Below are 57,671 nucleotides of genomic sequence, written 5' to 3' on the forward strand. Positions count from 1 at the left end.
CGTATTAAATTCAAGTCCAGTCACCCGACTTAATATTTTGTTACATACTTATGGATTTTCCCGCCGACCTACTTAGTGGCAGCTCAGAGTCTGAGAGAAGAAGGCATTACAGACGCGAAAGGCATTGAAATACTCGGTCAAATCAACAGTTTGAGGGATTAAAAATGGTACGAATTATTAACGGTGTAGTTTTTGAAGACGGCAAACCTGGAAAACGGGTTATCAATACGAATGGCGGTAATTACGTCGAAACAATTAAGGGTGATTTCATTGCTGGCACGGTCATCAACCATAAGTCTTCACCAACGCCGGAACGCAAGGATTTGTCTAAGGATGGCGAGGCAATTGACGTGAAATCTGAGGAGGTTTAAACGATGCTTAACGATGATGATAAAGACTTCGATAAAAACCTGACAAAGATAATGGTTGGCGGTGCGCTTGTAGCTGGCACTCTTGTCTTTGCAATTGGGTACGATACGGGCTACCAATCCGGCGCAAAGCGAGTCTCGGAGCCAACAATTATTCACGGAAACGTCACGATTAACAACAGCATTAATCTGAATTCAGATGATGCTGGAAGCGTTTCTAAATAGGAGGGATTGAGCAATGACCAAAGTTTTTGAAATTACGCCTGAATCCAATCCAGAAATCTGGGCTCAGTTGCAGCCGCCTGTTACCGATGAGCCAGAGCGTCCGTGCGTCAACTGCGATAACCTCGGATTCCCGGAGTGCCAATTTATGGCTGTTGGACTGGATTTGGCAACGGCGATCGAACTTTCGGAAAGCTGGCGGCGCGGGGAGTTGTTGCCCGTTATTGGTCATCCGGCGGGCGATCGAGTATCTGACAAGCTCAACCAAATGACAAATCAAAGCCAGCCGATCGCCCTAGAGAAGTAATCGGCCGGCCACACAATCCTCCCTCCCTTAACAAAAAGGGGGGGACTCATCTAAGGAGATTTTACTATGGATTTTGGACGCAACGACAGCAGCAGCGTAGCAATAAGGAACCCAGCAGCAGGACACAGCCCATACATTGACGAAAAAGCGGGAGACTGGGCAGACACAGAGGCTGACATTCTTTCATACTTGAGCGATGTTACGAAGTTGGAGGCGATGGCAGATAAAGCAGCCAATGCCGAACAGCTTGCCTTAGTTTTAGAACCCTTCCTTGACAACGCTACAAGCTACTTAGAGTCGCTGGAAAAAATCAGCGATGGTCAGGTCAGATGGACAGAAATTAGGAAAAAATTCGGCTCCAAAGTTGCAAATGCCATCGCTAAAATTCGCAAGCTCAATGCGGAATTTGGGGCTGAGATGGAGCAATTAGATGCCAAAGACCGAGCAGCGATGCTGAAGATTGAAACCAAGCGTCAGCACGGACTAGCCGAGATTGCTTCCGAGCTCACAGGCGACTTACAGGCCGAGCTTTGGCGACACGAGAACAAGATGGAGGCCATCGCAAATCGGGGTGAGGTTGCAGAGAAGAGGCAAACAATTCAAGAATCACTTCGAGAACGCCGACAGAAGCTGCTCAGTCGAGCCACAGTCGGGTCGGACAAAGGGATTCAGGAGAAAGTGCCAGTCACTATTGGAGCTACTAGCGCCTCCAACAGCGTCTCCGCAACCGGGACAGCTAGAGGGTTTGGCGGCTGGTTTGCGAACGTAATGAATTTCAACAATCGCTAAGAGAGAGGGGACTATGCACGAATTTATCGGAGCCAGTCCCCTCTCTTTTGTGGGAGGGGGACAGCACCAGCAACAACACCAGCAACAGCAGCAATATCAGCAAGTTACCGCACCAACAATTGACCAACCGCAGCCGGAGGAAACTAACGCCGAGCGCCAGTATCGGGACGCTGCCAATCTGTGTGAAGTCGTCGCACCCGTAGCTATCGGTTCAGCAGTGGTTTTTGCATTCCATCTGATGCAAGTCGCAGGCGGTTCGATAGTGCCAATAGGGGTTTATCAGGTTTATCTATTAGCCAAGATTACCGGGCAATCTAAGCACCGCTTGGCTACTGCAATTGTTGGCGGTGGCGTGACGCTTGGCATGATTGCCAGCCTTGCCGAACCGTTATCTGAAGGGCAGCAAGTAGGGGACGCAGAACCACGCTTGGAGATAGGCATCAAAGAAATTCAGACGGTTAAAAAACCTGTTTCAAGTAACTTTGATTACTTGCCTTCAATTGGGCTTGTCATTATCGTTTTCTGCCTAATGTTCAAAGCCAAAGGAGGGAGCAAGTAATGACACCATTAACCGAAAAACACGCTCAATTACTTAAGTCAAACCGCGCACTGCTACTGACCTTTGAAAGACTCCCAGTTGCGGTCAAGTTGTCGACAGTCGGTTTCGTACTTTTGCTGGGGGTAGGTAGCGGAATCACTGCATTAACGGGAACAGCCAGCAATCGGGTGCAACTCTGTATCCGCAACAAACAAGCCTTGCAATGTCTTGATAAAACAGGCAAACCCTACATCATGACCGAGTATTATGCGGAGCGGTGGAAAGCAAATCCCAACGTGGTTTTCCATAAGAAAATACCCGCCACAAATCCGCACAAAGCATTGTGGATGGCGCTTGCTGGATGCAGTTTTTGGGCTGCGGGTGCTGGCTTGAGAAGCCTACAAAACTCTGAGCGACAGCTTGCCAACTATGAGATTCTTGCAGAGAAGCGCGACCTAGCAAAAGGTCAACTGGCGGCTCGTACTGAGCTGCTGGAAGATTACCGGGCAATGAGGATTAAAGAAGTACAGGCCGAGGGCGATGTGGAGGCGGTCGCGAATGACTGTGCGGTGGTTTTAAAACAGTGTGAAGTTTTGGGTGAAGCCGATATCAGAATTGCTCAAATGGAAGCTGAGGAAGCAGTTTTCGAGGCGGAAACTGCGGGATTGTCTGAGGATAAAAAGCAAGAATATATCGCTTTTCTGCGGAACCAAAAGAATCCCTTTCAACTTCAGCTAACGGGGACACAAACATTTGACGGCATTAACAACCCTAGCGACAAGGTTGAATCTTCAACAGCAGCGATAATTGAGTTAAGCTCCAACCTTGAGATAGCTCGGAAAATAGCAGCCAGAATCCTAAATTCCCTAGCGGGCATCAATACATCAATCTTCCTAGCTGGCCCTACTCGCACTGGCAAAACTCGCACTCTGCACAAGTGGCTGCGAGACACAAATACGCGCTTTCCTCCGGCTGAAATCTACGTGATTGCCCAAAAATACGAAGATTTTCCCGGCGTTCCTCGCAACCGAATTGCCATATTTGACCCGCTATTTCCAGAGGAGTCGATGAAGTTTCTGGACGAAGTTTACGCGAAGTTGCAGAGTCGGAAATCCCAACCAGCAACCGAGGAAACCTACCGCAATCGACCAATTAAATTAATCCTCGAAGATTGGTTTGCTACTCACCAGTGCTTAGTGCAGAAACGAAATGCACAGCTATGGGAAGATAAGGCTTCCAAGTTGGGAAGTATCGCGACTGTTGGCGGTCAGTACAATGTGGGGTATTTTATTTGCACCCAAACTTTTAACCTTGCATCAAGTGGAGTCGCTGACTCAAACATCCGTCTCAATTTGGCGCTCATAGCTCAAGGTTTGGTGAGAACTACGAGCAATGATGAGGAGCAAGGTTCTTATGGAGTAATTGAACAGTTGTTAAACAATCAAAGAGTCATCGCCAGCAAGGATACCAGAGACAAATTAACCTCTGATTTGAAGCAATTAATTCCTATTTCGATGGCTGAGCAAACCCCAGTCATCCTCTCCACAATTGGCAACCCAGTATTAGGTTTGATGCCGGAAATTGAATTGAGCTTTGGAGGCAACCAGCCATCATTTGACGATGTTCCGACTGTTCCGACTTCTGATATCTCGGAACAGGCTGGAACGCCTTTAGACGCTCTGGGAACAGGCTCGCAGAATCCAGGAACGCCCTACGGAACAAGGGCGGAACGCATTTCAGCTATGTTTGAGGCGCTCAAGGCTGGAACACACCAAACACCAGTTTTCGCCCCTGATTCTCCCCTGGAACACGAAGAAAAACTCGAACTAGCAAAGCTTGTTATTGAGCAAAAATTAGGACTCAAGAAAACGATTTGGGTACTTTGGGGTGTCACCCGTGGCGGGCGCAATCATCAGCTATTCGTAGAGGCCAGAAAAATGCTGAAAAATCTCAAGGGAATCAGTGATAGCGAGGATGACTTGAGCGAGGATGATTTGGACGACTAATAAGCATTAATCGGGGTGACATTATCTCCACTAAAAGAGGACAAAACAATGGCTAGAAGTGCAGAATATATCACCTATATTCAATCCGTGAATTGGCGCAAAAAGAGCAATAATGTTCTCGCAGCCACAGGTAAGCGGTGTGCATTACGTCCCTGGAAAAGAGCAACACACGCGCACCATTTGCATTACAAAAACTTACGAAATGAATGGGTTGTTAGAGATTGCGTCCCTCTCTCGCCAGAGGCGCATAAACTGATTCATCGAGATATGTTTTGGAACCTAAATGGAGACTCCCGAACTCCGTCGCCATTACGTCTGATTGTTTCCAATTATCTAAGGCTCTCGACCGTGTGCTTGATGATTCTGAATCCGTTTTTAAACTTGATGGGTAAGGGGAAATGACTTGCACCTTTTTAATCTCAGTCCGCCCGACTTGGGCTGATGCCTTCTTTGTTGACCGGAACCCGAAAACGATCGAACTCCGAAAAGGTAGCTTTGGGGCATCCCTAAAACCGGGCGATAATATTGCAATTTATGCCACGCTACCAGTTGCCGAACTATTAGGAACCGTGCGGATTCTGAAGCGCGAATCGCTGGCTGTCGATCGACTGTGGCGGGCATCGGAGCAAGGGCAACTGGCAAGAGTGACGCGCCAACAGTTTGATACCTACTATGCGAGCCAGATTTCCGGTGTTGGTGTTTGGGTTAGCGCTGCCGAACTCTTCCCCAGCCCGATCGCACTTTCCAAACTTCGGCAGAACTGGGGCACTCGCTGGCAGCCACCACAGCAAATTCAGCAGCTAACCCATGAACAGATGGCCGCACTGAACATCGCCCGCTGAACATCGCACCAACCCAACCAAACCGAGCGCTACCTTATCACAGATTAAAGGAGAGCAACAATGACTGACTTAAGCAAAATGTCCCCCACTGAATTAAAAGCACAGTCCGCTAGAGACAAGAAAGCAATTGACGAAGCGCCAGACCGACTAAGCCGACTCATGGCTAAGGAGAACGCCAAACAAACACTACTAGAGTGGCTTAGGCGTAACGGATGACCCGCACCCAGCTTGACCGAGCGCTACAGTGTCACTGATGAAGCAAGCGCTACGGTGTTAGAGACGATTTAGCACCGTAGCGCTACCTGATGACTGATTGCTGATAACTAAGGGGGTAAATGAGCAGTCGTACAGAAACTTACGCTAAGGCTGAAACTTTTACTGGATAAGCATTCTGGGAACTACTCTTTTGGTATCTCAAAAGCTTAAAGAGTTGAAAATTAAAACGACTAATCAATTCCTTAGCGTAAGTTTCTGTACGACTGCTCATTTCACCCCTAGCATAAGACTTTTACCAAAAATCTTGATTTCAGCCATTCTGTTACAAAATAAACGCTCAAATCCTCGCTCTATCTAAAGTTGAAAATTTTACTCTCATTTTTATTTTTCCAGAGTGACAGAAGAGCAGTACAATCCCCAGTTTCTCAATTGTTGCGAGTAACTTGTCTGGTGCGGAGCCGATAACGCAGTCAGAACTCTGGTGAGGAAGAAATGGTTTGCTGTCTGATGGGGTAACAAGCAATAATCCAGTTAGGTTTTAACAATAGCTTGATGCTTTGCTATCAAAGTAGCTTTATCCAACAATCTAAAAACTATAGGTATAAAAGCAAACCAGCAAACTACTTTTTAAAATTTTACTATCAAAATAGCAAAGTAGCAAAATACAGTCTCTTGCCCGACAGGGAAGCCAGCCGAATAAAATAGAAACATTGGAAACATTGTAGAAACATTGAAAAATTTTCTTGACACGCCAGTGAAGGTGGTGTGAGAATTGGGCTACACCCCAGATTGAGGAGGGCGGCCCGTGAAAGTCACCAGACATAGAGACAAAATCCTAGAGGCGCTGCGAGAGTGGTTTCGCGTCCACAAAGAGGGGCCGACCCTGGAAGAGTTGTGCGTAGAACTGGGAATGCAGCCGCGTCAGAAAGCAACGGTACAACGATGGTTACAGACCATGCGTGGCATCGACATAGAATGGGAAGATAATGCAGCCCGCAGTCTCCGCCTGCTTGCAGGCGACCCAGAAGTTGAACCCGGACTACAGATATCGGTACCGGAAACCTTGCGGTACCTAGCAACGGGACTGGCAGAGTGGGAAAAGCGGGAACTGAGCGAGCGAGAGCACATTCCAAAAGCACTCCGCATCGGGATGTCCCGAATGTACCTAACATCTTTACTGCAAGGAGATGAACAAGCCCCCTCGAACCTCCCAGAATTTTTTGAATGGGCAACAAATCCGGTAGTCGAGTGGAAACCGGCAGCAGAAATTAAATACCTTTCACCGGATGTCACCCTCATCGAAGACGGATCAATTTCCAACTTTGCTGAACAATGGCAAGTTACAGGTGACGACATAGAAAAGCAGGTGCAGGAAAAAATCTTGCAAGATGTTCTCGAACATTGCCGAGGGTATCAACTAGAAGATGCCTATCGTGCTTTCCGCAAACTGATTATTGAACGTCCCGTCCTCCCCTACCCAGAATACCGCCGCCTCCTTTCATCCTCCCAATTCAGACCCCTGCGGGACTTCTTGCTACAAACCTACATTGATTTAGTCGATTTAGCAGAAGAAAACAGTTATCATTTTTGCCCACGCTGCAAATATGTAATGCACCGTCGCCAAGCTCAAACCTATAGCTGCCGAAACGGAACTTGCGAACAACTGTGCGCCCAACTTCATCTGCCGCCGTCGCCACCAATTCCCAAACATGAAGCAGAAACTTGGAAAGCTGTAACCCCAGGCGTATATCGGTATGGGACAATCCCTGGACTTTGGGAAATTCAATTAGCAGAAACTCTTACAAAATTAGGCATCCGCGTCACCCTGTGGCCGGAGATTGATGAATTTGACTTGCTTGTGGAATTTAGCAAGAAAATCCGCTGGGCGATTGATGTTAAAGATTGGTCGTACTTAGATGAAGAGCGTTTGCAGAAAACTAGAGAAAAATTGCAACGTCGCTCTGAATTTACAGAAATTTTTATTGTCTTCCCAGATGAGAGAGAAGAAAAATTGCGAATCAGGGTAGTACGCCAACAACTAGAACCGTCTCTGGGTGGATTGCGATTGAAGCTTGTCAGTGAAATCATCTCTCAAGCTGAGAAACTTTTAAAGGAGAGAAACCATGCGTGACATCACTAATTGGAGCCAACAATTGCGCCAAGCTCTACGTAACTCTGACGACTTAAAATCTCATGTTATTTCTAACCTACCTGATGTTGATCAAAAAGTACAGAAGCGAGAAATACAGCGCATAGCCCAACTGATTGTAGAAGTAGAATTAGGGCTAACTTTATTGAAAGAAATAGCACCGGAAGAAGTTGCAATTTCAGTCTCCGGTCTACTTTCGGGTTATCGGTTTCCGGTTGCATTTCTGCAAACTGATATCAATTTGCCAAGCGATATCAATTTACAAAGTGATAGCAACTGGTTCTTGGTACAAAAAGCTCGCTTTTATTTGGTGCGTCGCAAAGGGAACCAATGGGAACGTTCGCTTTCTGAATACATCAACATCCCTGAAATTTTGAGAATTTACAGCTTGACGGACATCAATCAATCCCCGCAATTAATTCCCTCAAGTACCTACCCTCGTCGCTGGCAGCTATATCGCCAAACCTTATCAGCAACCCCACAGCACAAAAAAACAAAAATTAAACTAGCAAATCCTGGGTATTGGTATGCTAAGATTTCCCACAAAGGGAATACTCCTATTGAGGTTCCCATCAATATTCCCCAAGCTGTTTCTCATCAAGCATCCTCATCACAGGTTTCTTTTCACCGCACGCGCACTCAGGAGAATCCTGCTCATACCATTACACTAGACGAGTTGCTGATTTCAGCCCAGGAAATGGATAGTCAACTGGCTAAATCAAGGTACGATCCAGAAAATTATTATAGCCGCCTTCAAGGGATTGCCTTACGGTTGTACGACGATAAAAGCGATGATTTTTCTCCAGGTTGTGAACTGAAACTAGAACAACTCATCCACATTGTCGGTTTATTAAATGTCGGCAAATCTACTCTGCTCGAAGTTCTTATTTATCATTTGGCAAAACAGGGATATCGCTGCGCTTTAATCGTCAATGATGTGGTAGCAGCCGTGCGCCTCGCTTCCCTCTTTTGGCACGGATTGGGGATTCGTGCGGCTCCCGTATTGGGGGGGAGCGAGCGCTCCCAACAACTGGAAAAAGTTTACGAACCCATTTTAGCCACAAAGGGTCAGCAAATTGAACAAGGAGCGATTCATCCAGCATGGCGCTGGTTTAGTCCCGTCTGTCCCTTACTCGCTTTAGTGCAATCAGAGAATAAGTGGGAATTTGGTTCTGAACCCTGTCACAACCTTTACCAAAAAGTAACTGCAACCAAAAAAGACAAAGACAATGATATAAACTCGGAGGATTTAGAAGATTGGGAGGAAGGCGAAACAGAAAATAAATATACTTGCCCTTTTTATTACAAATGTCCTCGCCATCAGTTGGAACAAGACATCGCGCAAGCTTTCGTGTGGGTATTAACGACCGCTAGCTTCATTCATACCCGCGTCCCCGGTCAAATTTTTGATGAAAAATTTACGTTTGCTGAAGTCGTTTACCGCGAATGTAATTTTCTATTTATTGACGAAGCTGACCGGGTACAGGTGCAGTTTGACGAAGCTTTTGCTCCTGATGAAGTGTTAGTTGATGCTTCGGGAAACTCATTATTAAATAAACTTGGCATCAAATTTGCAACTGCTATTTACAATTCAGATCGTCGCAGTATGGGAGCAGAATTAGTAGCCGCCGCTAAAAAAGCGAACGATTACGCTCAAATTGCCACTGATATTATCCTTCCCAAACTGCACAGCCAACCTAAACTGGTTGAATGGTTAGGTTCAAATCCTTTCACTGGTCGTTCTGTATTTGCTCACATTATCCGCGAGATTCTTGAACCGAACTCAGACAGTGAAAATGAGGAATCCCAAATTAAACTCACCCGTAAAGAGCGCAGCCAACAACGGCTAAAACGGATTGAGGCGGGTTTGCCACCTGAAGAGGAACGGCAGCGGCGTAAACAGCTATTGCAAACAATAGAGAAATTTTTGCAAGCTCCCCTTAACCGCCGTAAGGGAGGAGAACTTTCGGAGATTGCCCTTACCATATTAAGTGCAGAAAGTGAGCGAGTGGTATTAGATGAAGTGGCTGACTGGCTAAATAGATGGCTTGAATCTTTGGGAATATCTATCACAGATAACATTAAGTTTGAGGAAGTTACAGGCCACTTATACTTCGCTATTCTTGTAGCTGTGCTGACGAATCGGTTAGCTTTTCTGGTCGATCATTTAAGTGCTTTAATAGGGACAAGCATTATTGATTTGCACGACACCAGTCTTTCTCTCGTGTATCGCCCGCCCCGCGATTATCTACCGATTTTGCCATCTGCGCCTGTGGGAAATATTTTAGGCTTTAAATATACGCGCGATCGCCGCAGCAATATAGGGGGAAAATTGGAGTATTTCCGCTATGTGGGAGTAGGTCGCTACTTGCTTTTAAATTTCCCCACTCTTTGGGCTGTTGATGGTTGGAATGGTCCCCATACGGTGCTGATTTCAGGTACGAGTTATGCCCCAGGGAGCCCAGCTTATCACATTCAGAAAAAACCTACAGTCTTGCTAGAACCAGCGCCGAATAATGACAAAGCTGGCGATGCGGGAATTGGCGAAAGTGAGTTTTTCTTCAAGCCGCAGCAGAGCGCAGGGAGGTACATTGCTCTATCGGGACAACCACCCGCTGCGCGGAAAAAGAAGGCTGAAGAAATGGTTAAGGCTATCTGTAATAAATCAGGAGAAGCTAAGAGCTTTCTCGATCTGTTATTTGATACCTTAAAAGATAAAGAACAGCTTGACCCCCAGCGGTGGGATAAGCGCCATCGGGTTCTGGTCATTACCAACAGTTATGACGAAGCCGAATGGGTTGAGTCGGTTTTGAAATCGGTTTACCGTGTTGAAAATATCGTAGGCGAAGTCATTCCACAAGGGGAACGAATTAAAGTCCTTCGTCGTGATAATGCTCCAACTAATTTGAGCGGAATTCGCCGGGGCAAAATTCGGGATTTGCATCAGCTTCCTACTCAGATTGTAGTAGCTCCTTTAATGGCTTTAGAGCGGGGTCATAACATCCTCAACAATAGCCAGATAGCAGCATTTGGTGCAGCAGTATTTCTGTGTCGGCCGATGCCTGTCCCGGATGATTGGCAAACCACTGTCCAGCAACTTAACAATTGGGCGCTAGAAAATGCTTCTAATTCTAATCTCTACGAGCCCATGCAACGGCGCGGTGACGCTCTCACGCTGTCGAATGTTGAGAACGAATTTTACAAGTATGCGGTGGGAAAGATGCTCGATTTGAGTTGTCGAGCGATGTCTTTCAGACAGTTGACGGATGATGAACGTTCTGTACTTTGCTGGACTCAATTAGTTAGTATCTGGCAAATCATTGGGCGTTTAGTGCGTGGCGGTGTTCCTTGTATCGTTCATTTTTTGGATGTCAAGTTCGCACCTAATTCAGCCGCAGGGGAATTCGACAGCAATGTCACCTCACTTTTAGTTGGAATTCTCAAAGAACTTCAACTCTCGGTTGAGGGGGAAGGAAAACGATCTTGTGAAAGAACCTTAGCGCGATCGCTCTACGGGGCTTTCTTAAATGCACTCAAAGAAACCAAGGAATTACACTATGAAAAAAATGAACAAAATTAAAACAATTCTACCTGGAGCTTGGGAAATGACGGAGGATGTGCAATACAATCTCTTTTCCCTAATTGTTCCTACTGCGTGGCAACAAGTCGCTAAATCTCTGGCACAAAAGCGCGTCAAGTTACTTGGGAAAGGCTATCCCTCTGTGCCAGTCTACTCTCTCGACCCCATTGTAGCTGCAAGCTTTCCAAAAATCATCCAAACTGCTCGTTATGGCTGGAAGCATCCATCTGTGCCTTGGGTATTTGCAACAGAAGCTGCTGACCTTTCATGCTTGCCAGAATTGATAAAAGATTGGTTGCTAGAAGAGTTTAGTGAGTGTTTGGGAAACGAGGAAGTCGAGTCGAGTCTCAAAAACCTAGATAATGATGCTTGGCATTGGGAAGAGCCTAAAAGTTATTCTCTGCTGCATCCGCCAGAAAAACCCTACGATGATATCCGCTTCCAAGCAATTCCAGATTACCTAACTATTGACTTTCTCAAAAATCCTAAAGTTTGCTTTGGTGATAACAATCAGTATGAACTTACATTCTACCGAGTTGTCAGCCTCAATCAGGGTTCTGAACTAATGTCATGGCCTCCTCATCCGGTTTCGCTAATTGGGAGAAATAAACAAGTCGATACATCAGATATCTCATTTGTTATCAATTTTAAGTTGCAAACAGTTCCTTGGCGCAAAGACCCGATTATTTACCATCAACTTTCAATGCGACAATGGATTGTGAAGCCTTTCGATAAATTTCCCTATGGAGGTGCTACCGCTTATATTGGCGATAATCGTCGGTGGTTAGATGGGGTTCGCCAGCCGTTCTGTTTTATGCCTTTACGAATCAAGCAAATGATAACACAAGAAGGGAGAGAACCAAGATGGTCAAGAGCGATTACTGAGCTTCTAAAGATTAACGAATCTCCACTTCCTGAACTTAATATTTTAGCCTCTGACCCAAAACATCAATGGTCAAGCTTTGGAGAAGAACCAGGTGGGATACAGGTGGCGATCGCCTACCATACTTCCTGGGGTAAACTCCCTTGCCTTCGCGGTGTCAGTCCACGAGATTTAGCTAGCTTGGATGTGGCAATTCAAAATAAGTTGGTTGGCGAAAATTTACCTCTTCAGCGAGTGGGCGAAGCAATTAAGGTATCCAGTAAATATGTGCCTTTTTGGGAACCGGGAACCCCAAAAAAACGAGGTGATTTATCACCTAAAAAACGTGACGATTTATCTACCCTTATGCTGCGACCTACATTCGCTGTACCCGCTGTCTTTCGTTCCACTGAAAACCCTTTGCATACAATACTTATACTCTGGGAAACCAAAGAATGTCGAGACGCGCTCATTGCTGAAATCTGCGAGATACTTTACTTATCACCCAAAGGAGAATCTCAGATTTATACAACCCTTACCGAAGTCCAAGGAGAACCGACTCTCTATGAAAGCCCTTACGGTTCCTTGCTAATCAAAACTCAGCACGTTCAAGATTTGACGCAGAGACTTGATGTAAAAAATTCCTCAGTCAAAGGCAACAGCCGACAACAACAGCGCATTAATTTAATCGATGAGCGCGTTTCTCAGATTGTTTCATCTCTCCCTCAATCTCAAGGAATATGCGGTGCATTAATTGAAATAAAACCTAAGAAATCATTCTTTCCAGCGGAGTCAGATCCCAAGTTAGCATTAAGAATTGGAGCGATGCAAGCTGGCTATGTCAATCAACACATTCACGCAGTAACAGCTCAAAATAAAGAGGGTAAGCAATATGTCCCTAAAGGTACTCTTAATCGAGTGCAAAAAGCTGTTTCGGATTTATTGCGACAATTTGGAATTCTGCCTGCTCCTCTAATTGACCTAGAAAAGGATGGTATCGATCCAAATTTGTGGCTGACTTGTTTCCGCGTGCTGCGTCGCACTCGAAAAACAACGGCTAGTAACACGCCTGCTACTGTTGCATTAATGGTGCGAGTTAACCCCGTAAAGGGAATCGTACAAGTTACTACTCCTTCTTTATTCGGGACGCAAAAATGGGTATCATATCCTGTCGGACTTAGCTCCCTAATTACTGAAAAGTGGGACTTTGATTCCTATGTAGATGAAGCGATTGGTGACAGCGATGAAGAACAGTCATCTAGTGATAAAAAACGCGAACAGCAGTTGCTTAATAAATTCATTGCTGATTGCTTGCGTGATTGCCTAAGTACACCAGTTGAAAATGAGAAAATACCTCGCGTACTCTTCATGGTGGAAGCGCAAAATGCCCGCAAAATGCTGACGTGGCTACAAAACCCCCAGCTACCCGCCAACGATTTACCCCACGAACTGAAACAACACATTCTGACAGAATCAGAACTAAATCGCTTGTGGTTTGTGCGGTTGCGAGTTCCAGACGGCGAAGTTCCTGTCGGTATTGTCAAGGGTTCTCCCGGTAGCAGAACTAGCGGTTTATTCTGTTGGAAAGATGTGTGTGATGATAAAAAATATATGCTTTATCTAAGCATGAGAAAGCCGTTAACTACTGAACAAGGTACAAACACCTTACAACAAAAGCAGTCTCGGCTTGATAATGGTAGCAGACAAGCTGGGAACCCAAAACTCCTAGAGATAGCTGTCATTTATTCCCCTGAAATAGATGCAGAAAAATTGGCTTTTTTCGTCCATAGTCTCAGAGACCGCTGGCCCTATTTCGCAGATGAGATTTCTTTGCCGTTTCCCTTTCCTTTTGCTACTTTGGCCAAAGAGTATGCGGTTAGTGCCAAAGATCCGGTTGATTCATCTGAGGAATTAGAAGATTTAGAGGAATCTTTGGACTAACAATAATCGATAGGTCGAATGTCGGAGGCAGCAGTTTCATCCAAAGTGACTGATAGAATTGTTACTCGCATGAAGACTACTATAAACTGCTGCTTATTAATCCATAATCCATAAAAATTTCAATCACAAATAGCAACTCGAATCACCCAAGTCCCAGCCAATTCTTTGGCAATTTTACCAGCCGTTGGTTTTAACAATTCCACTTTCTCCACTTTGAGGCTTATGCCTGCCCATTCGGAGCATTTGCAGCTTTCGGGGAGGATTTGTCCGGTCATCTTCCTTAAATCAGCGGTGGCATCAGATAAGGTGTCTGGGATTACCCAATCCCGCTTAGTTGGTATTTTGTCTAAGTCTTCTTTGCGAAGCCGAATCAGAACTAGAATGTTTTTTGGCGCGTCTTCTGATTGGCGATCTGAAAGAGTTAATGGATTCTAAAATGAGTAAACGCTTTCACTTTGGGACTGCTGGCGTTCAGCTTGCAAGCCGATGGAATCGGATATCTTGGCTGACATTTTCTCTAAGTTCTGCAACAGTTGCTTTAGGTTTTGCTGAGAAAGACTGGACGCTTTGGGTTCAGTCTCAAACTCCTTTCTTAATTCTCTCAGTTGAGTGAGCTTTTGTTCTAAGTTTTCTGAAGTTAAGGGAAGCATTTTTTATTTTTCATCGCTTGGATAAGCAGAATTCAAAGCTTCCAACCACAATTCTTTCGGCAACAGTGACACAATGTTAGTTAAGCCAAAGCATTGGAGGCTGATCAGCAAAAGTTCTATTGAATCTTTCAAATCGCTTCTGCTACCGAGGAATCCGTTGTATAACTCCAGTTTTCCGGGGGTTCGCTCCACATATTCTTCAAAGGTGAGAGGATTTGGATTGATGCCAATTTTAGCCTTATTTTCAAGGCTAGCGGAATTTAAGGCTCTTTGAATAAGGGGGTTTTGGGTCATTCGGCACACCTTGGTATCAGAATTCTGTTAATTGCAGAGATATTGGCATTGACTAATTATTCTATACCTGTACGGACTAGAAATTTCCCCAATTCTGTATCTCACTTTCAAGAAGTGGGATTGAGCCTTTAACTTTGGCGGTGCGATCGCCTTGACATTCCCACAGGAGCGCGTGTGCCATTCGGGTTACAAGGGATTCTCCTGACGGGGTGACAAGCAAGTTGAAAGACATACACTTGTAAAGGTTTGAGTTAAGCTACGTCAAAAAAGATATGTGCGTGCGATGCCTGCGGCTGGCGTAGCTGCAGCGACTTTTTCGGGCTTCGATAAGGATCGGCGGCGAGCGCTACTATCATAATTCTCAATAAGCTCTTGTATAATCGCTGCTATCTTGAGGAAAGCTCAGAAGCCTCAACGCTTTGCCCATAAAGGTTTCAGAGGCGTTGTCACCCCGTCAGGGGATTCTCCTTTAATATTTTGATAGCAAGCCTTAATATTTTGATAGCAAGATACTTTGATATGTAAAGTTGGAGTTTTGGTGGAGCTAAAATTTGTTTCTAACTTTGAGATTAAAGAATCCAGCTCAAATTTTAATAAAGCTATTTTGATAGCAAAGTAGCTTTATTGCTTGTCGTCTAGCTTGGTCGGATAGGTGCGACCAAGCTGGCGTTACCATTGGTTGATGCTTGATAGAGGAGTGCAAGTTTAAGCGATCGGCGGTTTGCCATATTTTTTAAACAGATCGTTGACGGCCTCTATGAGCAAATCGTGAGAAGGCTTCCCCAAGTCAGTTGCCAGGTGCTTGAGTTGCTTCCACGCCCCTTCATCTAACCGTAACGTCTGCCCCCTGCGTTTGGGTTCAGCTTCTGTCGTGGAGGACGGTGCTTGTACTGTGGTTGTCCCCTTGGAGAGTGTCAAATCGGATAAACTTGGTTTCTTCTTGGGCATTACTTACTCCCTGCTTTCAACTGTTGAGCAATCCAGTTCCAACTTTGTTTAATCTCTATCGCGGCTTTTCCCCTTGGCTCAATCTCAGAAGCTACCCGACCATCAATCAAGGCGCGTGAGTAGGCAATGCGAGAGGCTAATGCCACAGGACAAATGGGCAAAGCGTAGGCAGCTAGGGCGGTTTTAGCTTCATCGGTAACGCCTGGCCTGGGTGGTGTTTGGTTGAGGACGAATACAGCGGGCTTGCCTATGCCTCGTATCAGTTCCACCGTACCTGCGATCGCCTCCAAGTCCAGTACAGAAGGCCGCACCGGAATTACTACCAAGTCTGAGACTCTAGCCGCATGGACGGCATTTGTGTCAATGTCAGGGGGAGTGTCAATCAGCACTAGGTTAATACCACCGTCGCCGCAAGCTTGAATGTGGTCAGAGATGTTGTACGGTTGGGGCTGTATCAGCAGCGGGGTTTCAGCTTCTCGCTTGTTAAACCAAGATGCTGAGGACTTCTGGGAATCCATGTCTGCCAATACGACACTCAAGCCGCACTTTACGGCAACAACTGCCCAGTGGACGGCCAGGGTTGTCTTTCCCGAACCTCCTTTTCTCGACAAAAGGCTAACTACGAACATTGGTGCTACTTGCTAGTTTGATATCGTTATAGCTTGAAAGCTGGGCGTGACAAATTATTAGGCGTTGGTTTAACTTGTTATAAATAGGGTTTTGGTGATTTCTTTCCAAAGATAGTAAACTATTTTGATAGCAAAGTAGTAATGGCTGCAACTAGGTCTGAGGGCTTTGTGAGAGTTATTAAAGCAGGCTCTTGAATAATTGAGGTGCGATCAGACTCTGCCAGCTTCGCGATCACCCTAAAAAACTCCTCTCAGAATCGCCTGTAACCACCCTCTTTCTCCTTTCAGGGGTAGATTCTCCATATCGCTCCTTATCTCAAGCCAGTTGGCATCAAGCGTGAGAGAGCTAAACATACGGATAATCAAATAGCTTGAGCAGGGCAAACTCCAGGTATTTCAGACCTAGACTCCATGCCTCTGCTCTGGTTTCTTTTGAAGCTCCGCATCCTTTATGACGGCTTTTTGGGTTAGGATGAACGATTGCGTTCCGTATTTCAGTTATCGCCTGTGGGCCATCAATCCAGTTTTGCCTATTCGCTAGCTGAATCAAGTTAGTTAAGCGATCTGGGATTTTTAAGTCTATCCCCAAATATGACAGCAAGAGTTTCACTTCATCAGCGCCTGGGAGTTTGTGAAACCCATTTTGACGCTCGGCTGCGTTTATCTTCTACCAACAAGACCCATGCCAGTCGTTCTAATGCTGCCTGCTGTAAAACAATCGAACCATTTACTCCTCCAGCTTGCTTTTTACTCTCCACATACCAGTGAATAGACTCTTGCACTACCTCCCGCCAGTTCTTATTCTGCCACCGACGCATAAAACCAGGAAAGGCTTCAACTAGGTCGGTTGAATCCGTAGAAAACCACGTATAAGTATTTTGCCAAGAGTCGGCGCGACAAGCTGACCACTCATCAAAAACCTGCTTTCCCTGTGCATCAAAACCAGTAATTAGCATGGGAGCAAGCCACAGTCCTCTGGCAAATGAAAGGTAATAGGAAAATGCTTCTAACTGGTCGCGCGCATCGTCCACAGGGAAGGGGTTTCGCTCTAACCGCTCCAGTTTACAGATATGGGTTAGGCCATAGCCCCCTTGAGACTGAAGCAACTCGTGGATATCCCAATTTTTGGGAAGAGTTGCTAATACTATTCGCCAATCTCCGGGGGTAAATGAGCAGTCGTACAGAAACTTACGTTAAGGCTGAAAGTTTTACTGGATAAGCATTCTGGGAACTACTTTTTTGTCTCTCAAAAACTTAAAGAGTTGAAAATTAAACTGTACCAATTAGAGCATAGATTTTTTGGTACAGCTTTTTTGTATGGCACAGTAAGGATTTGAGGCTTTTTAATTTCAGACAGATCAATTGGTACAGGTTTATAAGAGGCAAGCGCAGTATTCAAAACGACTAATCAATTCCTTAGCGTAAGTTTCTGTTCGGCTGCTCATTTCACCCCGTTGCCAATTACCAATTGCAAATTACCCATCGTGTAAAAAACCTCTGACATTTCGGTCGGAGGTTTTTTTGTTTGGGCGATCGGGCGATCGGATAGCTAACCCAGAAAAAAACCCGGTATTTACCGGGGAAAGTTCCTAATATCCTGGGATGTGTCGTCTCAGAACTTCTTGATTATCCAGGAAGATAGGAGTCCTTACTTTGATAGCTCTCATCACCGTAGTAATTCTCATTAGGGTTAGGCTGATGAAAAATTGTAGGGAATGCTTCAATCCCTAGTTGCTTAAGGTACATAGCATCGTGCAGCTTGAAATAAGCACTCCTATCGCCCGCTGCCCAGAGTGCTATCAATTGCGCTCTCTGGGCTTCATCCTCAATCCAAGTAAAATCAATCTTCATCATCACTCCCAAGAATTTCTAAGATTGTCTCAACATCTGCGAGCGTTGTGGTTGATTTTTTTCGTTCGGCTTTCAACTGGTTGAGCAAGTCGGCGGCCTCTGGTAATCCCAGTTCGGCCGCTGGTTGCTGTGTGTTAGTAGAGGCTGGATTCTGTTCGGCTCCATTATCCAATTGTTTTTGCAGACTTTCTCGCTCTACCCTTTCTTCTGCAAGGCGCGATTGCAATACTCGCAGGTCTTCGCGAAGATTGTTGATTACTAATGCACTTGATTCTTGGAGCTTGGCAAAGTCGGCGTCGGTTTCCTTCGGTTCTTGCTGCAAGTTTCGTATGTCAGTCTGTAATCGCTGGTTTTCATCGCGAAGCGCCCCTACTTGCCCTTCAAGATTATCCCTCTCCCCCTCCAATTCCTTGAAAGCGTCCCTCCACCTTTGATTATTAGTTTTAGCCTCTTCAAATTCCTGTGTGGTTATTGCTAGTTGTTCTTGTGTTTGCGCGAGTTGTTGCCTAAGAGATTCGCTGTCGTTGTTTTCTCGCACGGCGACTGACTCCCCCACCAGTTCAGCCCTCAATTCTGCCAGCGCTGTTTGTAATCGTTCTGTCTTACGCTCAACAATTTCTGTAATACGCGCATCTAACAAACTGTCTGACAATTTTTGTCTTACGTCAGACGGCTGTCTGACTTCTTCGGGTGCGGGTAAGACAACAGAGCCATCATTTAGCGCCTCGATGCCCGCCCGCATAATGTCGATTAAAGTCTTAGAGCGATCGCACCCGTGCTTAGTATTCGCCGCCGGATAACGCTTTTTCCCTAGATTGTCGATCGCCTCCAACACTTCATCTGGACAGCGAAAAGTTAATGATGTCGAAGCCATTGTCTTACCTCGGTCATATATGTATGACGCCATTGTATAACATCAGTCGCTGTTTGTATGACATATAAGCAGAATCTGTTATACGGTTACTTGTCATACACCCCTCTTATGTCTAACAAATTATCTTACAAGTGCTAGACAAATTGGTCTTGCAAACGCTAGACAATAGTCTTACTTAATGCTACTAGGTAAGACAAAGAAGTAAGACACCCAGACACCATAGGCCACACCGAGCTTAGAACTGAAGTTCCCCCCGTAGAAGGGATGTTCAAATCTAGCAAACCCCTACGCTGCAAGTAAAAGTCAGCTTTTTGCACCCTTTCTCGTACCCATGTATCTTAAGATTGTCTTAAGATTACCTGATCGGCAGGTGTGGCATAATAGTAGCCATGTATATCGAACGTGTTCCAAACAGAAATTCTCCGCCAGCCGTACTGCTTCGCGAGTCCTACCGCGAAGGTGGAAAAGTACGTAAACGCACCCTGGCAAACTTATCAAAATTACCAGACCATGCCGTAAATGGTCTGCAAGCCTTGTTAAAAGGTGGCGTCACGCTCGCCTCCTTACCTGACTCTTTTAAAATTACTCGCTCCCGCCCGCACGGCCACGTAGCGGCAGTATTGGGCAGCCTGAAAAATACTGGCTTACACAATTTAATTAGTTCCGAAAATAGCCGCAACAGAAGATTAGTATTGGCGATGATAATCGCCAGAATTATCGACCCGCGCTCGAAACTTGCTACAGCCAGAGGATTCAACGACGAAACTTGTTTCTCAAGTATTGGCAAAATTTTGGGAATCGAGGGTGCCGATGAAGATGAATTATATTTGGCAATGGACTGGCTCTTATCCAGACAAGAGTCGATCGAGAATAATTTGGCTTCCATTCATTTAGCATCATCAACCTTGGTGCTGTATGATGTATCGAGCAGTTACTTTGAGGGCAAAACTTGCCCGTTAGCCCGGTACGGTTACAATCGGGATGGCAAAAGAGGTAAATTGCAGATTGTATTTGGATTAATGTGCGATGCTTCTGGCTGCCCGATCGCAGTTGAAGTATTTGAGGGCAATACTGCTGACCCAAAAACCTTAAGCAATCAAATTACCAAGCTCAAAGAAAGATTTGGGATTGCCAAAATAATTTGGGTGGGCGATCGAGGCATCATTTCTTCAACCACAATTCAAAAACATTTTCAAACCGCCAATCGTAGTTTCGATTGGATTAGCGCCCTGCGTGCGGTACAAATCCGCAGCTTGGTCGAGCAAGAATCGATTCAACTATCTTTATTTGACGAACAAAACATCGCTGAAATCTCGTCAGAGGACTATCCGGGAGAACGGTTAATTGCTTGCCGCAATCCCCTGCTAGCAGCAGAGCGAGCCAAAACCCGATCAGAATTGTTGCAAGCAACTGAAAAAGAACTATCCAAAATAGTTGCTGCGACAACGAGACAGAAAAAGCGTTTAACAGGGGCATCAAATATTGCCCTGAAAGTGGGAAAGGTGGTGAATCTTTACAAAGTTGCCAAGCATTTCACGCTGGATATTCAAGAGAACAGTTTTAGTTACGAAAGAAACACGCAAAGTATTGACAGCGAAGCTGCATTAGATGGGTTATATGTGATTCGGACTTCAGTCGAGTCTGAGCTTTTATCGGCAACAGAAACGGTGAGGGCGTATAAAAGCCTATCTCAAGTAGAGCAGGCTTTTCGGAGTTTTAAGACTGTGGATTTAAAGGTGCGACCGATTTACCACCGCAACAGCGATCGAGTTAGGGTTCACGTGTTTTTATGTATGTTAGCCTATTACGTAGAATACCAGATGCGTTCTCGATTAGCACCAATGCTGTTTGATGAAGACGATTGGGAATCGGCTCACCACAAACAAACATCTGTGGTAAAGGCAACCAAAAGCGATCGGACTAAGGCTAAAGCCAGGACTAAGCGGACTGCCGATAATTTACCAGTGCATAGCTTCCAGACTTTACTAGCTGATTTAGGTACGATCGCCCATAATGAAATTGTAGGAAGCATTGAGGGTGCGAGTTGGGTTTTTGACAAGATTACTCAACCGACAATCGTGCAACAAAAAGCTTTGGATTTGCTGGGTGTTCCCCTAATTTGTACCCAGTAAAACCGGAGCCTACATCTTTCAAAAGCTTGCTACTCCATCAATACGCCTTTTGTCAATGGGGGAACTTCAGTTAGAAAAATCAATATGCGACACACAATGCTGATTCAGACGGCGCTGCTAGCCCTACAACAGCAAGGTGAACTCCAATACCACAGCAAATGCGGTTCAGTCCTGCCAAGCACATTTTTCAAAACGGTAAAATATCTTGGCGCCGCTCACCACTGTTATTTGTAAGCAGGCGATTCAATCTGCACTGTCCCTGATACAGCTTTGATGATGTTACACCACGTTGATGACACGCAAATCGGCACATTCAAAGATGCTTTGATAGTCAAATTTGGCTCAAAAACAATTGGCATTCTTGAACCCCCAAACGCCACCGACCCTGTATCTGAACCCAAACCCACTGCACCGTATGCTCCCCGCCCGGATAAAACCGATACGGTGGTTGATGTTCAAGTTACACCTATTGAATTGACCGAGCCAGAACCCTTGCAGGGAGACAATATTGAGCAAGCGCTACAAGAAGGGGATACTGAGCAAGCGCTCAATAAAATGCCGTTGCCATCGTTGCGCTCGCTCGCCAAGTTGAAAGGCACGGACGCGCCTGGAACCAAAGCAAACTTAACAGCGAGGTTAAAGGCGATCGTCATACAGTCTGATGTCCGGGTCGCCACCGCATAACCCAAAAATTATTCCCCTAGCTAAAAGTGTAAAACCAACAACGTCATACTGTCTTACCAAAGTCTGACAGTTTGTTTTACTTAATGTCTTACTATCTCTACTTAATGTTTTACAATGCACTAATTTGTAAAACAGCAGGTAAGACAAGTAAAAACCACAGCCGTCCACCTTGGGCGGGGCGCATTTTTACCCCCGTGCCATCGTAAACTTGGATTTTTAGAGCCTGCTGATATTTTAGGCGATGGATGGGATTGGAGTACAGACATTTTATTGTTCTCTGTTGGGCTGGAAACCTGACGGGTTTCCGAAATTCGTTAATGCGCGCTGTGGGACTTGATGCAAAGTAGTACGGATCAACCCTAGAGTTGAGCATTATACCCAAGTGGATGAAACCTAAGCCGGATAAAGGTTTGACGCCTTGACTGAAAGAATCAGGGAGTTAATGGATAATCAACGCCTGAAACTCTTGCTCCGTGACGGCTTGAGGAGTGAAATATTTTGTCTGCCTCTAGGGTTTGGCAGAATACTTTATAGGTGAAGTGGAGACGATGAACAACTACCCCTCAATAACGCGGTGATATTCAGCCTCAGCAGCTTTGTACATCGCTCTCATTCGCTCCGTCTCCCAGCCTCATCTATAAGCCTAGAAGTCAATTCGCACTCCAAGACTACTGTCGCTTGTTGGCAGTTCAACGCTTGTTCCGAATCGACAACAGCTCCACAGCGAGCCGCTTTCTTTCCTCTCCTCGGCGGTCATATTTAGCCACAATTGCAGGCGAAGAATGTCCCGCCAACTCCGCCACAGTCACGATATCAACTCCAGCATCTAGCAAATCCGAGCAAAAAGTCCGGCGGAAATCGTGAGGAGAAAACGACTCCACCCCCGCCTCTATTGCCCGCTTTTGCAAAATCACTAATACCGCCTGGGGTGTTAGCGGTCTGATATGTATCCGACCCATCTTCCAGGCCGGACACAACAACGCTCCCGCTTCCAGACCCCGAACCACGAGCCAATCTTCCACCACCTTCACAGCATCCCCAGGAAGGTACACCGTGCGGTCTTTGTTCCCCTTACCGCCTCGTACCTTCATAGCACCCGTGCGAGTATTAAAGTCCCTCAATTCCAGCTTCACCACTTCAGCCCGGCGCAAACCCACCCGCAGAATCGCCAGCAAAGCCGCATCGCGAGCGCCTGCCGGAGTCGAGTCATTGTGGCACACCTCAAACAGAGTGGCAATTTCATCAGCGCTCAAGGCCCGCCCCCTGAGTTTGTCAGATGTCCTAATTTTAGGCAAATCGATCGCCTTGGCATAGTCAGTCGCGCTCATCAAATCCAGCCGCAGTGATTCTTTCAACACCCGCTTCAGAGCACACATCATCTTTTTAGCAGTAGCCGGAGAGTGCTGTGCTATCAATGCCCCTTGCACCGCAGCCGTGTGCTGGTAGCGCAGCGTCGCCCAATTCAGCGTCATCGCGTCGCACTGCCCCTCCGTCAGCAAAGACGCGATCGCATCAAGAGACTGCCGCATCGTCGGCTGTGAGCCGGGTGCCAACAGAGAAAGGTACACCGCCACCGGGTGAGAAGTCAGTGGCAGAGGCTGTGGCAACAAGAGCGTTAAATCTGAGGTAACAGCGTTCAAAGGACGACCTGTGAAATTGTCAGAACAGCACTTCTAGGAATTCCTCTTAATTGTCGGACAATTAGTGCAATCACAACAAAAAAAGTTTGACTGGCCCCTAGAAATTGCTGCAAGTGCGGGAGCATCAACAGATGCTGCCGTTTCTCCTTCAATTTTTGTTGCTTGTGAAGCTTTTAAAGGAATTAATTAAGAGAAAGTTTAAGTAGGTAGGCGGAATTAAACTCAACTATGTAACAGTATGTAAACAGGGCTGACTTAGCCACGCTTAGGGAATTGGGATACTTTACAATCGTTTACATAATTGCGTTTTACAGCGCCTACTTAACTTAACGCGCCCGAAAAAGAAGTCGAATTTGCTTTCTCTGACCGTGCAACCTTCACCCTGAATAACATTATCCGCGGTTCAACCTTGACCCTATACGATTGAGTTATCTAGGGAGAGCAGGCAGCCGTGCGATCGCGGATATCCTAACTGAGGGTGGTGCGATCGCCTCAAGAAAGCCAAGGCATTTGTTGAGCTATCAGCATACGGTAGCACGGAGATCGCAGTTAACGGAACGCTATGCCCCAGCGCGACATCGCTTCAGTTGCCTGAAAAGCCAGTTATGGGATATTCATCTAAACAGCTAAAGGTATAATACGTTTAACTGTTTAACCAATTACCGCAAGCTAGCGATTGATCGTTTGATCGTTACCCAAAAGAGCAATCGCCCCAGTTGACTTTGGGTCTAACCAGTCAGACAAAAAACCCCAGATTTTACAGCAAGCAGCAAATTGCAGGTTTATGAAGTACACCCTAGAAACCCGGTTTCATCAAGAAACGGGTTTCGCCTACCTACTTACCTTACTCGTGCTGTAACTGCCAATCTGCGGCTGACCTCAGACTTGCTCATAAACTGTTAAACCTATTAGACGTTTAACAGTTTATGACTTTAACACTTAAGCATATAAAAGTGTTAAGCTAAATGATGATTAGACCTTAATAGGATTTTATGTTAAAGGTCGCTATTTTCAATTTCAAAGGCGGTACGGGGAAAAGTACCACAGTTTTAAACTTAGGAGCTTGCCTCGCTGCAAGTAAGTGCCGCGTCCTGCTGCTCGACTTGGATGGGCAGCGCACCCTTAGTTTTGGGTTAGGCCAAGACGGTCAGCAGCCGACAGCTTTAGATTGGCTTCAGGGGGATAACGTAGAGCCATTAAATACAGAGGTAAAAAATCTGTGGCTGATTCCGGGGGATTTGGGACTGTTCCAGTTGCAGTCACCTCATGATTTATTCACCCCAGCCCTCTCTAAGCTGAAGGGGTTTGATGTGTGCCTGATGGACTGTTCGCCTGGGCTTTCCTCTGTTTCGGTACAGGCTTTGTTGGCGTGCGATCGCGTGTTGATTCCGACTCTGTGCGAACCGGCTGCCCTCAAAGGGTTGTCGGAAGCGGTGGAATTAATTCGAGGGGAGCAAACAGGAGTGCCAATTGAGGTGTTACGGACTCGCTATAAGTCGCGCTTGTTGTTAACCCAGGAAGCTGACAGTTTGCTGGTTGAGGCTTCTGTGGAACTGGACTATCGGCTGCTGCATACGGTGATTCCTGACAACATTGCTGTGGCAGAATCCATTGCTCAGCAAAAGCCTGTCACCGCCTATGCTGCCAAGTCCTCCGGTGCTTCATCTTATCGGTTTTTAGCTAAAGAATGCAAAAAATTGTGGAGGTTGTCGTGAACAAACCTAAAAGTAAAATGGGGGGGATGGGAAAGCTCAGCCAGTTTTCCGGAATTAAGCAGTCACCAGCACCAGTAGATATTGAAGCTGATAGGGTACCCGCTCTTGACCCTCCGGTTGAAGCTGCGACAGGGGCTAATTCCAAGGAGAAACTGGTAGCGGTCAATTTCAAAATTACTCGCAACCAGCATGAATGGTTAGCAGATACAGCCAGACTTATTAGGGACAACAACGCCCAAGCTGTGCCACCAGCAGAACGAGTGTATCCTCAGCATTTGATGGGTGTGGCGATTTCTCTGTTACAACAGGCTGATGTGGACTGGAGCCAAATCAAGAATGTTGAACAGTTGCGTAAACAGTTAAACCTATTAAACCTTTAGATTTTTTTTAGGGAATCGCAATGGCAGAATGGTTTATCTTTCCTATGAAGGATGAGAAATTAAAAACTGAAGGAACAGGCGCGAACAAATATTATGATTAAATTTTCAGCCAGTCCCAGAAAAGTTTGGGCAGTTGCAGAAGCAGAGCGTCTGGCCTACGGTTATTTATTTAATCCGACCTTCGCCACAGAAACCTCACTTATTGAACCCTTACCCCACCAGCGTATTGCAGTTTACAAACATTTACTGCAACATCAGCGACTGCGGTTTCTCCTTGCTGACGATGCCGGTGCTGGTAAAACCATTATGACAGGTCTCTACATTCGCGAAATGCTATCGCGTCGGTTAATTCACCGGGTTCTCATTGTATCACCGGCTGGGTTATTGGGAAACTGGCAACGGGAAATGAACAAATTATTTAGTCTGCCGTTTCGCATTGCCACTGGCAACGAAGCAAAATCTACTAATCCCTTTATTGGTGAAAATAGCAACCTTCTTATTGTTAGCGTTGATACTTTAGCAGGAGAGCGAATGTTTTCGCGTCTGCAAGAGTCGCCAGTAATTCCCTATGATTTAGTAATATTTGACGAAGCTCACAAACTCTCGGCCGATCGCGAACCAGACTTTTATATTCGCAAAACTAAACGCTACCAACTGGCAGAAGCTTTGGTCGGAATTAACGATGATGAAAACTGCCAATTAGAATGGACTTGTCAGCATTTATTGTTACTGACAGCAACCCCTCATCAGGGGAAGGATTTTCCCTACTATTATTTGTGGCGGTTATTAGAGCCAGAAGTCTTGTCAACTTATGACGCTTTTAACACTTACCCTCCTGCTTCTCGTCAGCAACATTTTATGCGACGCACCAAAGAGGAAATGGTGCGTTTTGATGGCACTCTCATCTATCCGATGCGAATTTCAGACACTCTGAGTTACGAACTCACTCAAGGTGAAATTAGCGAACAAACTCTCTATGAAAAAACTACTCACTATATTGAAAATTACTATAACCGCGCTCAAAATTTAAATCGGTCTGCGGCTAAATTAGCAATGAGTGTATTTCAGCGAAGGAGCCTAGCCTGATAAGCAAACTGCAAGCACCCGATAAAGAAGCGACGGTCAGGTTTACTGTAGATATGTCCGAATCCCTGCACCGCAAACTGTCGGTGTTGGCAGCAAAGACAGGACGCAAGAAAGTAGATATCGTACGGATGCTGCTGGAGGATGGGTTGAAAGAAGTGTCCGGGTAGGGACTCACGCCTTGGAAATCAGAGCGAACTGCGATGAAGATGGAGCGGTTGAAAGAAGTTGATTGAGGCTCCAATAGCTCACGCCCCTACCTTCTTATCTTTTACGCGGCAGATGGCAACTTTTCAACTTCTTTCCCCAAAAACCGTTCGTTGACAATTTCCCTGTAAGCCTCTAAATCCGGCTGCCAATTTTCCAAAAGTTTGTACAAGTGTTGCAGTTTTTCGCCTTCTAATTCCCCGGTAATTTCGTATTGGAAACTGCCGGAGAACAATACTGCGGGAGTTGGTTCGGCTTCTTGCAGTTGCAGCATAGCTTCGGCAACGCTCAAGTTGAGTTCTCCTTGTTCTAAAGAGTAAACTAAATTAACGGCAGCTTTGACCGGAGCTTTCCCCACATCAGACCAAGTTCCTTTTGATAATAAAGTGGAGGTGATGTACTCGCGGGCCGCATTTTCATCTCCCCCTTCAAAGGTGACGAAACTTCTCGGATTGATGCTCAAATTTTGATAGTCGGTGCGGGGTAGTGCTTCAACGTACTTGCGGATAATGGCAGGAATTTTTACGTCTTCTTGTGATTTTGTAGAGAGAGATTCGATGAAGGTGATGGCGTTCGATTGGGCGACGATATTGATGCCGTTGGTGAAGGCAACCTGAGAGATTTGGGGACTGAAAACGGGAGGGCGGGCGAGTTCCCAATCGGCGGGGACGATGCCGCTGTATTTGAGGAAATCCGAGTTGAGGAGGGTGGGAGAGTGGTTTTTGGCCGTCAGGGCTAAAGCTAATTCTTGGATGGTTACTGTGGGTGTCATGGCTGTTTGTAGAGCGATATTATGTTAAATTTTATACTGTGCAGGTTGTCTTTGTACAGGGGGAAGTTCGTTTGCGATCGATGTTGGGTTTTTGGTAGCGAGAGAGGATTAGCAGCAGTTGCGAGGGAACTTTCTGAAAGTCCATCTGAGGGCAAAATTTTATGCCCAAAGCTTCGCGATGGCTCAAATGGGCTGTACTCGGATACTGCTTGAAATATTCATCGCCAATGCGCGGTGCTTTGCATCCGCAAAAAGCACCGCGCATTGAGGGTCAGCCGTAATCGCCCAATCTCTAACCTAATATCCTCAATATTTTTTTTAGTCTGCGATTACTTAATTCAACAAGATGGGTGTTGCGCGCTGTTCATCAACATCAATCCGAAAGAATCTCTCAGAGGGATAATAATAACGGATAGCGTCCTCCCACCCCAAATCAGGCACCCAGAAAGGATGCTCCCCAGTAGTAGAAATCACCTCCCCATCCACATAAAGGTCAACCAGCGCATCAGTTTCCCGCACAAACGTATGCAAAACCTGCCGCGCCTCAATTTCCCCCGGAGTAGTTTGGTAGTGTGTAAATTCTCATCAGTGACGCTGGTGATGCGACCGAACTGGTCGTAACCCATCAATATTTTATCGCCATTTTGGAAAGTTGTTTCAACTTTCTGCCCGTATTCATCGTATTTATAACGAATGCTGCGACCTAGTGCATCAGTAACTCGAACTAAATTGCGACGCTTGTCGTATTCAAACTCCGTGCGTTCGTTTAAAGCATTAATAACAGCTTTGATTTGGCTGTAAGCATCGTATTCGTAAGTGGTGGTTTGATTGAGTTCGTTGGTTTCGGTTTTTAGCCGTCCCTGTGAGTCGTAGGTCAGCGATAAGCGAGAGTTATCGAAGTAAATTGTTTCTTTAATTCGCGCGAATTCATCGTAAACATAGCGAGTTGTACGATTTTTGAAGTCGGTGACTGACTCAACTTGTCCGCCTTGGTTGTAGGTGTAGGTGGTGTCATTACCAAGAACATCTTTTGAACGGATTAATTGACCGATGTCGTTGTAGAAATAGGCATCTTTACTTCCATAAATATCTGTTTGAGTTTTGATGCGACTGGCGGCTGAATATTCGGTTTTGATTCTCTTGTTGTCATCCCAAGTCGGCGTAGAATCCGGTAGAATTGTTTCTGCTAAACCGCCTAATTCATCGTAGGTATAACGGGTTTCTAATCCAGTAGTCGAGACTTCCGCAATCAAGTTGTTGGCAGAGTCGTACTTTTTAATGACTTTCGGATTGTCGCTGCTATTTGTTGGCGTGTTGTCGGGTAAGGTAATTTCATCAATGCGCGTGACTCCTGTGTTGTTTGACCCGGAGGTTGGCAAGTTGTAGCGATAGGAGGTGGTATTTCCAAATACATCTGTCATTGATGTCACCCGTCCCAGGTCGTCGTAACTCATCGATTGATTATTACCGATAGAAGTGCGGCTGGCAATGGTTTTACCTTCGGAGTCGCAGTCATACTCCATCCATTGCGTATAAGTTTGACCGTTGAGGGTAAATGTGGTTGTTGCTTTCTTGATTCTGTTATTGAGGTCGTAATCAGTTTTAACTTCGTTACCTCGGCTATCCACCATGCGGTTAATGTTACCGAAGCAGTCGTAGTCAAATTCTGTTACTTGACCGTCTGGTGCGGTTTGAAAACGCAGTTGACCTTGTGCGTTGTAGCTGTAGGTTGTTTTTAGTCCGTCTGTATCAATGCTAGACTATGCCTAACTGAAATTTGAGCCAATTCTTGTTTTAAAACATCTATATATGAGCTTCCAAGTATTGACATACATCTTCATGTTTATAGTAGCGAGCTAAATGTAAGGCAGTTTGCCAGCCATCAACAAGAGTTGCATCAACTCTCGCACCATGCTCAACCAATAGTTTCACTATCTCGATAGAACCAGAAATACTAGCTGTCATCAATGGAGTAACTCCTTCCTCTCTAACAGAATTAACGTCAGCCCCTGATGAAATTAGCAGTTGAACCAGTTGAATATTTCCTGTTCCAGCAGCAGGAATTATAGGAGGTTCCCTAACTTTTGTATTAGCATCAGCACCAGCATCAATCAATGTTTGGACGATTTCTAAATTGTTTAAATTTGCGGCTAGCGCAATGCTTACTCCAAGACACCTTGACCAATATGGCAGATTGTGGCCCTTCTCAAGCAAAATTTGAACGATAGCTAAGTTCCCAATTGCGACTGCTTGCTCTAACAAGGTTTCATAATCTTCTCGATCTTCATCCCAGTCAAGATGAACGAGGTATTGCTTGTTAGATAGGAGGGTTTTAAGTAAATCTATATCCTGGAAATCTATAGCTTGATAGAGTTTCAAAAAGCGTGGATGAGGTTGATAAACCATAATACTTGACATTAATTATTCAAATTTTTTATCTTTTAGAGTATCCGACTCCATGCAAAATAGAAACAATGAAAACTGTGAATCCTTTTCTAAGAGCAGCTTTCTGTGCTATTTGCTCAAATGATTGTTGCCTTCCTTTTTCATAATCTCCAAATAAAGTGACAAATCCAGCAACTCTAGAGCCATTTTTTCTCGCATAGTTGGCTATAGCATCCCATTGTCCAGCATTTTCAGGTGCTTTTCCCCCACTTCCTATGTACGTATTTACAATCGTTTTAAGTTGAAGTTTGATATCTCCAATCAGGTAACTCCTTTGAGGTCCGCCAGTGACTTGAACACCTCGACCACGAGGTTGATTCCCAGGAGGAGTAAGTACATAATCAGGTCGACGCTCTCCCGCTCGGACCTTGGCCTCAATATTAGGGAAATTGATCCAATTACCAGTTGCTTGACCGTCCTGAGTTACCCCAACTTCTAGAAAAACTTGATCTAAATTTATGCCAGCATCAGCGAACATATCACGAACCTGCCCTTTAAACTTTCTTTCAAACTCTACGCCTGCGTCCAGAGCATTATTCATCGCTCTTACTCCGTCTGTGAGTGGAGAGTTTATGGGCGCAAAAGTTTTTAAAACACTCCAGAAAACATCGCCTGCTACTTCTACAGCTTTATCTTTAAATCGTTCATAGATTTCTTGTTTAGTGCGATTCTCAATAGAGTAGAGAATCTTCTCTACTGTATAAGCTGCTTGAATTTCCATAATAGAAATCATCCCACTCGGATCGCTGTAGATATAGGGGTTGTTGTACGCAAACTGATAGGGATTGAAAGCCTCAATCTGTTGCTCAGTAGGCTCAACCGGATCGCGACTCAAAAACAACCCCGTCTTAGGATCGTAATCCCTAGCTCGCATATAATACAACCCACTCTCCGACTCCAACCACTGACCCTGAAACCGGAAATCACCACTTGTTACCCCAGCATTAGCAGCCACACCTGACGCATTTCTCAAATTGCCAAAACTATCATAGCGAAAATCCCCCACTTCCTGACCATTACCATCAGCCAATCCAATCACCGTCCCCATCGCATCAGTGAGATAGTAAACAGGATTACCACTAGCATCTAATCGCATGAAGGGACTTGAAGAACCACCATAAATATAATTGCTAATTAAATTCCCATTAGCATCAGTCATCAAATCAGTCGATTCCAACCCACTTCCCCCTGCTGGAGTTACCAAGAATCGACGCTCTTGATTGCCTTCTACTGCCTTCACCCTGTTACCTTGACCATCATAGATATACTGGGTTGTTTCCCCAGTAGTTTTATTATCCACCTCAGTCAAACGGTCATAGGTATCATGTTGTAAATCCAACGTCTTACCATCCCGCTCAATTAGCGTCAATCGTCCATTGCTATCGTAATCATAATTTTCAGTTTCACCCACTTCAGCCACAGTATCTAATTGATATCCAGGCTGATAATTGAAAGAGCGACTACCTCTATTTGTATTCGATTCCACCAGTCTTTTACCAGCAGCATCATAAGTGTAAGTCGTCTCATCTTGCAACACCCCAGAAGCATCATAATAGCTTTCCTTTTTCACTCGTAGCGATTCATCATATTCCAACAGTACATACGACGAATCCTCGCGAGTAATCTTCGTCGGTTCCCCAATCCCAATACGTTCGTAACTCACGCTTGCCAACACTTCGCCGCGATCGTTTTTGTGAACAATAGATTTCACTCGATCTAAGCCGTCATATTCATAAGTAGTCGTCACCTTCCCATCAGGTAAAATTCTCTGCTTAAGACGATTCGCATCATCATAAACCATCTGAGTAACTCCACTTACGGGGTCGGTAACTGTGGCTAAATTGCCAAAAGCGTCGTAGCCATAGCTAGTGACATACCTCGCACCGCTAGCAGATGCCCATTCTGTTTGCCCCTTCACCCGACCTAACAAATCGTAAGTATAAGCAATGCCACTGCCATCAGGATAGTTGATGCCACTTAACGCCCCTGTCAGCGAATCGTAATGGTATGTAGTGATATCATTGCCACTTTTTACTGTCTTAATATTACCGCCATTCCCATAAGTATAAGTGACAATGCTGGTAACTAATCCCGCTGCCGTTTTAGTTGTTTCTGATTCTACCATTCCCGCAGAATTGTATTCGTAAGTAATCGTTTCACCACTAGGTAAGGTCGCCGTACCTAAGCGATTGTCCGTCGAACGATAAGTCATCTGTTTGAACGTCCCATCGCCATAAATTACCTTTTTTAGATTTCCCAAATCGTCATATTCGTAGCGCAATTTTTCCTTAATCGTGCCGCTGCTAGTAACGCTATCAGGACTTTCAATCAGCGCTAAACCGTCTTCTCCATAGGTGTAAGTATAAATATTATTGCCCAAATCCGTCGCCGTCTTTAACCGCCCAAATTGGTCGTAGGTGAAATCGCGGTCGTTACCGCCAATGTCTGTAATTTCAGTTGGGTAGTCTTTAGCTTCTTGCAGATTATTGGCATACAAATATTTAACTTTCTCGCTGTAGTTGAGACCATCTCGCTGCTGGTAAATAGTCTCTACTGGCAGATAGTTCGCGTCTTGTACGGATGTGGTTTTGCGTCCTAATGGGTCGGTAATAGTTGTTCTCGTGCCGCTGTATTCGTATGTCCAAGTTTGAGGATTTACGGCGGGGTCAGGGATAGGATTACCTGCTGCATCGAGAATTAAATTATTGGTTGTATCTGTTAAGTATTTGCCTCTCTGAGTTGAAGTTAATTTACCACTTCTGGGGTCATAAACAGTCTTAACAAATGCACCAAGCGGGTCGATTTCTTCAATTCTCCGACCGCCGGCATCGTACTTTTTAGTTATTTCCGCCCCAGTTTGCACGTCTTTGATGCTTGTTAATCTTCCGGCGGCATCGTATTCGTATTCAGTGGTAATATTGCCCGCTTCGTCTGTCTCTTTCCACAGCCTTCCTGCTAAGTCGTAATAGAAGCTGGGCGTACCGCCATCGGGCGTTACCCAACCTGCTAATTTACCATCGTCAGTTAGCTTACGCTCCATATGACCGATAGTAGGAGCATCTAAACTCGTCCAATCGCTACCACTGCCTGTATAGCCGTATTCTACCCAGATACCATCGCCATAATCGACGCGCTTTTCTCGTCCTAATTTGTCGTAAGTAAATGTATAAGTTTCATCATCTGTGGTATCGGCAGGAGTACCACTATCTTGCACCATTGTTTTCAAACGACCGTTGCTATCATAAGTCATATAAGTGGCACTACCATCCGATTCTACACTCTTAATGGCGTTGCCATAATCGTCATATTCGTAATAAGTGGTACTAGCTCCTTCTGTCTCAGTTTTAACTAGGCCATTGGCATAATAAGTAAAGGATTGAATGACATTGCCTTGACCGTCTTTAATTGATAGCAAGTTGCCGCGAGAATCGTAGTTGAATCGCACTAACGCACCTGTTGGCGTTACTAGCGATGTCATCTGTCCATAGCCGTTGTAGGTATAGTGAGAAGTGCCAGGTACTACGCCGGGACAGCCGCAATAAGTCTCCGTCCGAGAAATTAGATTGCTCTGACTGTCATATTGATATTTAGTTACTAGGTTGTTGGCATCTTTAGTCTGCGTAACATTGTTGTTGTCGTCGTATTCAAAGTAGGTGGAGTTACCATAGGCATCTGCTACTTGCAAGACATTACCGCGAGTATCATATTTATAAATAGTGGGATTGCCATAAACATCTTTGACAACTTGTACTGATTCTTCAGGCTTATATTCGATGTTGATGGGTACGTCAGCACCATTAATTACTTGCTTCAAACGACCGGAATCGTCGTACTCAGTCTTAACTCCACTGCGTCCCAACGAATCGATAACCTCAGTTAAAAAGTGCGGCCTGTCTTCATCTTCATACTCAAACCGAGTTGCATTATTCTCCCTATCCTTAACAGCAACCAAATCCCCTTTCGCATCGTATTCGTACTTAACCTTCTTCCCATCCGGGTCAACAACACCGACAATCCTCCCAGCAACATCCCTCTCAAAAGTCACCGACTTACCAGTCGAACTTGCAATCCCCGCATCGCTAAAACTCAACTTATTCCCATTCGCATCAGTAGCAGTCAACAAATCCCCAGACTTAGCATCAATCTCGTAAACCAATCCCTCAAGAGTCGTCAACACATAAACCCCACCAAACGCCGGATTTTCGGGATTGAAGGGCTGCCCGTTCACCCCGTAATACTCGCCGTACTCATTCCGTATCAAATTCGCATCCTTAACCGTCAGAGTCACCGTCGAACCCGAATGCGACTCAAAAGCCGGCTTGTACATCGCTGCCCCCGGCCCGGCCGCCCCTAAATACTGATTCAAATAATGCGAGTTCGGCTTGAATGTAAAGGTTTCCCGCTTGCCTCCGGGTAGGGTGATAAACACCTTAGTCTTGCTATCAAAGGGTACAGTATTTATCCCCAATTCCTCATAAGTCGGGTCAGCTTTCAAAGAAGTCTTCAAATCCGTATCCCGGAATTCCATCCGCCAGCCGTAGCCGAAATCATCGCTAGAATTAGCATTCAAAGAATCGTAAGTTCTCGTGACATTAATCGGAATTCCTGCAACTGGAACCGATAAATCAGTAAACGATAACCGGAAATTACCCAACTTCAAATCCCCCGCAACATTCACCGTCCTTTCAGTAGTCGAACCGTTACCGTTAGCATCGAATGCAGTGAATTTGAGAGTGTAAGCGCCGTTAGCCAAAACAGTCGGGTCAAATGTCGCAATCGTTTCGTTGCTGACAGCAGTAGTTCCCCGATAAACTTCCTTAAATTGACTGCTACCAACCGGGGCTACTGACAAAGTATAGTAATCCAAATTGCTGTCAGTTATCGTACCTCGAATTACCAGAGGTGTAGAAACATCAACATCATCCGCTAAACTGATATTGATAATTGGCGCATTGACATCATCCGTATCAATCGCCCTGACAACTTGAGTCGCATTCCCCACATTTCCGGCCGCATCTAGTGCTGTGGCAATTGCCGTGATGGGAGTTAAGTTATTTAACTTGACAGTTGCTCTTCCTTGTGCATCTAAAACTACGGGAGTGCCGTTGATAGTTAAGCCCAAAGATTCGACTTTCACGTTATCGACAGCATTCACGGTAAAGATGACCGAATCTCCGAGATTAGCGGTATTATTGCTGGCAATCAGATTGACTTTAGGTGCAGAAGTATCGGCAACAACGCTTAAATTGTAAGAAACAGTAACGCTTTCTCCAAAAGTATCAGTCACTTTAACAGAAACCGGATGATTACCGATATTAGCAGCAGTCGGCTTCCAACTAATCCGCCCGAATTCATCAACAGTCATGCCAGTTGGAGATTGAATTAAACCAAAGGTCAACAAATCTCCATTGCTATCAGTCGCCTTCAAATCGTAGCGATAACTGGCACCGGGCGAGACAGATTGAATCGGAACATTTGGCACAACCGCTGCTGAATTAGCCCGAGAAATTAACTCAAAACCTTGGGCTGCCCCCGTACCAGAATTGTCAACAGCCCCGACTACCACTTGATGGTTTCCAGCAACAGGATTGTTCCAAGTAACAACACCAGTAGCTGAATTAATTGTCATCCCAGTTGGAGATTGCAATAATTGGTATTGCGAGATAGTACCGTCAGCATCAGTTGCAGTTACTTGGTAGCTGTAAGGGCGTCCTGGTGAGGCTGTAAATACAGGTGTGGAAGTGATAGCAGGCGGCAGGTTGGTAGCAGTAGTTCCCGCAGTGACAGTAAAAGTTTGAGTAGCAATTGCCCCTTGTTTATCAGTCACGGCAACTTCCACAGAATGCAGCCCGATTTGAGTAGCATTCGGCATCCATTGAATAACACCGTTACTATCAATTGCCATCCCGACGGGATACTTACTCAAACTGAAAGTCAGCGGGTCATTTTCCAAATCAGTCGCGACAACTGTATAAGCGTAAACTTGATTTACTGCTGCCTTCGATGGAGGAGTTGAAACCACAGTCGGCGGCGTGTTTATTCCCCTGACAGTCAAGCTAAATTCTTGGACGGCATAACCGCCGTTGCCGTCAATTGTTCTTACAGAAATGGTATTTTCGCCAATTTGTTCTGCGTTAGGCTGCCAGCGTAAAGAACCAGATAGGGGGTCAACAATCATCCCGGATGGTGCTTTGTCCAAACTCCACAGCAACCTGTCTCCATCCGCATCGCTACCCGTCAAATTGTATTGATAAAGCTTGGCTAGATTAGTAATTTGTTCTGTGGGAGTAGAATCGATACTCGGTGCGCGATTGTTGGCAATATTATCGGCAATTAGGTTGAATGTTTGAGTAGCTAAACCTCCTAAACCGTCGCTAACTCTGACGGTAATGGGATAAGTTCCCTGCTGCGAGACTCCGGGTGTCCAACTAATCAATCCTTCTTGGAATGTCATGCCGGCGGGCGTCGAAGCTGGCGTTGCAAATGCCATACCGGAGGGCGGATTTAATAGAGTATATGTTAAGGGGTTGCCGTCTGGGTCTTTGGCTTCTACTTGATAGAAATAAGTCTTGCCCAAACGGGTATTTGTGCGGGGAGTTGAGGTAATAGATGGTGCTCGATTGGGGGCGGCTGGGCTGACGGTTAATTCGATTCTTTGGAATGCTTCTCCGCCTTTATTGTCTGTTGCTTTGATCAGGATTTCCCAAGGTTCGACTTCGCCGGCATATGCCCAATTGAATGCGCCTCCTTGTTGTGCGGTGGTGGGAGTCCAATTAATTACTCCGGTGGTGGGGTTGATTGTGGCGTTGGTGGGGGTGACAGGTTTGCTGGAATTGGGAATTATGGAGTAGGTAATTGTGTCTCCATCTAAGTCTATGGCTTTGGCTTGATATTGGAATGGTTGGTTGACGGCGGGATTGATGTTTTGTGGTAATTGACTCGTGAAGACTGGGGCGTTGTTTCCGGGGGTAACTTCGATTTTGAAGGCTTGTAAATCGATGCCGCCTCTGCCGTCATTTACTCTGACAATGATGTCGTGGGTGCCGACTGCTGAGAGTGGGGGACGCCAAGATATTGTACCGTTGGGGGCAACTGCCATGCCTTTGGGGGCGACTGCTAAATCGAAGGTTAAGTCGTCGTTGTTTAAGTCAGTTGCAGTTGTTCTGTAGACTAATCTTTCTCCTGCTTTGACTGTTGTTGGCGGGGTACTGGTAAATTCCGGGTCAATATTGGGGCCTGCTAATTTGGAATTTGTGGCTGCAAAATCTACTCCAAATTTCGTATTGTTGGCGGTAACTGTGACTTCTTGATAAATGGGATTGGTTGGAGATGTTTGAGTCCATCCGGGTTGTAATTGCGAGACGATGCGGTAGTTTCCGGGGGCTAGGGTGAATGAGTAATTACCGCTGACGTCGCTGTAGGTGAAGGGTTCGTTGGTATTTCGGATGCCGTCACGGTTAGTGTCAACGTAAACTAACCAGTTTTCCATTCCTGGTTCGTTATCAGTTGGTTTTCCTAAGCCTCGGACTACCATTAAGTTGCTAAAACCGGCCCAAGCGTTGAAGAGTAAGTCTCCCGTCACCGGGTCGGTTGTTGCGCCCCAGGCACCCCCATAATTGGTAACAAAAGGAGTTCGGCTTGAAGGAATGGGATTGCCGTCGTTATCTATAGAGTAAGCATAGATGCCACCACCATTCCATTCTGCCATCAGCAAACCTTCACCGCTGTCAAAATTGGGTGCGGAGATTGGCATATAAACAAAGGCACCCGGGCCGGCACCTGCGGTTGTTTCCAATTCAGGTGGATTGATGATGTAGCGGGGCGTACCGTCTGGGAAATTGCCGTTGCGCGTGTAGGTGACGGTGTAAAATCCACTGCTGGGGTAGGCACCAGTGGCTTTGAGTTGCCCCTCTCCCGGAAAACCTTCGGGAACGAAAGTCAAGCCTCCCAATCCCCCAGGATATCTTTGGTTGGGCGCGCCTCCCGGCTTAATAGAATGTATTCCACCAGGTTTCCATAAGTTGGATAAGAGTACGTTGTCGGGGGTGTAGACCAAACCCGCATCGCTGTAGGAAGAGTCGGCAAAGTAATTGGCAGTGTAGGGCGTTTCTGGGTCGCCGTCGTCGTCTAAGCCGATGATATGACCGTTTTCTCCCCGCACTACCTTGACTTCATACAGGGCACCTCCAGGAGATGCCGCACCGCCGCCCAAGAGCAAGGTATTGGGGTCAACAGTGCCGTCCGGGTTGCGTTTGAAGGTCATCGCCCCCAATATGCCCGGTACGCCGTCCGGTCGATTTAAGTTGTAGGCGGCGTAGTTATCTGCAAAGCGCGGGTCCACTACTACCCGACTGTCAGGAGTCATGTTACCCGGATTGGTAACGCGGCGAGTGCCAGTCCCGTCGGCATCCAGATACACGCTGCCCTTAACAGTGCCGGGGACGACGCTGCTGATTGACAAATCAAAACTTTGGATGTCCGCGTTGCCGCGACCGTCCTCGACTCTGACTCTCACTTTGTGAGTACCCTCGACGGGAGTCGCCCAAATAATCCTGCCCGTTTCTGAATCAATAATTGCACCGCTGGGCGCGTCTTCCAGCAAATAAGTGAGAGTATCCCCGTCAGTATCGCTGGCATCCGTGTCGTATACATAGCGCCCGCTTGTATAACCCGAAGTAACGGCCGGAGTGTTGAAAGTCGGAGAACTGTTACCCGGTTCCGGTACCACCCGCACTTGGAAATCTTGCTGGGCAACACCACCTTTGCCGTCATTCGTTTCTAAGACAACACGGTAAGTCCCCAATTCCTCACCGATGGCACCGCTAGTCTCGCCGTCTCCTGGAGTAACGATTGCTGGCACGGACTTTCCAGACAGGGTTTGGAAACTGTAAGCAGAAGCTGTAGTTGAGTGACCAATTACCGCCAAAACATACTGCCCGTCAACAGGCAACAGGGCCTCGAAGTCAGTACCAATATTGTTCTGGTTGCCGACAATCCTCGGCTGGTTGCCTTGATGCCCGGGCTGGTAAAGTACCCAATTAGCACCGCTTCCAGATATGGAGTCAAAGAAAACGCGCTGACCCGCAGTTCCAGTAAACTTGTAGAGGTGAACGGGATTCCCCGGCGCCAAAGTAGCGCTGACACGCTTGTTCAGTTCCAAGTCTTGGGCATCTGCAAAATCCAGCACTCGGAAGCGGTAATCCGCAGGAGAATCTTGTTCCCCAGTCAGTAACAAATTGTAAGTACCAGACTCACTTAAGGTATAAGGGCCGGCATCGCCAGTTGACGACGGACGCCACCAACCATCGTTGAGAAATATCGTGTCACCGCTAGGGCTCACCAAGCGAGCATTCACAGACTCTGCCCCTCCACTCGGAATCATGCCGTCGTAAAAGATTGTTTGTCCGGCTTTGCCAGTAAAACTGTAAACTTCAGCAGTTCGCCCTGGGTCTTGAGTCTTGCTAACCGTCACTCCCATTTGTATGGAATTTTCATTGTCGCGGGGGTCGGGAGTGACAGAGGGCAATTCTAGAATGCGGTAGCGGTAGTCGCCCGTGCTGGTAGGAGAACTTCCCTGAACCCGCACGGTATAAGTCCCCGTTTGCTGCAATTGATAGTGACCCCAGTCGTTGCTGGCGTTAATGTGAAAGATTTGGCTGCCCTGGGGGTTGAACAGCCTGACATCAACTGGGTCGTTGTCCAAGTCTTGACTGTCAAAGTAAATGCGGGTGCCAGCATTAGCCGTGAAGGTATGGTTGACCACCTGCCCTGCTGCAATATTTCCGCTTTGCAGGCTACCAAGTCCAGCAGTCGCGACAGAGGCCGGTGTCGAATTTGTTACCGTAAAGCTGTAGTTAACAGGGGTGCTGCTGCGGCCGCGAACGCCTAAAACGTACTCTCCGCTTGTCGGCAGCATCAAGTTGAAATCCTCACCCGTCCCGCTGCTGGGAGAAAGTGGCAGATTGTTAGGCCCGTAAAGTATCCAGTCCGCACTGCTGCCAAAAGGTACAGCCACATCAAAGTTCAGCCTTTGTCCCGCCGTCCCCCTAAATTTATACAGTTCCACCTCGTTGCCGGGGTCAAGAGTGCCGAGGGTAGGCGTTCCTACAATCAGAGAAGCTGCCCTCGCTATGTCACTCAAGCGGAAATTGTAGTTGCCCGTGGCGTTGTTATCCCCATCAACAACCAAACGGTAAGTTCCCGATTCGGTAAGAGTCGCAGGCGGCCAGTCAGTATTAGCTGCATTCCAGTTCGCATTGCTGTTGGCTGGGTTCCAGGTATTGTTGCTAAATTCTGCCCCCCCTGGACTCACCAATTTGACGCGGATGTTGCTGTTGCTAGCACCTTGACTGTCGAAATATACCCGCTGTCCAGGAGTTCCCGCGAAAGTATACTCGTCTCTTTCTCCTGCTTCCCCAATAGTCCCCGATACAGCGCGGCCGAGTTCCAAAGCAGTAGGGGTAGTAATAGAAGGGGTAACAACCTTAAAACTGTAGTTGGCGCTCGTGGCGGAATTGTTCTGAAGGGCAAGGACGTAAGTACCGGGGATTGTCGGCGTTATTTCAAAATCAGAACCAGTCCACCCCGCAGTTGGGATAGGCTTGTTGTCCGGCCCGTAAAGTACCCAGCTAACGCCACTGCCGGTACTAGCTGCTAAATCGAAATAAAGTGGTTGCCCGACAGCGGGTTTAAATTGGTAGAAATCTATCTTCGTTCCCGGCGCGAGGGTATTGGAAATATCAGCATCCAGATTTAAAAGCGGTACTGCTTGCGGGTCTTCCACATCTACCAAGCGGAAACTGTAATTGCCCGTTGTATTGTTAGTGCCGTCAATGACCAAGTGGTACTCGCCTGCCTCCCGCAGAAACATAGGGGCGGTCATGTCAGCATCCAAGCGGCCGTCCCACGCCGGCACGATACTTCGCCACCAATACTCGTTTATGCTGCCGCTGTTGGGGTCGTTGAGTACCGTATCGGTGGGGATGCTGGGAGAGAACAGCTTAACAGTGAAGTTGCTGTCACCTGCGATGCGGTCAAACAACAGTCGCTGACCGGGCTTGCCATTAAATTTATAGATATCCCGTTCTCCAGGTTCGTTGATACTGCTCGTGACGGGCGAACTCAAAGTTAAAGGGGATACAGTTGTTTCGGGTGTCACCACCTTAAATTGGTAACTCTCTTGAGTAGTAACGTTGGTGCTGCCACCCATCACCAGAGTGTAAGTGCCGTTCCCCGGCAGCCTGACTTCTAAGTCCGGCGACAGCCCGCTGAGGGGCGCAGGTATCACTTGGTTGTCAGGCCCGTAAAGCGTCCAACCCGTACCCTTATTCCAGTAATCCCAGCTTCCTGCTAGATCAAAATACAGGTGTTGCCCTTCTGTTCCTTCAAACCGATAAACTTGCCGCTCTCGGGCACTAGCTAAAGTACCCGACAGGTTTTGGTCAAAGGGCAAGTCGAAGACGCTGGGATGGTTGGTGCTGGCAGTGTCGAGGAGGCGGAAACTGTAGTTGCCCGTGCCTCTCCAATCCCCATCAATTTCAACTCGGTAAGCACCTGCCTCTTGTAGGGTTATTGGTGTCTGTTCTGCTGTTGTTTGCTGTTCGTAAATCTTTTTGCCGCTGGGACTAAAAATTTTCGTCCGCAAATAAGGATCATTAGCGACGAGGCTATCTACGACTAGCTGCTGACCTACCGTACCCGTGAAAGTGTAGGTGTCCAGTTCGCCCATTTTCCCAATGGCACCCGTTGCCGCGTTCCCGAATTCGATGGGGGCTGTTGTCCGTTCAGAAGTAACTGCTTGGAATGGGTAATTTGCGCTGCTGTTATATGGGTTAACAAGCGCTACGGTGTAAGTGCCGTCGCTCGGCAAGGTTAATTCTGCATCGCCCGACCAATTCGTTTTCAGGATGCTGTTGCCTGGTCCGTAAAGCGTCCAGTTGCTACCATCATTTAAAAAGTAGACATTTTGCCCTGCTGTACCTGCAAACTGCAACAACCGCGTTTCGTTGGCTCCCACAGTCCAAGTTTGAGCGGGGGCGTCCAGCACCACTGTTGCTGCTGTTGAAGCGTCTAAGAAGCGGAAGCTGTAAGCGCCTGTTTTGGTGGTGTCTGGGATATATGTTGTAGTAGGGGTATCGACAACAGCGCGGTAAATACCCGTTTCCAGAAGCGCGAACAAGTCGCGGTTCCAGGATGTCGATATGTTGGGGAATACCTCGACACCGCTGGGGCTTAGAAGCCGAACGTTTTTTGAACCGCTATCTGCAATGCCGTCGAAGTACAGGCGCTGGCCTGCCGTTCCATTGAAGGTGTAAATGTCTTGTTCCCCAGGCTCGCTGATGGTACTGTTGGGTGGGGTTGGGGTGCCAATGGGAAGGGATGCTACGGGCATTGTCGGTGTCACGACTTGGAATTTATAGGTAGCCGGATTGCCGTTGTGTCCTTGCAAAGCTAACAGGTACTCGCCATCTCCGGGTAACGCTAGCTCAAAGTCGCTAAGTGCTTGCGTTCTGTTAATAACTGTCTGTCCCCCCGGCCCGTAAAGAGTCCACGTATTAGACCACGAACCATCTAAGGCATCAAAGTACAAATACTGACCAGCTTGCCCGTCAAAGCGGTACAAGTCGGTTTCAGAAGGGCTGGGGGTAAAGGTGCTTTGAATATCTGTATCCAGAACCAAGGGGGTAGCGATCGTTCTGTCGAGGAGGCGGAAGCTGACGTTGGCGGTTGGTGTTGCTTGGTCGTTAGACACCAGCAAGTAGTGAGTGCCACTTTCGGTTAAGGTGTCGAGCCTATCGGCTGCGATGTTTGTCCAGTATTCTGCTGCTGTAAAGTTAGCGATTTGGCGGCCGCTGGCAGAAATTAACTTAAGGGAGACGCCTGAGTTATTGGTCAGCCCGTCGTAATACAGCTTTTGGCCCACCGCGCCATCAAACTTGTAAGCGGTTGTTCCCCAAGCTGGGATTGACGGGATGCTCGCAGTCGTATTCAAATTCAGGGTCTGGGATGCCCCCAAGTCGAGCAAGGAGTAGCCGTAATCGCCGGTTCCCTCTACTCGCAAAGTGTAGGTTCCTGTTTGTTGCAATTGAATCGGGCTTGGGGAATCTGTGCTTGCGCTGGAGCCATTGAGGGCAGAGACAACAGAGCCGCTCGGGTTCAACAGCGTGACGGAGACAGCATCGCCATCCGTATCAAGGCTGTCGAAGTAAACTAACGTACCCGCACTGGCAGTAAAAGTTTGGTTGGCCGGGGTTCCTGGCGAAACCGTACCGCTGCGTGCTATCCCCAAACCCGAGTTCGCCACTGGCGGGGGGGTGATGTTGTTCGCGGAGATGTTGTAACTGACGCTGCTGCTCGATGGGTTCTGCAACGCTAGGGTGTAAGTACCTGTAACGGGCAGCAACACTTCAAAATCGCTGTTTAGCCCAGAGCCGCCTATCTGTGACGAAAAGTTTGGAAAACCGGGAGCGTACAGCGCCCAGCTTGCACCCGATGCTGTTGGCGACAAGCTGTCGAATTGGATTCGCTCTCCTGCCGTACCGCTGATTTGATATAGCACTGCTTCGTTTGGGGGCAAGCTGCCTGGCGTTGCCGTTCCCGGAGACAGGGTTGGGGCTGCTGTTGCATCCCCCAAGCGGAAACTGTAGTTGCCGGAGGTATCATAATTGCCGTCAATTGTCAAGCGGTAAGTTCCGCTTTCAGTGAGAATATTGGACAGGCCGTCAGCACTTGTGTAACCGCTGAAGATTTCCAGACCGCTGGGACTGGTGATTTTAGCTGTGATGTTGCCGTTGCCGAGTTGGGGGTCAAAGTACAGTCGCTGTCCGACGCTGCCAGTAAAGGTGTAAACATCTTGTTCTCCGGGTTTGCTGATACTGGCACTGTTGACGGAACCCAAGGTGAGAGGGGTAGGGTTGGCAGTTGAGAAAAATGGCTGGATGCTGTAGTTGATAGGTGCGGCGGTGCCATTGCCGCCTGGCGCGGGAGTGCCGTCCCCGCGCAAGACTATGTAGTACGTTCCGCTTCCCGGCAGCACTGTCTCTATGTCGCTCCACAGGTAATTAGAGGTCACTAACTGGTTGCCAGGTCCATAGAGATTCCAACCGCCGGGGGACGAGGAAAGGAGGGTGTCCAAATACAGGCGATCGCCCTCGGTACCTGTAAACTGGTAAACGTCCGTCTCCGACCCCGGACTCAAAGTACCACTGGTAGGAGCATTCAGGTTTAATGTCGGTGCTGTTGTTAAAGAGAGCAGCCGGAAATTGTAATTTTCTGTGGATTCGATATACCCGTCTACAATCAGCCGATAATTTCCAGCTTCAGGAAGAATATATGGGATAGTTCTCGCCCAGTCCCCGGATGCAGGGGTATTAAAGACTTCAATACCGCTGGGACTGACCAATCGAACGTAAGTGTTAGGTGTCTCTACCAAAGCGTCTAGCAGCAGTCGCTGGTTGGTGCTGCCACTGAAGGTATAGACATCCCTTTCTCCTTTTTCGCTGATGCTGCCGGATACGCTCAAGTTCCCCCATGTATCTGGTGTCAGCGTTCCCCCGGATTGAGTTTGGGGAGTAATGACCCGGAATTTGTAATCAAAAGGAGTGGCGTTGCGCCCCTGGACTGCCAGCAGGTAGCTACCCGCTGATGGCAGCACGACCTCAAAATCGCCACCTAAACCGCTGGGGTTGTACCCAGCGTAGGTGTTGGGGCCGCCAAAGGTTGTCTTGCTGTCCGTAGCGATGGCCTGATTCCCAGGTCCGTAAAGCGTCCAGTTTGCCCACCCCGAACTCGGTTCTGAATCGAGATAAAGGCGCTGACTGGCGTCCCCAGTAAAGGAATAGAAGTGGGTTTCAAAACCGGGATTTAAGTTTCCGGTGACATCTGCATCCAAGTTAATGGGCGTGGCTTGACCCACATCTAGCAAGTTGAAGCTGTAGTTGCCCGTGCTTTCCCCGTGACCGTCAATCTCTAAGCGGTAAGTACCCGTCTCGTTTATAGTAAATGGCTCTGTATCTGCGCCTAAGTTGATGTTGAAAGTGTCTACACCGCTGGGACTGACAAGCTTTACGGACGCATTTACTTGGGAACTGCTCGACAAGTAGTCAAAGTAGAGGCGCTGCCCTTTCGTGCCACCAAAAGTATAGATATCCTGTTCGCCTTTTTCGGTAATGGCGGCACTGACGGTGTTGGGGTTGGCGTTGTTGCCCAACTGTAGCGGATAAGTAATCGTGTCGGGTGTAACAATTCGGAAGGTATAAGAGGTGCTGCCGAAGAAGGGCGCGCTGCCCCGCATTACCAAAGTATACTCGCTGTCGCTGGGCAAGACGATCTCGTTGTCGTACCAGCCTACGTACCAAGAGCTTACTTGTTTTCCGTCAACCCAGGAGCTTACCTGCCTGCCCTCTCCATCATATAGTACCCAGTTCAGGTTGGAGTTGGTGCTGAGTTGGTCAAAGTACAGCCTTTGTCCTTTGGCTCCGTTGAAGCGATATGCGTCATCTTCTGAGCCGGGACTCAGCACACCCGTCACGTTTCTGTCGAAAGGTGCAACGGGTGTCTGCTCCATGTCAATTAAGCTGAAACCGTAGTCTCCCGCAGCACCATCAATGACTAAGCGGTAGTTGCCCGTTTCGGTCAGGTTGATTGGAGAGCCTTGATAGCTTGTATTGCTATCGAGTACCAGCAAGCCGCTGGGGCTGTACAACTTTAATGTCTGTCCAGGAGTGCTCCTAAGAGAGTCGTAGTACAGTCGCTGTCCTTCGAGAGCGCTGAAAGTATAGATATCTTGTTCGCCTTGATTGCCAATTCGCCCCAGTACGGTGTCGCCAAATACCATTGCTGCTGGCGGAGTCCACTGGACGATTCCCGTTTCTGGGTTGACCCTCATTCCCTCTGGGCCGAGTACCAAGTTGTAGGTTAGGGTATCGGAGTCTGGGTCTTTGGCATCGGCATCGTAGCGGTAAGGTGTATTGACGGCTGCATCGACAATGGGCGTCGAAGTGAAAATCGGCGGCCGATTCGGAGGCGGATTAATAGCTGAAAGCACATATTTTTGTTTGGCCACTCCACCTTTTCCATCTCCCACTTCCACCGTCACCGCGTGATTTCCAATATCTCCGGCAACCGGATTCCAACTAATAATTCCGGTTTGAGCATCTATCTCCATCCCCAACGGTTTTTCCAACAAGGAATAAGTCAGCGCATCCCCATCGGCATCAACAGCAATTGCAGTATAAACGTAACTTTTACCCACCAAAGCTTCCGTATTTGGTGTCGCCTTAAATTGTGGAACTTGATTTAACTGGCTTAAAAATACTAAATCGTAACTAAACTGAACTCCTTGAGGATTGTAAAACTTTAACGTATCGGTTGATGTCAGTTCCCCCGGCTTTAAAATGCCGTCACCAACCAGTTTGCTAATATCGTAATAAGGAATTCCTTCCGGCGTCATTCCGTCCGCATCCAACAGTCGCACCGTTGGGTCGCTAATATTGTTTATCCCTACCAACAACGTACCCCGCACCGGATACTGACCCGCATTTTTTACAGCTAAATCAGCGTAAAGAATTTTGCTGCTTGAATTGAATGAAGTCTGTTTGTATTCTACTTCCAGACTGCTCGAAACGTCCTGCAAGCGATTGAAATTGACTGGTACGTTAGGGGATACATCCTCGGAGGGCGATGCTGTTACAGGAACTATTGCAGCCGATGAAGGTTGAATGGCAATTGAGGTGATGCCGACTTGCGTTGCTGTATCGCTGTCGTTGTTGACCAACCGTATTTGCAGTGTAGCAGCCGTACCATCCGCTATTTGCGATAAATTTACACTGATATTAGAGCCGTTGAAAGTAACGCCTGCTGCTAGTTGGGGAGGCTGTCCTTCGGTGAAATTGAAGAAGCTGTTGAGTCCCGTTCCTACAGTGTGAACTAAAGAGCGACCGCTGGCATCGACTAAAGCTATTTCAAAAGCATCCTTGATGGAGTCGGAGTCTGCCAAGTCGAAGTTGAGACCGGCGATATTCACAGTAAGGGTTGACGGCACTGCTGGAATTGTAATGGGCCGTTCTAACTTTTCTGTGAAGGATGTCCCTTCAGCCAGCCATATAACGCCTGAGTCAGTAGCGGAGGTGCGGGTAAAAGTTCTGCTGGCGGTACTGGAATTGCCGGCATTGTCTGTGGCAGTGGCGGTGAAACTGTTGCTGCCAATAGCTAATGTTACTCCTGCAAACTCAAAGCGTCCTGTAGAGTCAGCAGTAGTTACAGCTCCTGTTTCAGCTAGAATAACGGTACTTCCGGGGTCGGTTTGCCCGGTTAAGGTGACGGTGGAGTCTAGGGTTTGCCCGTCTGCAACGGGAGGAGTGTCGAAAGCTGGGTTTAAGCCAAATGTTAGTTCTGGCGGTGTCGTGTCGAGGGTGAAGGGGAGTTCAAAGGTGTTGGTGTTGCCGTGAGAGTCGGTTGCAAGCAGGTATAGGGTGTACGTGCCGTCTGTTAAGGTGTTGCCGTTTACTGTGGATAGTGTGTTGGGGGTGAGTGCAAAGCTGCCGTCGGAGGTTAGCAAGTCTTTAAGTTCAATACCGGTAGACTCCCTCGAAAAACTGGCGCGGAAGCTAGCAATGTCGCTGGCATCGGTAATTGTTCCGCTGATGGCGGGGTTATTGGTGATGCCGTCGGTACTGTTAGAACCGGTGTCGTTAACTAGCGCTGCTGCAATTGCGGGGGGGGCTGTCTCCGGTGGCACTTGGCTGTTGGCGTATTCTATCAGTTGCTGTCCGAGCTGAGTATTGCGCCATTCTCTGTCAGGATTGATAACTGCATCCAGCAGCGGTGCGTTTCCTGTTGCCCCAAGCACTGTGAAGATAAGGTCATTGTAGTCGCCGTCAGAGTTAGCGGCCGACATATCTTCCATCGCAAAAGTGTTCCCCGTTCCGGTTGTGTCGGCTAGAGGCAACACGTAAGATGTATCGTTGGGATTGGCTGTGGCGATACTGAATAAGGGGCGGTTTTCGGGGAACCAATTTCCCGAATATGAGGATTCGAGCGATGACTGCACTGTACCGTTGGGGACTAACATGACGGCAAAGGTGTCGCCTGGGGTCATATTGAAAGTTTTGATACCCTGATATTCGCCGCTGCCCCACTCCCAGTCGAACGGCATCGCACCGGTGAATTTGGCTCCTTCTGTAGCGTCGCTGATGACAATGTGTCCGTCGGTGGAATTGCTTAAAACTCTACGGGATGCTTCGGCAATGAATTCTGGAGTTCCTGGTGTAAGCCCGGACATTCCTGCCAGGCTGAAAATTCCGAGTTCGCCTTCAAAGGAGCCGCCGTCAAATACATAGTCAAATCTGACTTCTCCTCGGTTATCTACAATAAAAGTACCGGGGATTTGTAAATTGGCTGTTGTTGTTATTGATAAATTTCTTGGGGCATTGATATTGCTTTGGAAGTTGCCTGCACTTTGTGCTGAATAAGATTGACTGTCGGCAGTACCGTCCGAAAATTGCTCCGATTCTTCTGCCTCTAACGGCAGCAAACCGCTCGATATATCTGCGGGTTTTGGCGCAATTTCGGTATCAGAATATGCGGGCTGGGATTCGGTAGTTTCTGTGGGAGTTGAATTGCTATTATAAGTATTTGAATTTGATTCGGGTGGGAATTTAAGAGTTGAGGGTGAAACGCTGGTTTCGACTGAGGCTATCTGTGCTGTACCTGCTGCTGTTTCTGATGGAGTTGAGAAAAGTGCCGGTATGGGAGAATCGGTTTGTACGCTAGAGTTTGAGTGGGAAATTAGCGGGTCGGTATCGAGAGAATTAACGACAATTGCCGGGGAGTTTTCAGTTTCTAATTCTGCTGCTGTGAAGGTGACAGCGATGTCCGTATCAATTGTATCCGCAGTGAATTCTGCAATAGCGAAATCGTCTGTTTTTGGTGGTAATTGTTGGCTTTCAAATTCGGCTGTTTTTTCAGCAACAGGGAGTTCGCGTTCAACCGTATCATCCGCTTCGGGTGTAGCAACAATTGACTCGGTTTTTGTCACCAATTGTTGGCTTTCAAATTCTGATGTTATTTCAGGGAAGGTGGTGTCATATTCAATTAAATCGGCAACCTTTTCTGTTTCGGTAGCAATAATCTCAGCGGTTGTTGTGAGAAATTGTTCAGTTTCAAATTTAGCTGCGGTTTCGGTAACAGCCCGATCATTTTCTTGGGTATCAACAACCTTGGATGCGGGAATAACCTCAGTAATTTGGGTCGGCAATTGTGACGCAGCATTAGGAAGATTGTCATTGGTTTGTCTTGGCAATTCTTCGCCAAAATTATCGGCAATCTCAGATGTTTTTGCAGGAGGCTGTGACGCGATGGGAGTGGGAATTAGCAGAGTTTCAGCGGTTGGTGGAGAAGCAGCATTATTTACAGCATAGTCGGCTGAAGCCGGCAATTGAGGAATGCGATTAGTTGCAGTTGTGTCGGTTTTAATTGATTCAGTATCTGCTGACTCGCTGACAATAAATTCTGCTAATACTGGCAGTTCAATTTCCGAATTTAATTCAGTAGGGCTAACACTGGGTGTCTCTGGGGGAGAGGCTGTTTGTTCTATTTGTTGCGATTCTTGACTATCAGATTTGCCAACTGTTGATGTTTCTGTGGCTGGCGATTCTTGAGTATCGGATTTGTCAACTATTGATGTTTCTATTTGTTGCGATTCTTGACTATCAGATTTGCCAACTGTTGATGTTTCTGTGGCTGGCGATTCTTGGCTGTCTGATTTGCCAACTGTTGATGTTTTTGTTGGTTGCGCTTCTTCAGTATCAGATTTGCCAACTGTTGATGTTTCTGTTGGTTGCGCTTCTTCAGTATCTGATTTGTCAACTGTTGATGTTGCTGTTGGTTGCGATTCTTGGCTGTCTGAGTTAGCAACTGTTGCTGCTGTCGGCTGAGGTTTTTGTTGGTCGTTATCAGCAGTTATCGATGGTGTTTCTCCCTGGGATTGATCGCCGGAATTAGTAACAGTTGATTCTCGGGTAAATTTCGGCTCTGATTTATCCGATTCACCCTTCAGTTTTTGAACTAACTGGGAGTGAATTGATGCAGAGAAGGAGTCAACTAATTCGCTGAGGGGAACTATTTTGGATGTAGCACCCGTGACACGGAATGTGATATCATCGTAATCGATATCGCTTCCTTGAATTAGCCCCATGTCTTCCATGGCGAAGAGTTGGCCTTCGCCTGTAATGTCGGCAATTTGACCGATACTGAAGGTGTCGCTGGGATTGTCTGTAGCTATTGAAAATAGGGGTTTTTTGTCGTCGCCGATTGCGGGGTTGTCGTATACTTGCTGTACGGTGCCGTTGGGGACTAGCATGAAGAAGAATTTGTCTCCAGGCGTCATGGCAAATGTTTTTGTGCCGAGGTATTGCCCGGAATTGAGGTTTTCTGAGCTGTTAGGATCGGTGTAATATGCTCCTTCTAAATCGTCAGAAATTGCGATGTAGCCCTTTGTCGAGTTGCTTAAAGCTCGACTTGCTGCTTCTTTGATGAAGGCCTCGGAACCGGGAACGAATTTTTCCATTCCGAGTAGGCTGACGATGGCTAGTTGTCCGCTATACCAGCCGCCGTCGGATGTGAATTGTATGCCGACTATTCCTTTTTCATCGACAGTGAATGCGTTTGAGTCAAAGTTAACGTTGGTTGGGGGAGTTGAGGTTTGATCTGGTTCTGGGGTTGAGGTTTTATTTGGTTCTAGATTAGTGGCGGTCTCTAAGTTGTTGGTGGTGGAGATTTCGGTAGGTGAAGTTTTGTTGGATTCTGATTTGTCAGTCGTTGATACAGTTGCAACTGAGGTTTTGTTGGATTCTGATTTATCAGTCGTTAATACAGTTGCAGGTGATGTTTGATCTGGTTCAGATTTGTCAGTCGTTGATGTAGTTGCAGGTAATGTTCGATCTAGTTCAGGGTTTTCAGCGGCTGATGCAGTTGCAGGTGATGTTTGATCTAGTTCAGATTTATCAGTCGTTGATACAGTTGCAGGTGATGTTCGATCTGGTTCTGATTTATCAGTCGTTGATGTAGTTGCAGGTAATGTTCGATCTAGTTCAGGGTTTTCAGTGGCTGAGGCAGTTGCGGGTGATGTTGTATTTTCTCCTGAATTGTCAGACGTTGATGCAGTTGCAGGTGATATTTTGTTTGGTGATGACTCGCTTTTGAGTGTAGTCTCTGATGATAAAGGCGTTTGGTGTTCTTCGAGTTTTGAAGTCGTTTCAGCCGTAGCGGGCAATGGCGTTTTGTCCGAAGCTTTTTCGCTCGTGGTAGATGCAGTTACAACGGGTAATGTTTTGTCCGAATCTTGTTCTGATTTTGTGGAGGCGGTTGGCGATAATTGTGTTTTATTTTCCAGCAATTCATCGGGAACCGCGGTTGTAGCTGCTGTGGTTTTATTTAGTTCAGAGCTGCTGATTGACGAGTTGACTGGAGGTATGTCAGTCGCAGATTTATTAGAATCTGAAGAAACGTTATTTGATGCAATTCGATTCGGGTTGATTAGGAGGTCTCCTAAGTCGGAGTCGAGTTTACCAATTAGGGGATCAACTTCAGAATTTGTTGTATCCCTGAGAGTGCTGTTAGTTATCAGAAGGCTGGTGTTGGCAGAAGATATGCTGTTAATATCGGAGGGTTTATTAATAATAAAAGCATCAGTTTCTGTTAGACTGAATTCGGAGGTGGGTTCGCTTGCTGGTTCTATTAAGTTTAAGTTAAGCTGTTCGGATTCGGATGATTCTGCCGGAGCTTGATATAATAAAGGTTTTGAGGTTTGAATTCCCGGCAGCAGAGGGGGCTTTGTCGGGGCAAGTCCGGGAATTAAGGATTCCTGTTTTTCTATTAAAGGTTCTCCAATCGGGTCTGTTAAAGGCACTCGCTTGCACTCCTGATTTGAGGGTTAAATTATAGTTTTGGTAAGCTTGGATGCGTCACTTATCTTTTTGAGGAGATGCGAGTTGCAATTATGTTACCCGCTTTGGTCGAGTCGCCTGTTTGAATGGAGTTATAAGGCTCTTCCGTACTCCTTAAACGACTGTAGCCCGCCTTCGCTATTGTTACTCGCTTTCGCTATTTATTGAGTCCTAGACTCAATTTATTCAGTCCTAGGCTCAATTTATTCAGTCCTCGATTCAACGGGTCAATTTTGACACTATCTGTAGTGGTAAGGCAGGGAGCAGCGCATCATACAAGTAGAGTCTATGCGTCCAGGACTATTATTATTGATTGTTTTGCTTGATGTTCGAGCTCTCAAACTGTCTGCTGTAGGATTGACAGTCAAGGTAGGGGTTGCCAAATTTGTGCTTTTGCTACTTTTTTGGGGAAAAGGCAATCGAAATGGCTTTGTTAAAGTCATGGCTGCACCCTGGATTTTTAATTGATTTGGCGTTGAGTAAATTCGAGGAATCTTTACTTACGCTTACTCCTACGACTGCGCTCAACTTGTTGCTCATCCTTATTATCGGCTAGACTAGATTATAAATATATTAGTTACAATACTGAACTTTATAGTTTTTGCTGCTGCAAGTCCGAAGAAATTTCTGTATATTTACTGAGAGTTTTTTAACTTATGTTAAGTGTTTATAAAAGTAACTGTTTTCATGCGGGAAAATACTTAAATCAGGCAGGAAAATACTTAACGAATCCACTCCAAGCTTCCTAAGCGCCCGTTTCCTCTCGCTCGGCAGCACCGCTTGGTTCATCATTCACTGCTCGGACACCCGACCCACTTCGGGCAAATCCAGCAGTGGCGGCGGTGTCAGCAACCTGACTCTCAACTAGAATCAATTTTCTACTCGGGAGCGATCTCGTTCAAAGAGAGGCATCCTGGGTTCGTGGAGAGCGGGTGTCGGAAGAATGCAGCATACCGAAAGGCGCTCTACGATCTCTAGCTACAAACACTTTCCTCAGAGAGCGGTATTTGGGAAATTTGGCTATCGCTATTTTTGGGGATCGATAGCAGCGTACTTCCCCGAACAACTGATGGGGCGTTAACAGATGTTGAAGAGCAATACAGTAATGCAGTTTGAACCGGGCAAATTCTGCCGCGCCGACAACCGCCACCACATCGGCTGTTGTGACAGTTGTCGGCGTCGATCGCCTCCACAAAAGTCGCCACAACAACAGGAGCAATGTGAGCAATCGGTACAGCCGAAGAGCGGGTAAAAATTAAGCGCCTTGACATCTAGGATGCCCCATTCATAAAGGTGCATTATTTTTTGTCAACACGAATTAGTCAGGGTTTGCGATCGCAAAAACATTGCTTGCTACCGATTGAGAACAGCCATAACCAGTCCCAACAGGTCACGACACGAACAGCACAAAAAAGCAGTAATTTGACCGAAAATTTCAGGCATTTGCAGGATATTTGCAGGTAAATGCAGGTAAAGTGCACCCCCTGCAAATACCTGCTTTCCGCCTGACTTTATACTGTACTTGCCTGACTTTATACTGCACTTGCCTGACTTTAGCGCTCCGCAACAATTAGCTAATTTTTTAGCGTTTTTAACAACAAGTGGATTGACTTAATAGTCAAGTTGTGGTGTCAGAATTGAATTAAAAATCAAGTTGAGCAAGTGTGAGAAAATTGGCAGGTAGCTAAAATTTATGAAGCGATTTTGTAGTGTAGTACCCACTATGCCAGCAATAAAGTTGAGGCTGGACTATCTGGTTTTTGCGTTCCGTTGAGGCTGTTCGCGAGTGTAAGGCTTACATGGTAGTGCGTACTTGAGAGAGTACCCTGGCAACTATTTCCAGCATGAGTATCTGCGGGTTCATAGAGCGACGAGCCTTTTTTCAAGTTCGCTAGCGGCTAAACGTTGCTCCCGCACCCGACCAACTCGAATAGCGTCAATCAAGCTGAGCAAGGCATAAAGTTTTGGATCGTTACTGGCAGCTTGGGGGACTGAACGGTACAGAGGCGCGATTGCCTGCCCTCTGACGACACCTTGAGGGTCAGGCCAGACATAAACCTCAGACGGTGAGGCAATCAGCTTACTTTTCAACGGTTCAGCAGAATGCGCCGTTGGCAGTCCCCGACTTAAGGGGCCGGGTTGGGCATAGAATACATAGCGTAGCCCGTGAACTACGAATTCTAGTAGCGCTTGCGTCAAAATCCTGCGATTTTCGCCATCATAGAGACCTGCTGCTGCACATCGAGAAAGCGCACCATGAACTTCTGAGGCACTCATGCCTAAGCTTTGAGCGAGGGTGTTGTAAGTCCAGGTTGTTTTTTCCCAACTGTGGACTTTGAGTATGGCAAGGATATCTTGCGGTTTGAGCATAGCTTTATTCGTAGGCTCAGCCAGCCTCTGGCATCGCTTTCTTTTCTTTATTCTACATTCGCGAATAGCGAATAATTGAGATGTGGCGACTTTAATTTAATGTTCGGCGCTCGTTGAAGGGCGTGAGTTATTTCGGGAGTACAGCGATCGCTTGTGCCTGACAGGACGTTGTAGGAGCGATCGCACCATAAGTTTCAGAAATTCGGCGGTTAATTTCTTTAGCAGTATAAATATATCTCTGAACATTGCTATTGCTACCACCCATTCCTGCTTTTTGTGCAAGCTTCCTATAGCGATCGGCGATTGCTCACGACAGCAGTCAATAGGATAATCCTTTTTGGGTGTAATGACGGTAGCCTCGACTTCAGCAAGCAAAAGCTAATTTTTTATAGTTGTATAATATTCAGATTGAATCGTAGTACAAATAGTTACAGTTGTCATTAAAGCTTAAGAAAGTATTAAACCCGACCTTACGGTTAGGCTTCCGTAAAAGGAGGGTGCATTATTTCTCTTTCTGCACTTAAAAGTCAGGTTTGTGATCACAAAAACATTGCTTGCTATCGCTCATCCCTGCTTTTTTCCTTGGTTTCCCAGCTTGCATAAATTTGCATAAATTTGCATAAATTTGAGTTTTTTGCTGCAAATACTGCCTCGACTTCAGCTAATAAGTCAAGATGAGCTTGCATGGTTTTACTCATGAAAACTCACAAAAATGCAAAATTATGCAAAAAAAATCACGAAAACTCAGTCCTAAAAAGTTAAATTTGAGGTTTTTTCGTGTCCCGGTACACTTAATATCAATTTAACAATTCAACAGCAAACTCTGCACTCCCAATTCAAGGAATAAGCTTGTAACTCGTGTCATTTAGAGCAAGCTGTACTTTCACAATAGAGCAAGCAGAACTAATCGAATAGAATGTTAAGGTTGCCTAAAAGATTGCCGCCTCGTTATTAGCCATTCAGCTATGACATATTAATGTATCGGAACAATAGCGGTAGCATTTTTTTAGCAAGAGTTGTAGTTCAGTTTTTTTGCAATATTGAAAGCAGTGCTACCGCACTTTTTTACAAAAAAGCGAAGTGCCTCAATATTTTTTGGCTACCAGAATGCTAATAGCGTTACTTCGGCAAGCCAGTAAAATTTGTAGTCAAAGGAAAAGCGGGGAAACTTGTTAAACTAGGCAATGAGAAGGCAGTGACAATTGTGGGGCGATGGTACGGTTGTACTTGATTTCAGAGAGAGCGCGATCGCCACGCGCCTCTAAGTTTTAGGCCGTAACGATGCTACCCAAGTTGAATGGGGACAGTTGCGGTAATTGATGCCAGTGTTGCCAGAAAAGTCGCTACAACAGTATGAGCAATCGGGACAGTTGAATATCGGGTAAAACCAAGCCCTTTGTCACACTTGGTTAACATCCATCAGTGGCATTGATTGGGACAGTGGGATATCGGGTAAAATTAAGCCCCTTGACACCCCAGCCCTAGTTTTTAGGTAGTTGTGGCGATAGCTGCACGGCGATCGATTCAAACCCAAACCTTTGTGGTGATTTGAATTATTTTGACTTTAAAAACTACAACTCGCGACTCAACTCCGCTGCCCTTACTCGAATATCCGAATCAGCCTGCAATTCGCTACCACTGGCTCACCATTGACCCTATCAAGTCGATGCTCGCTGTGATTATCGTTCGTCCGACAGCTAGCACCGACGCGATCGCCTTGCACTTAGGATTACCGCATTCATGAGGGTGCATTGTTTTTGTTTCTGCGCGTAAAAGTCAGGTTTGTGATCACAAAACCATTGCTTGCTACCGAGAGAGAACAGCCAAAACCAGCCTCAACAGGTCAAGACACGAACAGCACAAAAAAGCAGTAATTTGACCGAAAAAGTCAGGCGTTTGCAGGATATTTTCGGGTAAATACAGGTAAAGTGCAGTTCCTGCAAATACCTGCACTTGCCTGACTTTATACTGCAAATCCCTGACTTTATACTGCAAATGCCTGACTTTAGCTGACGCAACAATTAGCTAATTTTTTAGCGTTTTTAACAACAAGTGGATTGATTTAATAGTCAAGTTACGATACCTAAGTTGAATTAAAAATCAATTTAAGCAAGTGCGAAAAAATTGGCAACACAGTAGCCGTTATCTAAATTGAATAAAAAATCAAGTTGAGCAAGTGCGAAAAATTTGGCAGCGTAGTCGCCGTTATGTCAGCCTTGACAGTCGCATAAATTGCTGTTGTCGGACTCGCGCTTTGCAATCGGCTAAACAGTTGTTGTCCGATCGAGCTTGAAAGTCGGGTAAGCACTATGCTCAATATTGATGAGGGTGCATTATTTTTATGTCTGCACGCATTAGTCATGGTTTGTGATCACAAAAACATTGCTTGCTAGCAAAACTAAACAGCCATAACCAGTCCCAACAGGTCAAGACACGAACAGCACAAAAAAGCAGCAGTTTGACCGACAAACTCAGGCATTTGCAGGATATTTTCAAGTAAATACAGGTAGAGTGCAGTCCCTGCAAATACCTGCAAATACCTGATTTTGTACTGCAAACGCCTGACTTTATACTGCAAATGCCTGACTTTAGGACACACAAAAATTAGCTAATTTTTAGCGTTTTTAACAACAAGTGAATTGACTTAATAGTCAAGTTACAGTATCTAAATTGAATTAAAAATCAAATTTCACAAGTGTGAGGAAATTGGCAGCGCAGTAGCAGTAGCCGTTATGTCAGCCTTAACAGTGGAGTGAAATATTATTGTCGGGCCCGCGCTTTGCAATCGGCTAAACTGTTATTGTCCTAGAGAGCTTGAAAGTCAGATAAAAATTTACCCCCTGACCACGCTCGCGACTTAATTTTTTAGGGAGTAACGGCGATAGCCGGATGCACCGCAATTTTCGCGAAAGCTTTATGTGCAGCGAAAGTCGAGACTAGGGTAGGTTTGGGTAAGTTTTTCAAAACGGAATCGAGCGGACAAGTGCCAACAACACCATTTCCCATCATCGCTGTTCCAACAGACGCCGCCTCCGATACCGAGGCGATGGGAACCAAGCCCAAGTTTTGGTTTTACCACCCAGAACTAGGTCGGTGCCTGTACAAACAATCTCGCCCCAATACAGGCGAAGCTTGGGCAGAAAAGATAGCATCAGAACTGTGCGGATTGCTCGGATTGCCCAGCGCCACTATTGAACTGGCAATCTGGAACAGCGCTTTCGGCACTGTTTCTC

General features: G+C 46.5%; 42 protein-coding genes (1 of these 42 running past the window's edge). 21 read left to right on the forward strand and 21 right to left on the reverse strand.

All coding sequences use genetic code 11. The features are described from left to right. The first annotated feature begins 164 nt into the window (after window positions 1-164). The 11 genes from QUB26_RS15665 (at window position 165) to QUB26_RS15715 (ending at window position 13,820) form a co-directional block, all read left to right on the forward strand. On the forward strand, window positions 165-371 hold the full coding sequence (locus QUB26_RS15665) for a hypothetical protein (protein ID WP_333198306.1): 207 nt from the start codon (window positions 165-167) through the stop codon (window positions 369-371). A 3-nt stretch (window positions 372-374) separates the two neighbouring features. Beyond that, on the forward strand, window positions 375-593 hold the full coding sequence (locus QUB26_RS15670; protein WP_333198307.1) for a hypothetical protein: 219 nt from the start codon (window positions 375-377) through the stop codon (window positions 591-593). 13 nt (window positions 594-606) lie between these two features. Further along, entirely contained in the window at window positions 607-897 is a 291-nt protein-coding gene (locus QUB26_RS15675; protein WP_333241784.1) for a hypothetical protein, read from the forward strand. A 66-nt stretch (window positions 898-963) separates the two neighbouring features. Further along, a complete protein-coding gene (locus tag QUB26_RS15680) occupies window positions 964-1,686 on the forward strand; it encodes a hypothetical protein (RefSeq protein ID WP_333241786.1) in 723 nt (240 codons plus the stop codon). Window positions 1,687-1,699: 13 nt separating this feature from the next. Next, window positions 1,700-2,245, forward strand: a complete 546-nt coding sequence (locus QUB26_RS15685; protein WP_333241788.1) for a hypothetical protein — start codon at window positions 1,700-1,702, stop codon at window positions 2,243-2,245. Then, a complete protein-coding gene (locus QUB26_RS15690; RefSeq protein ID WP_333241790.1) occupies window positions 2,245-4,230 on the forward strand; it encodes a hypothetical protein in 1,986 nt (661 codons plus the stop codon). The genes QUB26_RS15685 and QUB26_RS15690 overlap by 1 nt, the downstream gene beginning before the upstream one ends. A 398-nt stretch (window positions 4,231-4,628) precedes the next feature. After that, complete coding sequence (locus QUB26_RS15695) at window positions 4,629-5,072, forward strand: hypothetical protein (protein ID WP_333241792.1); 444 nt, start codon at window positions 4,629-4,631, stop codon at window positions 5,070-5,072. Between the two features lie 60 nt (window positions 5,073-5,132). Continuing rightward, complete coding sequence (locus QUB26_RS15700; protein WP_333302663.1) at window positions 5,133-5,288, forward strand: hypothetical protein; 156 nt, start codon at window positions 5,133-5,135, stop codon at window positions 5,286-5,288. 805 nt (window positions 5,289-6,093) lie between these two features. Continuing rightward, window positions 6,094-7,419, forward strand: coding sequence for a restriction endonuclease-related protein (locus QUB26_RS15705; RefSeq protein ID WP_333318733.1), 1,326 nt, complete (start codon window positions 6,094-6,096; stop codon window positions 7,417-7,419). Continuing rightward, window positions 7,412-11,017 carry a pPIWI_RE_Z domain-containing protein gene (locus tag QUB26_RS15710; protein WP_333241796.1) on the forward strand — a complete coding sequence of 1,202 codons (3,606 nt, stop codon included), beginning with the start codon at window positions 7,412-7,414 and terminating at the stop codon, window positions 11,015-11,017. The genes QUB26_RS15705 and QUB26_RS15710 overlap by 8 nt, the downstream gene beginning before the upstream one ends. Further along, window positions 11,004-13,820: a pPIWI_RE module domain-containing protein gene (locus tag QUB26_RS15715; RefSeq protein WP_333241797.1), complete on the forward strand. Its 2,817-nt coding sequence runs from the start codon at window positions 11,004-11,006 to the stop codon at window positions 13,818-13,820. The genes QUB26_RS15710 and QUB26_RS15715 overlap by 14 nt, the downstream gene beginning before the upstream one ends. 119 nt (window positions 13,821-13,939) lie before the next feature. On the opposite strand, the gene QUB26_RS15720 is transcribed toward QUB26_RS15715, so the two are convergent. The 8 genes from QUB26_RS15720 to QUB26_RS15755 form a co-directional block, all read right to left on the reverse strand. Then, complete coding sequence (locus tag QUB26_RS15720; protein WP_333241799.1) at window positions 13,940-14,095, reverse strand: hypothetical protein; 156 nt, start codon at window positions 14,093-14,095, stop codon at window positions 13,940-13,942. Window positions 14,096-14,251: 156 nt separating this feature from the next. Beyond that, window positions 14,252-14,470 carry a hypothetical protein gene (locus QUB26_RS15725; RefSeq protein ID WP_333241801.1) on the reverse strand — a complete coding sequence of 73 codons (219 nt, stop codon included), beginning with the start codon at window positions 14,468-14,470 and terminating at the stop codon, window positions 14,252-14,254. Between the two features lie 3 nt (window positions 14,471-14,473). Further along, window positions 14,474-14,764: a hypothetical protein gene (locus QUB26_RS15730; protein ID WP_333241803.1), complete on the reverse strand. Its 291-nt coding sequence runs from the start codon at window positions 14,762-14,764 to the stop codon at window positions 14,474-14,476. Between the two features lie 705 nt (window positions 14,765-15,469). Beyond that, window positions 15,470-15,712 (reverse strand): ribbon-helix-helix domain-containing protein, encoded by a 243-nt coding sequence (locus QUB26_RS15735; RefSeq protein WP_333241805.1) that lies wholly within the window; start codon window positions 15,710-15,712, stop codon window positions 15,470-15,472. Further along, entirely contained in the window at window positions 15,712-16,341 is a 630-nt protein-coding gene (locus tag QUB26_RS15740; RefSeq protein ID WP_333241808.1) for a ParA family protein, read from the reverse strand. Before QUB26_RS15740 ends, QUB26_RS15735 begins: the two co-directional genes overlap by 1 nt. Window positions 16,342-16,955: 614 nt before the next feature. Further along, the gene (locus QUB26_RS15745) at window positions 16,956-17,372 is read right to left on the reverse strand and encodes a hypothetical protein (protein ID WP_333241810.1); all 417 of its coding nucleotides are present in this window, start codon (window positions 17,370-17,372) and stop codon (window positions 16,956-16,958) included. 595 nt (window positions 17,373-17,967) lie between these two features. Then, entirely contained in the window at window positions 17,968-18,195 is a 228-nt protein-coding gene (locus QUB26_RS15750; protein WP_194010817.1) for a hypothetical protein, read from the reverse strand. Then, window positions 18,182-19,066: a hypothetical protein gene (locus tag QUB26_RS15755; protein WP_333241812.1), complete on the reverse strand. Its 885-nt coding sequence runs from the start codon at window positions 19,064-19,066 to the stop codon at window positions 18,182-18,184. The genes QUB26_RS15750 and QUB26_RS15755 overlap by 14 nt, the downstream gene beginning before the upstream one ends. A gap of 389 nt (window positions 19,067-19,455) precedes the next feature. On the opposite strand from QUB26_RS15755, the gene QUB26_RS15760 reads away from it, so the two are divergent. The 3 genes from QUB26_RS15760 (at window position 19,456) to QUB26_RS15770 (ending at window position 21,882) form a co-directional block, all read left to right on the forward strand. Continuing rightward, the gene (locus QUB26_RS15760) at window positions 19,456-21,198 is read left to right on the forward strand and encodes an IS1634 family transposase (protein WP_333241814.1); all 1,743 of its coding nucleotides are present in this window, start codon (window positions 19,456-19,458) and stop codon (window positions 21,196-21,198) included. An 84-nt stretch (window positions 21,199-21,282) separates the two neighbouring features. Next, window positions 21,283-21,432 carry a hypothetical protein gene (locus QUB26_RS15765; RefSeq protein WP_333318735.1) on the forward strand — a complete coding sequence of 50 codons (150 nt, stop codon included), beginning with the start codon at window positions 21,283-21,285 and terminating at the stop codon, window positions 21,430-21,432. A gap of 39 nt (window positions 21,433-21,471) precedes the next feature. Then, window positions 21,472-21,882 (forward strand): hypothetical protein, encoded by a 411-nt coding sequence (locus QUB26_RS15770; RefSeq protein ID WP_194010816.1) that lies wholly within the window; start codon window positions 21,472-21,474, stop codon window positions 21,880-21,882. 689 nt (window positions 21,883-22,571) lie between these two features. On the opposite strand, the gene QUB26_RS15775 is transcribed toward QUB26_RS15770, so the two are convergent. Continuing rightward, complete coding sequence (locus QUB26_RS15775; protein WP_333241817.1) at window positions 22,572-23,522, reverse strand: tyrosine-type recombinase/integrase; 951 nt, start codon at window positions 23,520-23,522, stop codon at window positions 22,572-22,574. Window positions 23,523-23,586: 64 nt separating this feature from the next. Between QUB26_RS15775 and QUB26_RS15780 the strand changes: the two genes are divergently transcribed. The 4 genes from QUB26_RS15780 (at window position 23,587) to QUB26_RS15795 (ending at window position 26,703) form a co-directional block, all read left to right on the forward strand. Then, complete coding sequence (locus tag QUB26_RS15780; RefSeq protein ID WP_255512975.1) at window positions 23,587-23,712, forward strand: hypothetical protein; 126 nt, start codon at window positions 23,587-23,589, stop codon at window positions 23,710-23,712. An 802-nt stretch (window positions 23,713-24,514) separates the two neighbouring features. Beyond that, window positions 24,515-25,237: a ParA family protein gene (locus QUB26_RS15785; RefSeq protein WP_015179842.1), complete on the forward strand. Its 723-nt coding sequence runs from the start codon at window positions 24,515-24,517 to the stop codon at window positions 25,235-25,237. Beyond that, the gene (locus tag QUB26_RS15790; protein WP_333241820.1) at window positions 25,234-25,617 is read left to right on the forward strand and encodes a hypothetical protein; all 384 of its coding nucleotides are present in this window, start codon (window positions 25,234-25,236) and stop codon (window positions 25,615-25,617) included. The genes QUB26_RS15785 and QUB26_RS15790 overlap by 4 nt, the downstream gene beginning before the upstream one ends. Window positions 25,618-25,710: 93 nt before the next feature. Further along, entirely contained in the window at window positions 25,711-26,703 is a 993-nt protein-coding gene (locus QUB26_RS15795) for a DEAD/DEAH box helicase (RefSeq protein ID WP_333241822.1), read from the forward strand. A gap of 268 nt (window positions 26,704-26,971) precedes the next feature. Here the strand turns inward: QUB26_RS15795 and QUB26_RS15800 are convergent, their stop codons facing one another. The 5 genes from QUB26_RS15800 to QUB26_RS15820 all read right to left on the reverse strand — a co-directional run bounded on the left by QUB26_RS15800 (window position 26,972) and on the right by QUB26_RS15820 (window position 52,031). Further along, window positions 26,972-27,679 (reverse strand): hypothetical protein, encoded by a 708-nt coding sequence (locus QUB26_RS15800; protein ID WP_333241824.1) that lies wholly within the window; start codon window positions 27,677-27,679, stop codon window positions 26,972-26,974. Between the two features lie 31 nt (window positions 27,680-27,710). Continuing rightward, the gene (locus tag QUB26_RS15805; RefSeq protein WP_333241826.1) at window positions 27,711-27,944 is read right to left on the reverse strand and encodes a hypothetical protein; all 234 of its coding nucleotides are present in this window, start codon (window positions 27,942-27,944) and stop codon (window positions 27,711-27,713) included. 205 nt (window positions 27,945-28,149) lie between these two features. Continuing rightward, entirely contained in the window at window positions 28,150-29,310 is a 1,161-nt protein-coding gene (locus QUB26_RS15810; RefSeq protein ID WP_445299611.1) for a hypothetical protein, read from the reverse strand. A gap of 172 nt (window positions 29,311-29,482) precedes the next feature. Beyond that, the gene (locus QUB26_RS15815; protein ID WP_333292940.1) at window positions 29,483-30,097 is read right to left on the reverse strand and encodes an ankyrin repeat domain-containing protein; all 615 of its coding nucleotides are present in this window, start codon (window positions 30,095-30,097) and stop codon (window positions 29,483-29,485) included. Window positions 30,098-30,113: 16 nt separating this feature from the next. Next, window positions 30,114-52,031 (reverse strand): putative Ig domain-containing protein, encoded by a 21,918-nt coding sequence (locus QUB26_RS15820; protein WP_333318738.1) that lies wholly within the window; start codon window positions 52,029-52,031, stop codon window positions 30,114-30,116. Window positions 52,032-52,356: 325 nt separating this feature from the next. On the opposite strand from QUB26_RS15820, the gene QUB26_RS15825 reads away from it, so the two are divergent. Further along, window positions 52,357-52,536 (forward strand): hypothetical protein, encoded by a 180-nt coding sequence (locus QUB26_RS15825; RefSeq protein WP_333241832.1) that lies wholly within the window; start codon window positions 52,357-52,359, stop codon window positions 52,534-52,536. Between the two features lie 277 nt (window positions 52,537-52,813). Here the strand turns inward: QUB26_RS15825 and QUB26_RS15830 are convergent, their stop codons facing one another. From QUB26_RS15830 to QUB26_RS15850, 5 genes are all read right to left on the reverse strand, one after another. Then, window positions 52,814-52,942: a hypothetical protein gene (locus QUB26_RS15830; RefSeq protein ID WP_333241834.1), complete on the reverse strand. Its 129-nt coding sequence runs from the start codon at window positions 52,940-52,942 to the stop codon at window positions 52,814-52,816. A gap of 100 nt (window positions 52,943-53,042) precedes the next feature. Beyond that, window positions 53,043-53,339 (reverse strand): hypothetical protein, encoded by a 297-nt coding sequence (locus QUB26_RS15835; protein WP_333241836.1) that lies wholly within the window; start codon window positions 53,337-53,339, stop codon window positions 53,043-53,045. Window positions 53,340-53,928: 589 nt separating this feature from the next. Next, entirely contained in the window at window positions 53,929-54,438 is a 510-nt protein-coding gene (locus tag QUB26_RS15840; RefSeq protein WP_333241839.1) for a hypothetical protein, read from the reverse strand. 96 nt (window positions 54,439-54,534) lie between these two features. Further along, window positions 54,535-54,813: a hypothetical protein gene (locus QUB26_RS15845; protein ID WP_333302667.1), complete on the reverse strand. Its 279-nt coding sequence runs from the start codon at window positions 54,811-54,813 to the stop codon at window positions 54,535-54,537. Window positions 54,814-54,995: 182 nt separating this feature from the next. Then, entirely contained in the window at window positions 54,996-55,136 is a 141-nt protein-coding gene (locus QUB26_RS15850; RefSeq protein WP_333292942.1) for a hypothetical protein, read from the reverse strand. Between the two features lie 860 nt (window positions 55,137-55,996). On the opposite strand from QUB26_RS15850, the gene QUB26_RS15855 reads away from it, so the two are divergent. Then, on the forward strand, window positions 55,997-56,182 hold the full coding sequence (locus tag QUB26_RS15855) for a hypothetical protein (RefSeq protein WP_333241843.1): 186 nt from the start codon (window positions 55,997-55,999) through the stop codon (window positions 56,180-56,182). 62 nt (window positions 56,183-56,244) lie between these two features. Here the strand turns inward: QUB26_RS15855 and QUB26_RS15860 are convergent, their stop codons facing one another. Both QUB26_RS15860 and QUB26_RS15865 read right to left on the reverse strand, forming a co-directional pair. Next, the gene (locus tag QUB26_RS15860) at window positions 56,245-56,433 is read right to left on the reverse strand and encodes a hypothetical protein (protein ID WP_333241845.1); all 189 of its coding nucleotides are present in this window, start codon (window positions 56,431-56,433) and stop codon (window positions 56,245-56,247) included. A 403-nt stretch (window positions 56,434-56,836) separates the two neighbouring features. Then, window positions 56,837-57,037 (reverse strand): hypothetical protein, encoded by a 201-nt coding sequence (locus tag QUB26_RS15865; protein ID WP_333302660.1) that lies wholly within the window; start codon window positions 57,035-57,037, stop codon window positions 56,837-56,839. Between the two features lie 384 nt (window positions 57,038-57,421). Between QUB26_RS15865 and QUB26_RS15870 the strand changes: the two genes are divergently transcribed. Continuing rightward, window positions 57,422-57,671, forward strand: the 5' end (the start) of a protein-coding gene (locus QUB26_RS15870; RefSeq protein WP_333241770.1) for a hypothetical protein. It continues 677 nt past the right edge of the window; the window shows 250 of its 927 coding nt (coding positions 1-250); it begins with the start codon at window positions 57,422-57,424; its stop codon lies off the right edge, out of view.

This window comes from Microcoleus sp. B4-C1 (genome assembly GCF_036705285.1).
Classification (GTDB): Bacteria; Cyanobacteriota; Cyanobacteriia; order Cyanobacteriales; family Microcoleaceae; genus Microcoleus.

Excerpts from the sequence above, each read along its gene's own strand:
- QUB26_RS15665 (WP_333198306.1), top strand. The coding sequence starts at position 165 with ATGGTACGAATTATTAACGGTGTAGTTTTTGAAGACGGCAAACCTGGA.
- QUB26_RS15670 (WP_333198307.1), top strand. The coding sequence starts at position 375 with ATGCTTAACGATGATGATAAAGACTTCGATAAAAACCTGACAAAGATA.
- QUB26_RS15675 (WP_333241784.1), top strand. The coding sequence starts at position 607 with ATGACCAAAGTTTTTGAAATTACGCCTGAATCCAATCCAGAAATCTGG.
- QUB26_RS15680 (WP_333241786.1), top strand. The coding sequence starts at position 964 with ATGGATTTTGGACGCAACGACAGCAGCAGCGTAGCAATAAGGAACCCA.
- QUB26_RS15685 (WP_333241788.1), top strand. The coding sequence starts at position 1,700 with ATGCACGAATTTATCGGAGCCAGTCCCCTCTCTTTTGTGGGAGGGGGA.
- QUB26_RS15690 (WP_333241790.1), top strand. The coding sequence starts at position 2,245 with ATGACACCATTAACCGAAAAACACGCTCAATTACTTAAGTCAAACCGC.
- QUB26_RS15695 (WP_333241792.1), top strand. The coding sequence starts at position 4,629 with ATGACTTGCACCTTTTTAATCTCAGTCCGCCCGACTTGGGCTGATGCC.
- QUB26_RS15700 (WP_333302663.1), top strand. The coding sequence starts at position 5,133 with ATGACTGACTTAAGCAAAATGTCCCCCACTGAATTAAAAGCACAGTCC.
- QUB26_RS15710 (WP_333241796.1), top strand. The coding sequence starts at position 7,412 with ATGCGTGACATCACTAATTGGAGCCAACAATTGCGCCAAGCTCTACGT.
- QUB26_RS15715 (WP_333241797.1), top strand. The coding sequence starts at position 11,004 with ATGAACAAAATTAAAACAATTCTACCTGGAGCTTGGGAAATGACGGAG.
- QUB26_RS15720 (WP_333241799.1), bottom strand. The coding sequence starts at position 14,095 with ATGACCGGACAAATCCTCCCCGAAAGCTGCAAATGCTCCGAATGGGCA.
- QUB26_RS15725 (WP_333241801.1), bottom strand. The coding sequence starts at position 14,470 with ATGCTTCCCTTAACTTCAGAAAACTTAGAACAAAAGCTCACTCAACTG.
- QUB26_RS15730 (WP_333241803.1), bottom strand. The coding sequence starts at position 14,764 with ATGACCCAAAACCCCCTTATTCAAAGAGCCTTAAATTCCGCTAGCCTT.
- QUB26_RS15735 (WP_333241805.1), bottom strand. The coding sequence starts at position 15,712 with ATGCCCAAGAAGAAACCAAGTTTATCCGATTTGACACTCTCCAAGGGG.
- QUB26_RS15740 (WP_333241808.1), bottom strand. The coding sequence starts at position 16,341 with ATGTTCGTAGTTAGCCTTTTGTCGAGAAAAGGAGGTTCGGGAAAGACA.
- QUB26_RS15750 (WP_194010817.1), bottom strand. The coding sequence starts at position 18,195 with ATGATGAAGATTGATTTTACTTGGATTGAGGATGAAGCCCAGAGAGCG.
- QUB26_RS15755 (WP_333241812.1), bottom strand. The coding sequence starts at position 19,066 with ATGGCTTCGACATCATTAACTTTTCGCTGTCCAGATGAAGTGTTGGAG.
- QUB26_RS15760 (WP_333241814.1), top strand. The coding sequence starts at position 19,456 with ATGTATATCGAACGTGTTCCAAACAGAAATTCTCCGCCAGCCGTACTG.
- QUB26_RS15765 (WP_333318735.1), top strand. The coding sequence starts at position 21,283 with ATGCGACACACAATGCTGATTCAGACGGCGCTGCTAGCCCTACAACAG.
- QUB26_RS15770 (WP_194010816.1), top strand. The coding sequence starts at position 21,472 with ATGATGTTACACCACGTTGATGACACGCAAATCGGCACATTCAAAGAT.
- QUB26_RS15785 (WP_015179842.1), top strand. The coding sequence starts at position 24,515 with ATGTTAAAGGTCGCTATTTTCAATTTCAAAGGCGGTACGGGGAAAAGT.
- QUB26_RS15795 (WP_333241822.1), top strand. The coding sequence starts at position 25,711 with ATGATTAAATTTTCAGCCAGTCCCAGAAAAGTTTGGGCAGTTGCAGAA.
- QUB26_RS15800 (WP_333241824.1), bottom strand. The coding sequence starts at position 27,679 with ATGACACCCACAGTAACCATCCAAGAATTAGCTTTAGCCCTGACGGCC.
- QUB26_RS15805 (WP_333241826.1), bottom strand. The coding sequence starts at position 27,944 with ATGCGCGGTGCTTTTTGCGGATGCAAAGCACCGCGCATTGGCGATGAA.
- QUB26_RS15810 (WP_445299611.1), bottom strand. The coding sequence starts at position 29,310 with ATGGTGGATAGCCGAGGTAACGAAGTTAAAACTGATTACGACCTCAAT.
- QUB26_RS15815 (WP_333292940.1), bottom strand. The coding sequence starts at position 30,097 with ATGTCAAGTATTATGGTTTATCAACCTCATCCACGCTTTTTGAAACTC.
- QUB26_RS15825 (WP_333241832.1), top strand. The coding sequence starts at position 52,357 with ATGCGTCCAGGACTATTATTATTGATTGTTTTGCTTGATGTTCGAGCT.
- QUB26_RS15835 (WP_333241836.1), bottom strand. The coding sequence starts at position 53,339 with ATGTCAAGGCGCTTAATTTTTACCCGCTCTTCGGCTGTACCGATTGCT.
- QUB26_RS15840 (WP_333241839.1), bottom strand. The coding sequence starts at position 54,438 with ATGCTCAAACCGCAAGATATCCTTGCCATACTCAAAGTCCACAGTTGG.
- QUB26_RS15850 (WP_333292942.1), bottom strand. The coding sequence starts at position 55,136 with ATGAGTAAAACCATGCAAGCTCATCTTGACTTATTAGCTGAAGTCGAG.